Source organism: Nonomuraea sp. NPDC005501 (genome assembly GCF_040605905.1).
Classification (GTDB): Bacteria; Actinomycetota; Actinomycetes; order Streptosporangiales; family Streptosporangiaceae; genus Nonomuraea.
On sequence record NZ_JBEXDT010000061.1, the window covers coordinates 1 to 57,671 of the forward strand.

The 57,671-nt window shown below is 71.1% G+C and carries 46 protein-coding genes and 1 pseudogene (1 of these 47 running past the window's edge); 27 read left to right on the forward strand and 20 right to left on the reverse strand.

All coding sequences use genetic code 11. The features are described 5' to 3' along the window. Nucleotides 1-149: 149 nt before the first annotated feature. The 7 genes from ABZS51_RS26570 to ABZS51_RS26600 form a co-directional block, all read right to left on the reverse strand. On the reverse strand, nt 150-1,073 hold the full coding sequence (locus ABZS51_RS26570; RefSeq protein WP_355446181.1) for a sugar phosphate isomerase/epimerase family protein: 924 nt from the start codon (nt 1,071-1,073) through the stop codon (nt 150-152). After that, a complete protein-coding gene (locus ABZS51_RS26575; RefSeq protein WP_355446184.1) occupies nt 1,070-1,963 on the reverse strand; it encodes an SCO3242 family prenyltransferase in 894 nt (297 codons plus the stop codon). The genes ABZS51_RS26570 and ABZS51_RS26575 overlap by 4 nt, the downstream gene beginning before the upstream one ends. A gap of 5 nt (nt 1,964-1,968) precedes the next feature. Continuing rightward, nucleotides 1,969-3,174, reverse strand: coding sequence for an inositol-3-phosphate synthase (locus ABZS51_RS26580; RefSeq protein WP_355446187.1), 1,206 nt, complete (start codon nt 3,172-3,174; stop codon nt 1,969-1,971). Between the two features lie 274 nt (nt 3,175-3,448). After that, nucleotides 3,449-5,212: a ricin-type beta-trefoil lectin domain protein gene (locus ABZS51_RS26585; protein ID WP_355446190.1), complete on the reverse strand. Its 1,764-nt coding sequence runs from the start codon at nt 5,210-5,212 to the stop codon at nt 3,449-3,451. 111 nt (nt 5,213-5,323) lie between these two features. Next, entirely contained in the window at nt 5,324-7,270 is a 1,947-nt protein-coding gene (locus ABZS51_RS26590) for an alpha-L-fucosidase (protein WP_355446193.1), read from the reverse strand. A 93-nt stretch (nt 7,271-7,363) separates the two neighbouring features. Continuing rightward, a complete protein-coding gene (locus ABZS51_RS26595; protein WP_355446196.1) occupies nt 7,364-8,713 on the reverse strand; it encodes a lectin in 1,350 nt (449 codons plus the stop codon). A 382-nt stretch (nt 8,714-9,095) separates the two neighbouring features. After that, nucleotides 9,096-9,785, reverse strand: coding sequence for an FCD domain-containing protein (locus ABZS51_RS26600; protein ID WP_355446199.1), 690 nt, complete (start codon nt 9,783-9,785; stop codon nt 9,096-9,098). A 215-nt stretch (nt 9,786-10,000) separates the two neighbouring features. On the opposite strand from ABZS51_RS26600, the gene ABZS51_RS26605 reads away from it, so the two are divergent. The 4 genes from ABZS51_RS26605 to ABZS51_RS26620 are packed head-to-tail and all read left to right on the forward strand — an operon-like array spanning nt 10,001 to nt 14,291. Continuing rightward, on the forward strand, nt 10,001-11,278 hold the full coding sequence (locus ABZS51_RS26605) for an extracellular solute-binding protein (protein ID WP_355446202.1): 1,278 nt from the start codon (nt 10,001-10,003) through the stop codon (nt 11,276-11,278). Nucleotides 11,279-11,282: 4 nt separating this feature from the next. After that, nucleotides 11,283-12,269 (forward strand): sugar ABC transporter permease, encoded by a 987-nt coding sequence (locus ABZS51_RS26610; RefSeq protein ID WP_355446205.1) that lies wholly within the window; start codon nt 11,283-11,285, stop codon nt 12,267-12,269. After that, the gene (locus ABZS51_RS26615) at nt 12,269-13,096 is read left to right on the forward strand and encodes a carbohydrate ABC transporter permease (RefSeq protein WP_355446208.1); all 828 of its coding nucleotides are present in this window, start codon (nt 12,269-12,271) and stop codon (nt 13,094-13,096) included. The genes ABZS51_RS26610 and ABZS51_RS26615 overlap by 1 nt, the downstream gene beginning before the upstream one ends. 1 nt (nt 13,097) lies before the next feature. Continuing rightward, the gene (locus ABZS51_RS26620; protein WP_355446211.1) at nt 13,098-14,291 is read left to right on the forward strand and encodes a mandelate racemase/muconate lactonizing enzyme family protein; all 1,194 of its coding nucleotides are present in this window, start codon (nt 13,098-13,100) and stop codon (nt 14,289-14,291) included. On the opposite strand, the gene ABZS51_RS26625 is transcribed toward ABZS51_RS26620, so the two are convergent. Further along, nucleotides 14,282-15,805: an arabinofuranosidase catalytic domain-containing protein gene (locus ABZS51_RS26625; RefSeq protein WP_355446214.1), complete on the reverse strand. Its 1,524-nt coding sequence runs from the start codon at nt 15,803-15,805 to the stop codon at nt 14,282-14,284. The two genes, ABZS51_RS26620 and ABZS51_RS26625, sit on opposite strands and share 10 nt — an antisense overlap. Before the next feature lie 275 nt (nt 15,806-16,080). Then, nucleotides 16,081-16,821 carry an FCD domain-containing protein gene (locus ABZS51_RS26630; RefSeq protein WP_355446217.1) on the reverse strand — a complete coding sequence of 247 codons (741 nt, stop codon included), beginning with the start codon at nt 16,819-16,821 and terminating at the stop codon, nt 16,081-16,083. Nucleotides 16,822-17,123: 302 nt separating this feature from the next. On the opposite strand from ABZS51_RS26630, the gene ABZS51_RS26635 reads away from it, so the two are divergent. The 10 genes from ABZS51_RS26635 (at nt 17,124) to ABZS51_RS26680 (ending at nt 34,868) form a co-directional block, all read left to right on the forward strand. After that, a complete protein-coding gene (locus ABZS51_RS26635) occupies nt 17,124-19,526 on the forward strand; it encodes a lectin (protein ID WP_355446220.1) in 2,403 nt (800 codons plus the stop codon). Between the two features lie 97 nt (nt 19,527-19,623). Further along, on the forward strand, nt 19,624-22,446 hold the full coding sequence (locus ABZS51_RS26640) for a PQQ-dependent sugar dehydrogenase (protein ID WP_355446223.1): 2,823 nt from the start codon (nt 19,624-19,626) through the stop codon (nt 22,444-22,446). 54 nt (nt 22,447-22,500) lie between these two features. After that, entirely contained in the window at nt 22,501-24,258 is a 1,758-nt protein-coding gene (locus ABZS51_RS26645; protein WP_355446226.1) for a ThuA domain-containing protein, read from the forward strand. Nucleotides 24,259-24,737: 479 nt separating this feature from the next. After that, complete coding sequence (locus tag ABZS51_RS26650; RefSeq protein ID WP_355446295.1) at nt 24,738-26,162, forward strand: sugar ABC transporter ATP-binding protein; 1,425 nt, start codon at nt 24,738-24,740, stop codon at nt 26,160-26,162. Then, nucleotides 26,159-27,160, forward strand: a complete 1,002-nt coding sequence (locus ABZS51_RS26655) for an ABC transporter permease (RefSeq protein WP_355446229.1) — start codon at nt 26,159-26,161, stop codon at nt 27,158-27,160. The genes ABZS51_RS26650 and ABZS51_RS26655 overlap by 4 nt, the downstream gene beginning before the upstream one ends. Further along, nucleotides 27,157-28,089 (forward strand): ABC transporter permease, encoded by a 933-nt coding sequence (locus ABZS51_RS26660; RefSeq protein WP_310711919.1) that lies wholly within the window; start codon nt 27,157-27,159, stop codon nt 28,087-28,089. The genes ABZS51_RS26655 and ABZS51_RS26660 overlap by 4 nt, the downstream gene beginning before the upstream one ends. A gap of 13 nt (nt 28,090-28,102) precedes the next feature. Beyond that, complete coding sequence (locus tag ABZS51_RS26665) at nt 28,103-29,314, forward strand: substrate-binding domain-containing protein (protein ID WP_355446232.1); 1,212 nt, start codon at nt 28,103-28,105, stop codon at nt 29,312-29,314. Further along, the gene (locus ABZS51_RS26670; RefSeq protein WP_355446235.1) at nt 29,311-30,144 is read left to right on the forward strand and encodes a sugar phosphate isomerase/epimerase family protein; all 834 of its coding nucleotides are present in this window, start codon (nt 29,311-29,313) and stop codon (nt 30,142-30,144) included. Before ABZS51_RS26665 ends, ABZS51_RS26670 begins: the two co-directional genes overlap by 4 nt. 87 nt (nt 30,145-30,231) lie before the next feature. Continuing rightward, nucleotides 30,232-33,708, forward strand: a complete 3,477-nt coding sequence (locus ABZS51_RS26675; RefSeq protein ID WP_355446238.1) for a lectin — start codon at nt 30,232-30,234, stop codon at nt 33,706-33,708. Nucleotides 33,709-33,926: 218 nt separating this feature from the next. Next, nucleotides 33,927-34,868 carry a DUF5996 family protein gene (locus ABZS51_RS26680; RefSeq protein WP_355446241.1) on the forward strand — a complete coding sequence of 314 codons (942 nt, stop codon included), beginning with the start codon at nt 33,927-33,929 and terminating at the stop codon, nt 34,866-34,868. A 52-nt stretch (nt 34,869-34,920) separates the two neighbouring features. Here ABZS51_RS26680 and ABZS51_RS26685 read toward each other — a convergent pair. Further along, nucleotides 34,921-36,314: pseudogene (locus ABZS51_RS26685) on the reverse strand (aminopeptidase P family protein). Between the two features lie 179 nt (nt 36,315-36,493). Between ABZS51_RS26685 and ABZS51_RS26690 the strand changes: the two are divergent. From ABZS51_RS26690 to ABZS51_RS26710, 5 genes are all read left to right on the forward strand, one after another. Continuing rightward, the gene (locus ABZS51_RS26690; protein WP_310711912.1) at nt 36,494-36,922 is read left to right on the forward strand and encodes a CBS domain-containing protein; all 429 of its coding nucleotides are present in this window, start codon (nt 36,494-36,496) and stop codon (nt 36,920-36,922) included. 40 nt (nt 36,923-36,962) lie between these two features. After that, nucleotides 36,963-37,481: a hypothetical protein gene (locus ABZS51_RS26695; protein WP_355446244.1), complete on the forward strand. Its 519-nt coding sequence runs from the start codon at nt 36,963-36,965 to the stop codon at nt 37,479-37,481. Between the two features lie 59 nt (nt 37,482-37,540). Beyond that, the gene (locus tag ABZS51_RS26700; RefSeq protein ID WP_355446247.1) at nt 37,541-38,569 is read left to right on the forward strand and encodes an endo alpha-1,4 polygalactosaminidase; all 1,029 of its coding nucleotides are present in this window, start codon (nt 37,541-37,543) and stop codon (nt 38,567-38,569) included. An 86-nt stretch (nt 38,570-38,655) separates the two neighbouring features. Further along, nucleotides 38,656-39,483, forward strand: coding sequence for a cyclase family protein (locus ABZS51_RS26705; RefSeq protein ID WP_355446250.1), 828 nt, complete (start codon nt 38,656-38,658; stop codon nt 39,481-39,483). Further along, a complete protein-coding gene (locus ABZS51_RS26710) occupies nt 39,480-41,222 on the forward strand; it encodes a thiamine pyrophosphate-binding protein (protein ID WP_355446253.1) in 1,743 nt (580 codons plus the stop codon). Before ABZS51_RS26705 ends, ABZS51_RS26710 begins: the two co-directional genes overlap by 4 nt. Nucleotides 41,223-41,237: 15 nt before the next feature. Here the strand turns inward: ABZS51_RS26710 and ABZS51_RS26715 are convergent, their stop codons facing one another. Genes ABZS51_RS26715 through dhaK form a run of 3 tightly spaced genes read right to left on the reverse strand, consistent with a single transcriptional unit; the run spans nt 41,238 to nt 43,252 of the window. Beyond that, nucleotides 41,238-41,615, reverse strand: a complete 378-nt coding sequence (locus ABZS51_RS26715) for a phosphoenolpyruvate--protein phosphotransferase (protein ID WP_355446298.1) — start codon at nt 41,613-41,615, stop codon at nt 41,238-41,240. Further along, nucleotides 41,615-42,271: a dihydroxyacetone kinase subunit DhaL gene (gene dhaL / locus ABZS51_RS26720; protein WP_355446256.1), complete on the reverse strand. Its 657-nt coding sequence runs from the start codon at nt 42,269-42,271 to the stop codon at nt 41,615-41,617. The genes ABZS51_RS26715 and dhaL overlap by 1 nt, the downstream gene beginning before the upstream one ends. Beyond that, nucleotides 42,272-43,252 carry a dihydroxyacetone kinase subunit DhaK gene (gene dhaK / locus ABZS51_RS26725; RefSeq protein ID WP_355446259.1) on the reverse strand — a complete coding sequence of 327 codons (981 nt, stop codon included), beginning with the start codon at nt 43,250-43,252 and terminating at the stop codon, nt 42,272-42,274. Between the two features lie 105 nt (nt 43,253-43,357). On the opposite strand from dhaK, the gene ABZS51_RS26730 reads away from it, so the two are divergent. Further along, nucleotides 43,358-44,110 carry a lysophospholipid acyltransferase family protein gene (locus tag ABZS51_RS26730; protein WP_310711905.1) on the forward strand — a complete coding sequence of 251 codons (753 nt, stop codon included), beginning with the start codon at nt 43,358-43,360 and terminating at the stop codon, nt 44,108-44,110. A 19-nt stretch (nt 44,111-44,129) separates the two neighbouring features. Here the strand turns inward: ABZS51_RS26730 and ABZS51_RS26735 are convergent, their stop codons facing one another. Then, nucleotides 44,130-44,936, reverse strand: coding sequence for a serine/threonine-protein kinase (locus ABZS51_RS26735; protein WP_175599181.1), 807 nt, complete (start codon nt 44,934-44,936; stop codon nt 44,130-44,132). 62 nt (nt 44,937-44,998) lie between these two features. Beyond that, nucleotides 44,999-46,264, reverse strand: a complete 1,266-nt coding sequence (locus tag ABZS51_RS26740) for an MFS transporter (RefSeq protein WP_355446263.1) — start codon at nt 46,262-46,264, stop codon at nt 44,999-45,001. A gap of 68 nt (nt 46,265-46,332) precedes the next feature. Between ABZS51_RS26740 and ABZS51_RS26745 the strand changes: the two genes are divergently transcribed. The 4 genes from ABZS51_RS26745 to ABZS51_RS26760 all read left to right on the forward strand — a co-directional run bounded on the left by ABZS51_RS26745 (nt 46,333) and on the right by ABZS51_RS26760 (nt 49,481). Further along, nucleotides 46,333-46,977, forward strand: coding sequence for a helix-turn-helix domain-containing protein (locus ABZS51_RS26745; RefSeq protein ID WP_355446266.1), 645 nt, complete (start codon nt 46,333-46,335; stop codon nt 46,975-46,977). Nucleotides 46,978-47,071: 94 nt separating this feature from the next. Further along, nucleotides 47,072-47,881 (forward strand): hypothetical protein, encoded by an 810-nt coding sequence (locus ABZS51_RS26750; RefSeq protein WP_355446269.1) that lies wholly within the window; start codon nt 47,072-47,074, stop codon nt 47,879-47,881. Between the two features lie 117 nt (nt 47,882-47,998). Then, nucleotides 47,999-48,871, forward strand: a complete 873-nt coding sequence (locus ABZS51_RS26755; RefSeq protein ID WP_355446272.1) for an SAM-dependent methyltransferase — start codon at nt 47,999-48,001, stop codon at nt 48,869-48,871. Between the two features lie 115 nt (nt 48,872-48,986). After that, nucleotides 48,987-49,481, forward strand: a complete 495-nt coding sequence (locus tag ABZS51_RS26760; protein ID WP_355446275.1) for a DUF6790 family protein — start codon at nt 48,987-48,989, stop codon at nt 49,479-49,481. Here ABZS51_RS26760 and ABZS51_RS26765 read toward each other — a convergent pair. The 5 genes from ABZS51_RS26765 to ABZS51_RS26785 form a co-directional block, all read right to left on the reverse strand. After that, entirely contained in the window at nt 49,455-51,602 is a 2,148-nt protein-coding gene (locus tag ABZS51_RS26765; RefSeq protein WP_355446278.1) for an excinuclease ABC subunit UvrA, read from the reverse strand. The two genes, ABZS51_RS26760 and ABZS51_RS26765, sit on opposite strands and share 27 nt — an antisense overlap. A 201-nt stretch (nt 51,603-51,803) precedes the next feature. Next, nucleotides 51,804-53,003: a cytochrome P450 gene (locus tag ABZS51_RS26770; protein ID WP_310711897.1), complete on the reverse strand. Its 1,200-nt coding sequence runs from the start codon at nt 53,001-53,003 to the stop codon at nt 51,804-51,806. Continuing rightward, nucleotides 53,000-53,773, reverse strand: a complete 774-nt coding sequence (locus ABZS51_RS26775) for a VOC family protein (protein ID WP_355446281.1) — start codon at nt 53,771-53,773, stop codon at nt 53,000-53,002. The genes ABZS51_RS26770 and ABZS51_RS26775 overlap by 4 nt, the downstream gene beginning before the upstream one ends. Continuing rightward, nucleotides 53,770-54,609: an SDR family NAD(P)-dependent oxidoreductase gene (locus ABZS51_RS26780; protein ID WP_355446284.1), complete on the reverse strand. Its 840-nt coding sequence runs from the start codon at nt 54,607-54,609 to the stop codon at nt 53,770-53,772. The genes ABZS51_RS26775 and ABZS51_RS26780 overlap by 4 nt, the downstream gene beginning before the upstream one ends. Then, nucleotides 54,606-54,857: an acyl carrier protein gene (locus ABZS51_RS26785; protein WP_310711892.1), complete on the reverse strand. Its 252-nt coding sequence runs from the start codon at nt 54,855-54,857 to the stop codon at nt 54,606-54,608. The genes ABZS51_RS26780 and ABZS51_RS26785 overlap by 4 nt, the downstream gene beginning before the upstream one ends. 185 nt (nt 54,858-55,042) lie before the next feature. Here ABZS51_RS26785 and ABZS51_RS26790 point away from each other — a divergent pair, with 185 nt between their 5' ends. The 3 genes in view from ABZS51_RS26790 to ABZS51_RS26800 are tightly spaced (at most 7 nt apart) and all read left to right on the forward strand, a layout consistent with a single transcriptional unit that may run on beyond the window. Beyond that, entirely contained in the window at nt 55,043-55,474 is a 432-nt protein-coding gene (locus ABZS51_RS26790; protein WP_355446287.1) for a nuclear transport factor 2 family protein, read from the forward strand. Next, nucleotides 55,471-56,931: an NDP-hexose 2,3-dehydratase family protein gene (locus tag ABZS51_RS26795; RefSeq protein WP_355446289.1), complete on the forward strand. Its 1,461-nt coding sequence runs from the start codon at nt 55,471-55,473 to the stop codon at nt 56,929-56,931. The genes ABZS51_RS26790 and ABZS51_RS26795 overlap by 4 nt, the downstream gene beginning before the upstream one ends. 7 nt (nt 56,932-56,938) lie before the next feature. Then, nucleotides 56,939-57,671, forward strand: partial view of an activator-dependent family glycosyltransferase gene (locus ABZS51_RS26800; RefSeq protein WP_355446292.1) — the 5' portion only. 563 nt of this gene lie beyond the right edge of the window; 733 of the gene's 1,296 nt are visible here — the first part of the coding sequence; it begins with the start codon at nt 56,939-56,941; its stop codon lies off the right edge, out of view.

Here is a 57,671-nt window from a genome sequence, read left to right on the forward strand (position 1 = left end):
TGGTCGTGGACGACGACTTCATGGTGGCGCGCATCCACAGCGGCTACGTGGCGCGGATCCCCGGCTTCCGGGCGGCCGCCGCCCCACCTCCGCGCACGCCTCCATGACCCAGTCCTGATCGAGGACGGTCAGCAGCTCCTGAGCGTCCATCACCGGCTCCCTTCCCCGGCGGAGCGTTCCGCCGCACGGAGGAACGCGATCGAGCGGGCGGCGACCTCAGGCGCCGCGTGCGAGTGCCGGGGGAGTTCGACCGCCACCAGCCCGGTGTAGCCGCAGGCGGCAAGGGTGGCCAGGACGGGCGGGAAGTCGATCTCCCCGGTGCCGAGCTCCAGATGCTCGTGCACACCCCGGCGCATGTCGTCGATCTGCACGTTCACCAGGTGCTCGGCGACGGACTCCACGCAGCCGGGCACGGGGTCCGGTTCCAGGCAGCGGCAGTGCCCGATGTCGAGGGTGAGCCCGAAACCCTCGGGGCGGCCGAGCGCGTCACGCAGCCGTCGCCAGTCCGCGATGGTCGCCACCAGCATCCCCGGCTCCGGCTCGAAGCCGAGCGGTACCGTCGCGGCGTCCAGCAGGTGCGCGCAGCCGTCCACGAGCCGTTCCCAGGCCAGGTGGTCCGGGACGGAGGCGGGCCGTACCCCGGCCCACAGTGAGAGGGCTTCGGCGCCGAGGTCGGCGGCGACGGCGGCGCCCCGCCGCAGGAAGTCCAGCCGCAGGTGGCCGTCGTCGTGCAGCAGGGTGGGGGCGTGCTTGTGCCAGGGGTCGAGCAGGTAGCGGGCGCCGGTCTCGACGACCACGCCGAGCTGGAGATCGCGCAGCCGGTCCGCGACGGCCGCGACCCGCCGGGCCGCTCCGGGCGCATAGGGATCCAGGTGATCGTGGTCGAGGGTCAGGGCCACCCCGTCGTACCCGAGCGCGGCCATGACGTCCAGCGCGTCCTCCAGCCGGTGGTCGGCGAATCCGTTGGTGCCGTACCCGAACCGCAGCGCCCGCGGCGCGGTCGCTCCAGCCGTCCCGACGGCGGTGCTCGCTGCGGCTCCTGCGGTCGTGCCCCTCGTGCTCGCGCCGGTCATGTCGGTGACACCTTCGTGACGAGGAGCCTGCTCAGAGGCGCTGCCGCGGCCACGGCCAGTCCGGCGCCCTCCGCGCCGGCGTGCGCGGTGAGCGCGCCCTGCAGCGCGGGCAGCGCGGTGATCCCGCTGCCGACGGCTGCCCGGATGGCGGCCGCGGAGGGGTCGGCGGTGGCGCGGGCCTGGGCGAGGCCGAAGCGTGCGGCGTACCAGGCGGCGAGCGCGTTCTGCGTCCACCCCTGGCGGCGGCAGACGGTCGCGGCCAGGGCGACGGTGGCGGCCAGCGTCCCGGCGGGCAGGTGCGGCCCGGCGCCCGACACCTCGCGCCGGGACAGCAGAGTGAGCAGGTAGGTGTGGGCGCCCACCGTCAGCGCGGCGGGCAGGGCCGCGGGGAGCGCTCTGTCCGCCCGCCCGCGGGGGGAGGCGCCGAGCAGCACGTCGAGCACCCGGCACAGGGCCATCGCAGCAGGACCCGCCGGAGTGTCCTTGACCGTGACGTCATAGGCCCACACCGCCGCCGCCAGCGCCGCCGCGACCGCACCCGCTCGCGACCCCGCGATCAGCGCCGCCACCGACACGCCCCCGGCGGTGAGCCCGGCGGCGACGCCCAGCGCCGCGCCGGGGGAGACCCGGCCGGACGGGATGGGGCGCTCCGGGCGTTCGAGGGCGTCCACGTGGCGGTCGGCCCAGTCGTTGGCGGCCATGCCCGCCCAGTACAGGCAGACCGACGCACAGGCCAGCCCGGCCGTACGGCGGTCGAGCACGCCGGCTGCCGCGGCACCGGCCACCACGTCGCCGGGCACCGACAGCGCCGCCGGCATCCGCACCAGCTCGACCAGATCGCGTACCGCGGGCCGCCCTGATCGCGGGGCCCGCCCGGCCTGGCGGATCACGGCGCTCACCGTGGCCCGCCGGCGACCGGCCCGGGTCCGGTGCGCAGGCCGTCGGCGAAGTCGCACAGCAGGCGCCACTGGTCGGCCAGGGCGTGGGGGACCGGTCCCAGCGGATCCTTGAAGAAGAACGCCAGCTCGGTCAGGGCGCCGGAGCGGCCGTGCTCGTGTGCGGCGGCGGTCAACCGGGCCAGGTCGAGGACCAGCGGGGCGGCCAGCGCCGAGTCGCATCCGTGCCAGGTGAAGTCCATGCGCATGCGCCGTCCCAGGAAGCCCTCGAACGTCACCAGATCCCAGGCCGTCTTGAAATCGCCGACATCCTCCAGGTAGTCGATGCGAATCTCGCCCTGGGGGACATAACCGAGCGTCTCCCGCAGGACCTTGCTCTTGCTCGCGGCCTTGGCGGCGTTCGGGCCCGGCTGCGCCAAACTGGCGCCGTCACCGCCGCCGAGCAGGTTGGTTCCCGACCAGGTCCGCACCCGCAGGTTGCGCGTCGCGAACATGGGCGCCAGCACCGACTTCACCAGCGTCTCGCCGGTCTTGCCGTCGTGCCCGCCGTACGGCACGCCCTGCCGGACCGCCAGCTGGTGGAGCGCGGGCAGCCGGGCGCCGGTGGAGGGGGTGAAGTCGACGAACGGGCAGCCCGCGCGGAACGCGGCGTAGGCGGCGAGTGAGCTGGGCGGCAGCACCCCCCGGCCGCCGCCCGGCCGTGTCCCCCGCCCGGCCGTGGGGAGCGGCTCGCGCAGCGCCTCCTCCAGCTCGTCAAGGTCGGCGTGCGCGGGGTGCGGAGCGGGCGCCGGCTCGGTCGTCGCGACGTTGACGACGATGACCCGCCGGAGACGGTGACGCTCCCGGAAGGCCGTCAGGTCGGCTGCCAGCAGCTCCGCCGCCTCGGCCTGGTCGCGCGCCGGGGGCAGCGGCCGCACCTCCCGCTCGACCGCCGCCAGTTCCTCCTCCAGCGCCCGCACCGGTCCGGCCGGGAGCACACCCGCATCGGCCAGCGCCTGCGCCTTCTTCACCAGCGACAGCGAGGAGACGTCGTGCCCGCCGAAGGCCAGCTCGGCCAGAGCGGGCAGGGGCGCTCCGCCGAGCTGCGGAAGTTCGGTGACGCAGCCGGTCGGCTCGGCCAGCCCGGCCCGGATGGCGAGCGCCCCCACGACGCCGGTCACCGCGACCGAGCCGCGGCCTCCGACCAGCCATACTCCTGTGGTCATCTGAAGGCCCCCGGGGTCAGTTCTCGAACGGGAGGTCTCGCGTCATCGCCCGATCCGCGGGTCGGTGTCCGGGTGCGGGAACGTGTCGGCGCCCCGCGGATCGCCTCGGCGACGGGCGATCGCCCCGAGCCGGCCGGCCCGGCGATCTCCTCCGCCCGCGCCGCACACGTGACGCCGGAGAAACGGCCTGATCTCAACGATTCGACTGAACTACGATCAAGATCGACGCTGGTCACTACATCCGCTCTCTGCCGGGGACGATGGTGCCGGGCCTTCAGCCGTGGGTCCATTTCTGGTTGGTGCCGCCGTGGCAGGTCCAGATCTGGGCCTTGGTGCCGTTGGCGGTGCCGGCACCGGCCACGTCCAGGCACTTGTTCGCCCCGACCGCCGTGATGCTGCCGTCGGCGTTGAGGCGCCATTTCTGGTTGTTCTGGCCGTTGCAGTCCCAGATGATCACGGCTGTGCCGTCCGCCGTACCTCCGCCGTTGACGTCCAGGCACTTTCCGCCGTACACCCGCAGCTCACCCGCGCTCGTGGACGTCCACTGCTGGTTGGGCTGCCCGTTGCAGTCCCAGATCTGCGCCTGCGCGCCGTTGGCCTGGGAGGCGCCGCTGACGTCCAGGCACCGGCCCGAGCCCACGCCCTGGAGCGCCTGCGTCGCCGCTGGAGGGCCCGGGGGCAGGAGGGTGATGGTGAAGGCGTCGTCGGCGTTGAGGTGCGAGAAGTTGACCGTCGTGCCGTTGCCGGACAAGGTGACGTTGGAGTCCTGGACGGTGACCGGGCCGGAGACCGCGCCGCCGCCGTTGTAGGGGATGCGTTCGACGACCACCCGCACCTGGTTGTTCTGCACGACGCCGCTGGTGGTGTCCAGGCGCTGCAGGTCGACGGCGATGTTGCCCGTCGTGCTGCCGCCGCCGACCAGGATCTTGGCGTTCCCGTCGGCCTTGGTGGCGAACGCGTCGTAGGACCTGCTGGGGGTGCTGGAGGCGATCTGGCCGGTCTGCGACCCGTAGAAGCGGTAGACCCACCATTCGCCCCTGGGCTGGTACTGACCCGACGAGTCGCGGACGAGCAGATTGGCGAGATCGTTGTGCAGGTTAGCGCCGCCGGCCCAGTTGGCGCGCAGGCCGTCCGCACCGGCCCGCTCCAGACGCGCGATGTACCAGGATCCGTCACCCGGGTTCTGCTCGTTGGACGCGCCGTACTCGTTGATCTGGTACGGCCGCGGATGGGGGATCGCGCGCGAGCCGAGCGTGGTGTCGGCCGTGGCCGCGTTCGCCACCGGGTCGCCGGGCAGGGAGTGCCAGCTGACGATGTCGGGGACCACGTCGCCGGCCTTGACGTAGTCGAGGTACTGGGTCCACCAGCCGCTCGTCGCCGGCACGCAGGCGCAGCTCGGCCCGACGATCAGGTGCGTCGGGAAGGCGGCCCGGATGCGCTGGTAGGCCCGCTTCCACATGGCGAAGTACTGCGACTGCGGACGGTTCCAGAACAGGGTGATGTTGGGCTCGTTCCAGAGGTCCCACTCCACCGGGGCGCCGGCCGCCCGCACGTCGTCGATGAGGCGGGTGAGGAAGGCGTCGTAGTCGGTCCAGTCCCCGTTGTCGCCCGGGAAGCGGGAGATCGGGTAGCCGTCGGCGCCCCACAGGTCGTGGACCAGCAGGACGAACTCGCCGCCCAGCGCCCTGGTGCGCAGCAGCTGGGCGCGGGTGGCGTTCCACCGGCGGTCGTACCTGCCCGACACCCAGCCGCCGGGGCTGTCGAGCTGCGCCCCGCCGGCCCGCATGTACCGGAACTTCACATCCGTGAAGAAGCGGTCCGGGGGACCGGACCCGTTCTCGGTCATCCCGTAGATCCATCCGGAGGCCCGGTGGGTGGGAGAGCCGCCCGCGACGGAGAAGTTCACGCTGATCGACTCGTCCGCCGCCTGAGCCGGCCCGGCGGACGAGAGGACCGATGCGGCGACGAGCGCACCGATGGACAGCAGCGCTGCCAGACGGCGGCGGCGTCCGCGCCGCCTGCTACCCAGGACGTCCATGCGCATTCCTTCGGCAGGGGGGCGGGCGGCCCGGCTCCGTGGGTCTGAGCCGGGCGGCCGTGCGCCCCGGGGAGGGTGTCGTGGGTGACGGGGTCAGGTGCGGGTCCACGGTCAGGTGCGGGTCCACTGCTGGTTGGCGCCGCCGTGGCAGGTCCACAGGACCGCCTTCGTGCCGTTGGCGGTCCCCGCCCCGGAGGCGTCCAGGCACAGCCCGGACTGCACGCCGGTGACGCTGCCGTCGGCGTTGACGCTCCACTGCTGGTTGGCCCCGCCGGTGCAGTCCCAGATGACGACCTGGGTGCCGTTGGCGGTGCCCTGGCCGTAGGCGTCCAGGCACTTGGTGCCGTAGACCCGGAGCTCCTTGGCGGGGGTCGGTGTCCACTGCTGGTTGGCGCCGCCGTTGCAGTCCCACAGCGCCACCTGGGTGCCGTTCGTCTGGGAGAGGGAAGGGACGTCCAGGCACCTGCCGGCGTTGACGTTGCGCAGGACGCCGCTCGCCCCGGGGGTCGCCCTGATCGGCCCGTTGAAGGTCAGCTTCACCACGTAGGCCAGAGCGGAGTACGGCTGGCTGGGCAGAGTGACGCGCAGGCCGTTGGAGTCCTGGGTGCGCGTCGGCAGGTCGATGTACGTGCCGGCGGTGTTGCCGATCATCTCGGCCCTGCCCAGGTTGGACAGGTCGACCCGGCCGCTCGCCAGGGACGCGAGGTTGAGGGTGGCGCCGTTGCCGGGCCAGCCGAGCACGGTCGCGTACAGGACGGTGTTGTCCTTGCTGCGGGTGTACCGGATGTCCTGGGCCGTGCCGGCACGGGGAGTGGTGAACGAGCCGCCGCCCATCTTGGTGGGGCCTTCGCCGTAGGTGGTCCAGGCGCGGGTGGAGTAGATCGACTCGCCGTTGCGCCTGAGGTGAGTCCCGATGGCGTTCAGGATGCCCTTCTGGTCCTGCGGGACGGTGCCGTCGATCATGGGGGAGACGTTGAGCAGCATGTTGCCGTTCTTGCTCACCCGGTCGATCAGCGAGTGGAGCATCGCGGGCGCGCTGTAGTAGCCGATCCCGTCGGTGTAGGACCAGCTGGAGCTGCTGATGGCGTCGTCGGTCAGCCAGTAGGGGTACTGGATGCCGGCGGGGCCGCCGCGCTCGTAGTCGAAGACCTCGCCCTTGTTGTTGAAGCCGTCCTTGTAGGTGGCCACGACCTCCTTGCCCCACGCGTTGGCCTGGTTGTAGTAGTACGACAGGAAGGCGAGCCGCTTGGCCTCGTCGACGCGGGTGAGGTTGAAGTCCTGCCAGAGGATGTCGGGCTGGGCCTTGTCGACGACCTCCTTCAGCTTGTCGTACCAGAGTTGGTTCTGCGCGGCCGGGCCGAGCTGTCCGTAGAGCTTCTTCAGCGACGTGGTGGGCTGCGCCGGCACGTGGTCGTAGTAGCCGGTGAAGTTGTACGCGTGGTGCATCGCGACCAGCAGCTTCATGTTCCTGCCGCGGATCGCGTCGGCGAACAGCCGCAGCAGGTCCAGCTTGGGTCCTCGGCCGGCCGAGTTCCACTCGTTGACCTGGCTGTCCCACATGGAGAAGCCGTCGTGGTGCTCGGCGACCGGGCCGGCGAACTTGGCTCCGGAGTCGGCGAACAGCTGCGCCCACTCGTTCGGGTCGAAGTTGCCGCCCGCGGACTTGAGCTTGGGCGCGAACTGGACCCAGTTGCCGGCCTTGTCGCGCGAGCCGTCGATGAAGTTGTGGTACGGCCATGCCGAGGGATCGCCGTAGACGCTCTTGTGGTGGTTGTTCTCCGCGGAGCCGCCGACGTACATGTTGCGCGGGTACCACTCGCTGCCGAAGGCGGGCGCGGCGAAGGCTCCCCAGTGGAAGTAGATGCCGAACTTCGCGTCCTGGAACCATTCCGGCGCGGCCGGATGCTGGTCCACGGACGCCCACGTGGGCTCGTAGACGGAGGGGGCGGCCGTGGCGGAGCCGGCGAGGGCGGGCGCCGTGAGAAGGGCTCCGGCGAGCAGGGTGGCGCCGGCGAGGGCGGTGCGCCTGCGGAGTGCCGACAGCTTGGTGGGGGGCACGCTGTCTCCTGGTGTTGGCCAACTGATGGAGCGGGGAAGGTCTCGGGCACGCCGAGCTTGAGGGCGTCCGGCGGACGCCCTCGGCCGGCTCGGTCAGGCGCGGGTCCACTTCTGGTTGGTGCCGCCGTGGCAGGTCCAGATCTGTGCCTTGGTGCCGTTGGCGGTGCCGGCGCCGGCCACGTCCAGGCACTTGTTCGCCCCGACGGCCGTGATGGTGCCGTCGGCGTTGGTGCGCCATTTCTGGTTGTTCTGGCCGTTGCAGTCCCAGATGATCACGGCTGTGCCGTCGGCGGTGCCGGCGCCGTTGACGTCCAGGCACTTGCCGCCGTACACGCGCAGCTCACCGGAGCCGGTGGAGGTCCACTGCTGGTTGGCCTGCCCGTTGCAGTCCCAGATCTGCGCCTGCGCGCCGTTCGCCTGGGAAGCCCCGCTGACGTCCAGGCACCGGCCCGACGCCGCACCCCGGATCGCGCTCGTGGGCGGAGGCGTGGGCGAGGTGGTGGGGGTCGGCGAGGGGGAGGGGTCGCTTCCGAACTGGGTGAAGAACGTCCACACCTCCGCGGAGGTCCAGGTCCTCCAGCCGCCACAGGTGCACCCGTCGATCGGGCCGGGATCGTGACCTCCGTCGAACGCGGCCCAGACCACCGGATATCCGGCCCGGCAACCCGCGTAGGCGGTGACGACGTGCGTCATGCTGCCGGCCGCCGGCTCGGGAGGGTTCTGCGGGGTGCAGCCGTTGTTCCTGACGAACGTGTCACGCAGTGAGCGCCCGGATGAGATGGGCAGCACGTTGTCCCTGAGGCCGTGGAGCCCCATGTAGGCGACGGGCTGCGTGCCGCCGCCGCACCCGCTGAGGTTCGCGCCGGAATAGACCGCGACCGCGCGGAAGACCGCGGGCCGGGCACAGGCGAGTGCGTACGTCATCGCCCCGCCGTAGCTGAATCCCGAAGAGAAGATCTGCGTCGTGTCGACGCACAGGCCCGCTTCGATCTGCCGGGTCATGTCGTCGACGAAGGTGACGTCCTGGCCGCCGGAGTTGGCCCAGCCGTTGTTGGTGCCCTGGGGCGCGACGAAGATCGTGCTGTTGTTCGCGTTGTCCGCCAGTCGCCGCAGTCCGTAGTACGACCAGTTGTACCCATCGGTTCCGCCCGAGTCGACATCATTGGCGGTGCCGCCCACCCAGTGGAACCCGAAGATCAACCGGTAGGGGTGGTTGCTGTCGTAGTTGGCCGGGACGCGCAGGATGTAGCTGCGGTTCTGGCCGCCGCTCACCAGTGAGTGTGTGCCGCTCACCAGTGCCGGGGCCTTGCCGCAGCCGGCGGTCGCCGCAGCCGCGACGGTCCCGCGCGCGGCCGGCGTGGCTCCGCCTGATGCCGTACCCGCGGCTCCCAGGACGATGAGCGCCGCCACGGCGATGGCGGTGACCATGGATGTGTGCCTCACGTCACGCAGCTTCCTTCCGGGTTCGGCGAGCGTGCTTCTCCATGACATGCGCGGTATTCGCGGGCGGCGCCACGAGGGGCCGATGAGAAGGCCTCCAGAGGCGTGTCGCGGAGACTTTGAACACTCATTACGATCCCGTCATCCAGGACTGTCAAGTGTTAAGCGTGCTTATTCCTGGCCCATCACATGACGCTTCGCATGCCGGCCTGCCTTGTCGCCCCTTTTCCGAGGCCGTCACCTCGGTATTCGCCGGAGATCGCCCGGCTGGGTCTCCTCATGAAGGGCCCGCTTGTGAGTTTCTCGAAGCGGGACGAGGGATGAAAATAAGTCCTACTCTTTCAGGCGATCATGGACTCCGGAGCGCACCGGAGAGCTCTCGCTGCTAACGCCGCAGCCGTACCGGATCGGCCGGTCCGGTACGGCGGACCAGCCAGGCCTCGGTGATGTGATCGAACATCGCCCTGGCGGCGCCGTCGGGATCGTGGACGGCGATGCGTTCGTAGATGCGGCGGTGGCCCAGGTTCGACGCCACGCACAGAGCTCGCTCGGTCCGGCCCATGTACCGCGCGGTGTTGATGACCTGGCTTTCCAGCGCCCGTACGACGCCACGAGCGATGCGGTTCCCCGACGCCTGCATGATCGTGTCGTGGAAGGCGCGGTCGCTCTCGGCGTAGGTGGCGGGGTCGTCCACGAGCTCGTCCATCCGGTCCACCAGCGCGCGCAGCCGCTCCACGGTGTCCGGGCCGGCCAGGCGGGCGGCGACGTTGGCCATGTCGGACTCCAGCACGCGCCGCGTGACGACGAGGTCGTCGAGGATCGCCAGGCTCTCGTCCTCGGCGATCGTCGCGGCGAGGACGAGCTCGTCCAGCATGTCCCACATCGCCGGCGGGTTGACCATGGTGCCGGCGCCTTGGCGGACCTGTACGAGCCCCTTCTCCTGCAGGACCTTCACGGCTTCGCGGACGACGGTGCGGCTCACGGAGAACGCTTCGCACAGCGCGGGCTCGGGGGGCAACGGCGTCCCCGGCGGGTGCACACCGTGGACGATGCGCTCCACCAGCTCGGCCGTCACTGCTCGGGCGAGGGTCGCCGGGCGTCGTACCCATGCCGGTGGCGCCGGGACACCGCCGGCCGTTTCCTGCGATGCCGTCATATCCCCCTCCGGTGGCCTGCGAGGACAGCGCCACCGCGCCAGTATACGTGCCGACTGTTGACGTAAGACGTCATACGAGTTACGTTTCGCCGGTGATGGCGGGTCCCTCGGTAGCTCTCGGAGGGTGAGCAGCTATGAAGCAGCGGATGTGGTGGTCGGTCGTGATGGCCGCCGGACTGGTCCTGGCCGGCTGCGGGAGCGCGGCACGGACGGGATCCCCGTCCGGAGACTCCCAGCAGAAGCGGCAGAAGCTCGTGGTCTGGGACTGGAAGTCCGGTGAAGCGGCGGCCACCACGTACGTCGAGAAGGCGAAGGCCGACTTCGCCAAGCGGCATCCCGGCGTCACCGTCGAGTTCGTCGCCCAGCCGTTCGACCAGTACTACACCTTGCTCGGCACGGCCGCCCAGTCCAGCAAGGGACCCGACGTCATGCTCTTCAACGGGGGCGGGCAGATCCGCGACCGGGCCGTCGCGCTCCTTCCGCTGGACCAGTACGTGGCCCAGGACAAGAGCCGGTTGGCGGGCTGGGACGCGTTCACCAAGGACGGCAAGATCTACGCCGTGCCGGTGACCCTGCAGGGGCACCCGATCTACTACAACAAGACGCTCTACGAGAAGGCCGGTCTCGACCCGGCGAACCCGCCCAAGACCTGGGACGAGCTCGTCCGCACCTGCGCCGCCATCAAGAGGGCGACGGGGGCCGCGTGCTTCGCGCTCGGCAACAAGGAAGGCTTCGGCATCCAGTTCTTCATGTCGGGCCTCGGGTCCGGCATCCTGACCCCTCAGGAGTACGACGACTGGATCGCCGGCCGGCGCGACTGGACCTCCCCCCACGTGAAGCGGATCTTCGAGCTGTGGAAGGACGCCAACGACGCAGGGCTGAACAACGACGGTGCCAACTCCACCGCGATGTTCACGGACATCTTCAGAGTCTTCGAGAGCGGTAAGGCCGCTCACATCATCGGCCTGATGTCGGACATCGGGCACTGGAAGGACTTCGGCGAGTTCCTGCCGCCCGACAAGATCGGCGTCATGCGGGCCCCGGTCGTCGCCGGCGGAGCCACCCCGAGCCTTCCGTACGACGGTGGCATCGGCTACGCGGTCGCCAGGTGGACCAAGGACCCGCTGCTGGCCGCGGATCTGGTGCGCTCCCTGACCTCCACCGACGCCTTGACCGCGTTCTCCTCCGACGCCGGCGCGATCGCCTCCGACATGACGATCGACGTCTCGCGGGCCGGCCCGGCCGTCGCCGCGATCGTGCCCGAGATCAAGACCGGCAGGCCCGCCCTGCACGTCGCGCTGTCCTCCAAGACCCTGGACCTCATGGGAAGGCTGTCCCAGCAGCTCCTGAGCGGGTCGACCAGCGTGGACAAGGCCGTGAAGCAGCTCGCCGCCTCCGACAGGGCGGGCTGATCGCGTGCCGCTCAGAGGTTCGTCGCCGTCGGTCCGCCCGGTCGGTTCCGGGCGGACCGGTGCCGCGACGGCGGAGCAGGGGGGACCTCGCAGGGACGCCCGTACGGCCACCCGGCCGGCCTCCCGCGGGGCGCGCGCCGAACGCCTCGCCCCCTACGTCCTGGTGGCCCCGGCCGTACTGATCCTCGTGACGCTGCGGCTGTGGCCGCTGGTCCTGGGGGTCAACTACTCCTTCACGGGTGACGGCGCCTACAACGGGACCCCGGTCGGTCTGAGCAACTACCTGGAGCTGGCCGGCGACCCCCTGTTCCGCACCTCGCTGCGCAACGTCGGGCTGCTGGTGCTGCTGCTCCCCGTGGCTGTGGCGATCCCGGGCCTGCTCGCGACCTTCATCTACCTGCGCGTGCCGGGTCACCGGGTCTACCGCAGCGTCTACTTCTTCCCCGCCGTGCTCTCACCGGTGATCGTCGGCGCGATCGTCAACCTCATGCTCGGATACGACGGCCCGTTGAACGCCGTCCTCGCGATGGCCGGCGCCGGCCCGGTCGACTGGCTCGGCGATCCGGGCATCGCCATGTTCACGGTTGTCGGCGTGCATGTATGGGCGACGTTCGGGATGGCCCTGGTGGTGTTCCTCGCCGGATTCAGCACCCTGGACGCCTCGCTGCTGGACGCCGCCCGCGTGGACGGCGCGTCGCTGCGCCAGGTCATCCGGCACGTGATCATCCCCGGCCTGACGCGCACCATCCAGTTCGTCTTCGTGACCACGATGATAGGGATGCTGACCTCCATGTTCGGCCTGCTCTTCGTCATGACCAGCGGGGGTCCGGAGGGATCGACCTACCTTCCGGAGTACTACATCTGGCACCAACAGGGACAGATGAACCGGCCGGCGCTCGCCTCGGCCGCGTCGACGGTTCTCTTCGTCGTCATGCTCGTGGTGGGGCTCCTGCAGATCACCCTGCTCCGCCGCTCGGGGAGGCAGGACTGATGCCGGGCAGGCGCGTGGCGGGGTGGGTGGCCGCCGTCCCCATGGCCGTTCTCGCGCTGGTGACGATCTATCCTCTCGTGTTCACCGCCAACGTCGCGATGAAGACCCGGCGCGACTACGTCCTCGACCGGTTCTCCCCGGCGGATTCCCTGCGCTGGGACAACCTGGGGCAGGCATGGGCCGGCGCCGGAATGGCGCGATACTTCGCCAACTCGCTGGTCGTCGTGGCATTCGCCGTGGCCCTGCTGCTGCTGATGGGCTCGATGGCGGGTTTCGCGCTGAGCCGGCTGCGGTTCCGCGGTTCTTCGGTCATCTTCCTGGGCTGTCTTGCGGGACTGTTCGTCCCGTTTCAGGTGATCATGGTGCCGCTCACCCGGATCATGGCGGACAGCGGCCTCATCGACACCTACCCGGGACTGATCCTCGCCTACGTCGCGCAGTTCCTCCCGTTCACCGTCTTCCTGATGACGAGTCACTACCGCACCATTCCGTCGGAGATCGTCGACGCGGCCAGGATCGACGGGAACACGGTGTACGGGGTGTACCGGCGGATCATGCTGCCGCTGGGCGTGCCGGCGCTGCTGTCGGTGGGCATCCTCGACACCCTGTTCTGCTGGAACGACGTGCTCATCTCCCTGCTGATGATGCCGTCGCCCGAGCATCGCACCCTCATGATCGGGGTCAACTCGCTGCGCGGACAGTACTCCGACGACATCCCCACCTTCGCCTCCGGAGTCCTGATCGCCGCGATACCCGTGTTGGCGATCTATCTTTTCCTCCAGCGCCAGATCGCCGCCGGCGTAACCGCCGGTTCCACAAAGGGCTGACATGCAGATCACGGGGTATCGGACCGCGACGACGGTTCAGCAATGGGGCCGCCCGGTCGGCGACGCCAACGGTGTCTTCCCCGACGGGGCCGTCCCGGTGCCGATCGTCATGGTGGACACCGACGAGGGGATCACCGGCGTCGGCCTCGGGCCGCACGTGGAGATCGACGCCGTGTTCGCCGCGATCGAGGGCGAGGACCCGCGCGGCGTGACGGCGCTCTACGACCGCATGCTGCGGCGGACCTTCAAGGCGGGGCACGCGGGCGCCGTGTTCGGTACGATCGGCGCACTCGACACCGCGCTGTGGGACATCAAGGCACAGGCGGCCGGCGAGCCGCTCTGGCGCCTGCTGGGCGGACGCGACAGGAGGGTCCCCGCCTACGCCTCGGGCCTGGACATCGGCCTGACCGACGACGAGCTCGTCGCGGTCTACCAGGTCTACGCCCAGCACGGTCTGCGCGCGGCCAAGATCAAGGGCGGCCTGGACATCGAACGCGACCGGCGCCGCCTGACGCTGGTACGCGACGTCCTGACCGAGGCCGGGCACGGATCACGGCCGGGACTCATGCTCGACGTGAACGAGGCGTGGACGCGCAAGCAGGCGGTCCGGCACGTCTGCGAGCTGGAACGCACCCTGGATCTCACCTGGATCGAGGAGCCGGTCCGGCGGTGGGACGCCGAGGGCCTGGCCACCGTCGGCCGTGGCGTCCGCGCCTCGGTCGCCACCGGGGAGAACCTCACCGGGCTGGAGCAGTTCCGCCCGCTGCTGGCCGCGGGCGCCGTCGACATCGTGCAGACGGCCGTGGTCTGGGGGGTGTCCCACTTCCTCCGGGTCTCCGCACTGGCGCACGCCCATGACCTGCCGGTGAGCCCGATCGGCACCACGCCGGTCGCGCTGCTGCACGCCGCGCCGTCGGTGCCGAACCACTTGGCCAGTGAGCTGCAGGATCTGCACCCGCCACTCGGAATATCGCTCGACCTGCACGTGGAGGACGGCGCCTTCATCCTCGGTGACGCGCCGGGTCTCGGCATCACCCTCGACGAGCACGCGATCAACGAGTACGCCCGGCAGCCGGACGCCAGGGCCGCCGAGGGCCCCCACATCCGGCCGGAACACGCCGGACGACGGCTACTGGCCGTTGCCGACGGCTTCCGGCCCGAGGCGGGGCGGAGGCTGGGACCGAGTCAGCGGTAGCCGGCGGCCGTGACGTTGGCCTGGACGGCGTTCTCCACGGCGTCGGTGGGGTAGCCGGCGACCATGGCGCCTTCGTAGAAGGTGCCGGCGCTGAGGTTGGCGCCGCCGTCGGGCTTGCAGCAGTCGCCGCCGCTGCCCAGGATGATGGCCCCCTGCTTCTTCATCGGGCTGTAGCCGTTGGGGAGCGAGCCGTCGTACAGGACGGACAGGCTGCCGGACTGGGCGTCGCCGCCCTTGATGGCGAACCGGGTCGTGCCGTTGTTCTTCAGCGTCGCGGTGACGAACTTGTGGGCGAGGCTCCGCTGGTTGGGGTTCCATGACTGGCTGCCGCCGGGGTAGAGCCCCCATTCGAGGTCGGCCTGGACCCAGGGGCCGCTTCCCTGGCAGCCGCCGAACCAGCATTGGGTGCTGAAGTTGATGGCGTCCATGGCGCCGGCGGCGTCGGCCTTCCTGGTGGTCTCGCTGTTGCCGTAGTCGAAGCAGCAGCCGCCATTGACGTGGGTGCCGCTGGTCACCATGTACATGCCCTCCGGCGCGCTGCCCGTGGGGACGCCGCTCAGGTGGCCGTCCCGCCAGTAGCTGTTGCCGGGGTTGATGTAGAGGGAGTAGGCCTTGCCGCCGCCGACGGTGAGCGACTCGGTGGTCGCGATCGCGGGCCTGCTCTGGGGGGAGCCGGGGACCACGCTGGAGCCCTGGTACCACAGGTCGTTGCCCCGCCCGGACTGGTCGTAGACGACCGTGATGACACATGCGGTGCCGGCGCAGAAGGAGTCCTGCGCCGCGGTGTCCGCGATGCCGCCCGCGGTCAGGACGCCGACGTTGCGGGTCGCGTTGTCGGAGGAGCGCCTGACCTGGTACAGGTTGCCGCTGTACGAGCCGTAGAGCGCCCGAGTCGTGCTGTGCGCGGCCACGCACGGCGTGCCGCCCGAGCCGTAGATGTCGCACGGGCGCGCGCCGGGCGGCGGTGGGGTCGGCGTCGGGCCGGGCCCGGTTCCGGTGTCCCACTTCTGGTTGTTCCGCCCGTTGCAGGTCCAAATCTGGGCCTTGGTGCCGTTGGCGGTGCCGGCGCCGGCAATGTCCAGGCACTTGTTCGCCCCGACGGCCGTGATGGTGCCGTCGGCGTTGAGGCGCCATTTCTGGTTGTTCTGGCCGTTGCAGTCCCAGATGATCACGGCTGTGCCGTCGGCGGCGCCGGCGCCGTTGACGTCCAGGCACTTTCCGCCGTACACCCGCAGCTCACCCGCGCTCGTGGACGTCCACTGCTGGTTGGCCTGCCCGTTGCAGTCCCAGATCTGCGTCTGCGCGCCGTTGGCCTGGGAGGCGCCGCTGACGTCCAGGCAGCGGCCCGACCCCACGCCCACCAGTGGCGTGGTCGCCGCCGAGGCCGGCACCGACCAGGTCAGGGCGGTGGCCAGGAGCGCCGCGAGCACCGCCAGGACCGACGCGACGACGGCCGCCCGATGGCCCCGCCCACGCGGCGCACGGCCTGACAAGGGAACGGAGGGAGGTTGCATGGGCGTACTCCTCGGGAGAAACAGCCGCTGGGAAACCGGGTCGACACGATCGATGCGAATCGATTCGACAACGTACGCGCGAAGCACATACGACGGACGGACCGCCTGTCAAGACTCCACCGTGCCCGCCGTCCGCCGGAGGTCCTCCCGGCGGTTCTCAGCGGCCCGGCTCGCACTCCGCGGAGCCGGGCCCGATGAAACATTCATCCGTCCCACCCGCGGACGCACGCTCCGACCCGTTCGGATGACAGCCGGCGCCCGAGGGGCCGCCGGGGTCAGTGGGACGGGGAGAACAGACGCTGCTTGATCTCCCGGCGGTAGTCGTCGAGGGTGTTGTCGATGTGCGTGGCGGCGGCCTGGGCGGCCGCTTCGGGGTCGCCGGCGCGGATGGCCTGGTAGATCGCCTCGTGCTCCTCGACGGCCTCGGCGGCGTGCCCGCCCACCGAGCCGCGCAGCCCGATGAGGCTGGACTGGGCCTGCAGCCGCCGGGCCTCCCGCACGGCGATCTGGAGGAACATGTTGTGCGCGGCCGTGGCGATGGCGGTGTGGAAAGTGTCGTCGCCCTCGTTGAACAGGTCCTCGCGTCCGGTCTCGAAGCCATGGCGGCACATGGCGGCCGCGTCCTCGATGGCCCTCAGCTCCGTGGGGGTGGCGCGGCGGGCGGCCAGCCGGCTGGTCTCCATCTCCTGCGCCCGGCGGAACTCGAACAGCATGTAGACGTGGTCCAGGTCGGTGGGGAGGAAGAAGGACGCCCAGCGCCCGGTGCCGAGCATCCCCTCGTCGTCGGCCACGTACAGGCCGCGGCCCTTCTGGGCGCGTACCCGGCCCAGCGCGGAGAGTATCTTGACAGCCTCGCGGACGACGGTGCGGCTGGTGCCCAGTTGCAGGGCCAGCTCGTTCTCGGTCGGCAGGCGGTCTCCCGGGCGCAGGCGCAGCCGGACGATCAACTCCAGCAGCTGCTCCGCGGCCACCTCGTAGCCCGGCCGGTATGCGCTTTCACGCGGGGTGTCGGTCACCGTGCCCCTCCTCGCCATTTCCCCTGCAAGAGTACGACTGATCGGGGTCGCCGGGTCGGGACATGCACGACACCCGATCAGTAGGACACATCTGAATGATTCATGCGGAAAAGATCGAGGCGGGCCATCAGCGCCGTCAGTATTGTCGCTGTTCAGCGCGGACGGCAGGTTCACCATGGCCAGATTTCGGTGTGCGAATGACGAAATAAGTAGGCTTAACGACTTGACGGACATCCGCGCCCAGATCGTAATAAGGAGCGAGTCATGACCTGAGCACCCCTCCACCCCCCAGAGGAACCACCGTGCAGTCATCTTCGCCTGTCCCGGCGCTGAGACCGGTCCTGACCGGCGTCATCGCCGCAGTGCTGGCCGCGGCGTTCGCCCTCGTCGCCCCGGTCACCTCGGCCCTCGCGGCCACCACGACCCTGTACGTGTCACCCTCCGGCACCGGCACCGCCTGCACCTCCGCCCAGCCGTGCTCTCTGTCCGCGGCGCAGACGACCGTGCGGTCGCTGAACGGCGCCATGTCCGACGACATCGTCGTCGAGCTGGCCGACGGGGTGTACCGGCTCTCCGCGCCGCTCCGGCTGACCGCGGCCGACTCCGGCAACAACGGCCACACCGTCACCTGGAAGGCCGCGGGGGGCGCACGTCCCGTCATCAGCGGGGCCCGGGCGGTCACCGGATGGTCGCTGGCCGACTCCGGGAAGAACATCTGGCGCGCCAATGTCGGCACCGGGATCGACACCCGGCAGCTGTACGTCAACGGCGCCGTCGCCACGCGTGCCCGCACCCAGGTGAACCGGGCCGACTTCACCGCGACCACCGCCGGTCTGAGATTCGGCAACAGCGCGCTGGGCTACCTGAACAACCTGGCCGACCAGAACCGGGTCGAGATGGAGAGCGTCGGCTCCTTCACCGACCGGTACGTGAGGGTGCAGAGCATCAGTGGCAACGTCATGACGATGCAGCAGCCCGGCTGGAACAACAACACCTTCGGGTACGACACCTTCACGCAGCCGCACCGGGCGGGTCCGCTGTACCTGGAGAACGCCTACGAGTTCCTGGACGCGCCGGGTGAGTGGCACATCAACCCCGGGACCGGCGTTCTGTCCTACATCCCGGCGGCCGGTCAGAACATGAGCGACATCAGCGTGGAGCTGCCCGTGCTGCAGTCCCTGGTGATCGTCGGGGGCACCTACGACGCGCCCGCGCACCACATCACCTTCAGCGGGATCACCTTCACCGGCACGAGCTGGCTCGGGCCCAGCAGCGCCCAGGGCTACGCGGACCAGCAGACCGGCGCCTACATCGCGGGCGACTGGAACTGGCCCGCCGACAGGCTGACCTCCTGCCAGGAGGGCTGCCAGCAGTTCGAGGCCGTGCGGCCGAACTGGTTCCAGATGCCCGCCGCCGTGCAGGTCTCCGCCGCCCACCACGTCACCTTCACCGACTCCCGGTTCGTCAACCTGGGGCAGACGGCCGTCGGCATCGGCAACGACGCCAACGCGCACGCCGGCGGGGTCGGGCTGGGCGCGAGCGACATCACGATCACCCGGTCCGAGGTCGCCCGCAGCTCGGCCGGCGGCATCCTGGTCGGCGGCGTGCGCGCCGACGCGCACCACCCCGGCGACCAGCGGATGGTCAACCGGAACATCACCGTCAGCGACAACCGGATCCATGATCTCGGTCTGGACTACCGGGGCGTCGTCTCGGTCCTCGCCACCTACGTCACCAACGCCGACGTGTCGCACAACGAGGTCTACAACATGCCGTACACCGGCATGGCGATCGGCTACGGCTGGGGCGCCAACGAGCCCGGCGGCAACAACCAGTACGCCAACCGCGGTCTGTACAACTACCAGCCGCGGTACACCACGGCCACCACCGCGTCCGGCAACCGGCTCGTCGGCAACTACGTCCACGACGTCATGCAGCAGATGACCGACGGCGGGTGTATCTACACGCTGTCCTGGAACCCGGGCGCCGTGATCAGCGACAACCACTGCCTGCGGACCAACGGCTGGTTCGGCGTCTACTTCGACGAGGGCTCCAAGTACTACACCGTCACCGGCAACGTGCTCTCGAACACCGGCACCTGGGCAACCGCCAACTACTGGGGTGGCGAGAACATGGGCAACTGGACCGTCACCGACAACTGGTCGACGAACGGCAGCACCAACGTGACCAACGGCGACCGGGGCAACGTCGTCCACGGCAACGTCACCGTCAGCAACGGCAACTGGCCGGCGGCCGCGCAGGCCGTGATGGCGTCCGCGGGGCCCCGGACCGGCACGTCACCCTCGCCCACCCCGGGAGGCGCGAGTGCCCTCAAGGGGGCGGGGTCGGGCCGGTGCCTGGACGTCAGCGGCGCCTCCCAGGCCAACGGCGCGCAGGCGCAGATCTGGGACTGCAACGGGCAGGCCAACCAGCAGTGGACGTCCACGAGCGCGGGTGAGCTGCGGGTGTACGGCGGAAAGTGCCTGGACGTCAACGGCGGAGGTACGGCGGACGGCACAGCCGTGATCATCTGGGACTGCAACGGCCAGGCCAACCAGCAGTGGCGCCTCAACGCCGACGGCACCATCACGGCCGTCGGGGCGAACAAGTGCCTGGACGTGGCCGGTGCCGGCACCGCCAACGGCACCAAGGCCCAGATCTGGACCTGCCACGGCGGCGCCAACCAGAAGTGGACCCGCGTCTGACACCGCGGCACTCCTCCGTGCCCGCAGCAGAACGCCGGCAACAGCGCGATGGCGCGCCTTGCCCTGACTGATCGTCATATGTCAGGAAGGAACACCCATGTCCCGACGTCCGTGGCTCGCCTTGCTGACCACGATGACGCTGATCACTTCCGGAGCCGTCGCGCTCTCCGCCTCCTCGGCGACCGCCCTGACCATCCCGGCGTCCGACTACCAGCAGGTGTCGCTCGCCGCCGGCGGTGCGGAGCTGGGTGAGGCGATGTCGCTGGCCGTGATGCCGAACCGGTCGGTGGTGCACACGGCGCGCGACGGCACGGTGCGCGTCACCGATGTCAACGGCAGCACGAAGGTGGCCGGCAGGCTCGCGGTCTACACGCACGACGAAGAGGGCCTGCAGGGTGTGGCGGTCGACCCGGACTTCGCGTCGAACCGGTACCTCTGGCTCTACTACTCGCCCCGGCTGAGCACGCCGAACGGTGACGCGCCGAGCAACGGCACGCAGGCGCAGTTCGACCAGTGGAAGGGGCACCTGAACGTGTCCCGGTTCACCTTGAAGCCCGACGACACGCTCGACCTGGCCAGTGAGAAGGTCGTGCTGGAGGTGCCGAACGACCGAGGGATGTGCTGCCATGTGGGCGGCGACATCGACTTCGACGCGGCCGGCAACCTGTACCTGACCACCGGCGACGACAGCAACCCGTTCGAGTCGAGTGGCTACTCCCCCCTGGACGAGCGGGCCGACCGCAATCCGCAGTACGACGCCCAGCGCTCCGCCGCCAACACCAACGACCTGCGCGGCAAGGTGCTGCGGATCAAGCCGCAGCCGGACGGCACCTACACGATCCCCAGCGGCAACCTGTTCCCGCCCGGCACGGCGAGGACGAGGCCGGAGATCTACGCGATGGGGTTCCGCAACCCGTTCCGGATGAGCGTGGACAAGGCGACCGGGATCGTCTACCTGGGCGACTACGGGCCGGACGCGGGAGTGACCGACCCCAACCGGGGCCCCAGCGGGCAGGTGGAGTTCGACCGCATCACCGGTCCGGGCAACTACGGCTGGCCGTACTGCACCGGCACGAACACCACCAGCGAGACCTACAACGAGTGGAACTTCGCCTCCAACGGCACGGGCCCGAAGTACACCTGCGCGGGCGGTCCCACCAACAACTCGTTCCGCAACACCGGACAGACCACGCTCCCACCAGCCAAACCGGCGTGGATCCGATACGCCGGGGACGCCGGATCCCCCCCGGAGTTCGGCAGCGGGTCGGAGTCGCCGATGGGCGGCCCGGTCTACCGTTACGACCCGGACCTGAACTCCGCCGTCAAGTTCCCGCAGGTCCTGGACGGGCGTTACTTCGCCGGTGAGTACGGCCGCCGCTGGATCAAGGCCGTCGAGGTCAAGGCCGACGGGAGCTACGGGGAGATCTCCGCGTTCCCCTGGACCGGCACCCAGGTGATGGACATGGCCTTCGGCCCTGACGGGGCCCTCTACGTCCTCGACTACGGCGACGGGAACAACAACCAGGCGCTGTACAGGATCGAATACATCGGCAAGGCCAACCGCAACCCGGTCGCCAAGGCCTCCGCCGACAAGACCTCGGGACCGGCTCCGCTGACGGTGAACTTCTCGTCCGCGGGCAGCTCCGACCCCGAGGGCGGCGCACTGGCGTACTCGTGGAACTTCGGCGACGGCACCACGTCCACGGCGGCGAGCCCGAGCAAGACCTACACCGCGAACGGCACCTACACCGTGACCCTCACCGTCCGCGACCCGCAGGGGCTGACCGGAAGCGCCGGTGTGATCGTGACCGTCGGCAACACCGCCCCGGCGGTGACGCTGACCACCCCGGCCGACGGGCAGTTGTTCTCCTTCGGGGACACGGTGCCCTTCCAGGTCACCGTCAGCGACCCGGAGGACGGCACGATCGACTGCACCAAGGTCACCGTCGCCTACTTCCTCGGCCACGACAGCCACCGTCACCAGATCACCTCCAAGACCGGCTGCTCGGGCTCCATCCCGGTGCCGGTCGACGGTGAGCACGACGCCGCGGCCAACATCTACGGCGTCTTCGAGGCCTCCTACACCGACACGGGCGGCCTGACCTCCACCAGCGCACGTACGCTCCAGCCGCGGCACCGGCAGGCTGAGCACTTCGGCGCCCAGCAGGGCGTCCAGACGGCCGACCACGGCACCGCCGAAGGCGGCAGGACGGTCGGCTTCACCGACGACGGTGACTGGATCTCCTTCCAGCCGTACAGCCTGGGTGACGCGACGAGGATCACCGTTCGGGTGTCCTCGGCGGGCGCGGGCGGCCGGATCGAGGTGCGAGCGGGCTCGGCCACGGGCATGCTGCTGGGAACGGTGAACGTCGCGAGCACCGGCGGCTGGGACACCTTCACCGACGTCTCGGCGAACCTCGGCGGCGCGCCGGCCGGCACCACGACGCTGTACCTGGTCTTCCGCGGCCCGACAGGACAGGGATACCTGTTCGACGTCGACGCCTTCACCCTTGACACCGGCACGTCGCCGGGGAGCACGAGCGCGGTGAAGGGGGTGGGCTCGGGACGGTGTCTGGACGTCAGCGGGGGTTCCCCGGTGAACGGCGCGCAGGTGCGGATCTGGGACTGCAACGGCCAGGCCGGCCAGCAGTGGACGTCCACGAGCGCGGGTGAGTTGCGGGTGTACGGCGGCAAGTGCCTGGACGTGAACGGGGCGGGTACGGCGGACGGCTCCGCGGTGATCATCTGGGACTGCAACGGCCAGAACAACCAGAAATGGCGCCTCAACGCCGACGGCACGATCACGGCGGTCGGGGCGAACAAGTGTCTGGACGTCAGCGGGGCGGGCACCGCCAACGGCACCAAGGTCCAGATCTGGACGTGCAACGGCGGCGCCAACCAGAAGTGGAGCCGCGTCTGAGGCCACGTCCTTGACCGCACCACGATCACCCACTGATGTGACGGAAGGACACGTATGCTGCGACATCTGACCCCCGGCGCGCTCGGGCGCGGCGCGGAGGGCGACCGGAAGACATCCGTGCTGCGGAGGCTGTCGGCGACCGCGGTGGCGCTCACCGCCGCCGCCGCGACGCTGATCCCCGCCGTCCCCGCCCAGGCCGCCGCCTTCAAGGTGCTGGTGTTCTCCAAGACGGCCGGATTCCGGCACGACTCGATCCCCGGCGGGATCCAGGCCATCCGCGACCTGGGGGCGGCCAACGACTTCGCCGTCGACGCGACCGAGGACGCGAACGCCTTCACCGCGGCCAACCTCGCCCAGTACAAAGCGGTGGTGTTCCTCAGCACCACCGGTGACGTGCTCAACGACACCCAGCAAAGCGCCTTCCAGACGTACGTGGACGGCGGGGGCGGATACGTGGGGGTGCACTCGGCCGCCGACACCGAGTACGGCTGGCCCTACTACGGGCAGCTGATGGGGGCCTGGTTCAACAACCACCCGGCCATCCAGCAGGCCACCGTACGGAACGAGGACAGGGCGCACGCCGCGACCGCTCATCTGGGGGCGACCTGGTCGCGCACCGACGAGTGGTACAACTACCGCACCAACCCCCGCTCCGGCGTGCGGGTGCTGCAGAGCCTGGACGAGAGCAGCTACAGCGGCGGGGGCATGGGCGACCATCCGATCACCTGGTGCCACCCCCAGTCCTCCGGGCGCTCGTTCTACACCGGCTTGGGGCACACCCAGGAGTCGTACGCCGACCCGAACTTCCGCGCGCTGCTGCTGGGCGGGATCCGGTACGTGGCCAAGGCCACCAACGCCGACTGCCGCCCGGAGACCGGGTACACGACGTTGTACAACGGATCGACGACGGGCTGGTCGCAGGCGGGGCCGGGATCGTTCGCCGACAGCGACGCCACGCTGACCTCCCAGGGCGGCATGGGCATGCTGTGGTACAGCGCCAAGGAGTTGCATGCCTACTCGCTGAAGATCGACTGGAAGCTGACCGGTGACTCCAATTCGGGGGTGATCGTGGGGTTCCCGGCCACCAGCGACCCGGACGCGGCGCTCGCCACCGGGTACGAGGTGCAGATCGACGCGACCGACACTCCGGACAAGACAACGGGGGCCATCTACGGATTCAAGGCGGCCGACGTCGCGGCACGGGATGCGGCGCTGAATCCGCCGGGCCGGTGGAACACCTATGAACTGCTGGTGGAGGGGGAGCGGTTGCAGGTCTTCCTGAACGGCACCAGGATCAACGATTTCACCAACACCGATCCGGTCCGCTCGATCCAGCAGGGCTACATCGGCATCCAGAACCACGGGTCCGGCGACGTGGCGTCGTTCCGCAACATCCGCATCAAGGAACTGACCAGCACGCCGGGGAGCACGAGCGCGGTGAAGGGGGTGGGCTCGGGACGGTGTCTGGACGTCAGCGGGGGTTCCCCGGTGAACGGCGCGCAGGTGCGGATCTGGGACTGCAACGGCCAGGCCGGCCAGCAGTGGACGTCCACGAGCTCCGGTGAGCTGCGCGTGTACGGCGGCAAGTGCCTGGACGTCAACGGCGCCGGCACCGCCGACGGCTCCGCGATGATCATCTGGGACTGCAACGGCCAGAACAACCAGAAATGGCGCCTCAACGCCGACGGCAGCATCACGGCGGTCGGGGCGAACAAGTGCCTGGACGTGTCGGGTGCCGGCACCGCCAACGGCACCAAGGTCCAGATCTGGACGTGCAACGGCGGCGCCAACCAGAAGTGGAGCCGCGTCTGAGGCCATCCGTCCACGCCCTCTGTGACATGACATGCGGCGCGGCCCTGATCGGTGCCACGCCGCGTGGCCATGCGCGCCCGCCGTCCCACACGAGGACGTGAAAATTTCATACTCATATTGGCACTCTCCATGCATGACGGATCCGACTTATTTCGGCCTGAGTGGAGAGCGGCGGCGGCTCACAATCGGACCAGCATCGCTCTGACAGGGGAATTCTGGAGAAAGCTCGGTCCGACAGCCGCCGAGTATGCCGGAAAAGCAGTCGGGATTTTCCAGCATAAGCACGCTTGACAGGCAGATGAGTCAGATTTACTTTTGGTGCGAATCGATTCGATTGAATGTTCGCTGGTCAGTGGCCGGCGTCCACGAGCGGCCGGTGAAGCGCCTCCCAGGGCCGGCACGACTCCAACCCCCCCCGTTAGGAGCCCCCCGTGCACGACTCCTCACCTCCCTCTCGCCGGGCGGGCCGCGTGCTGGAGATGACCGGCATCGCCAAGAGCTTCCTGGGTGTCCGGGTCCTCGACGGAGTCGACCTGGAGGCGTCCGCGGGCGAGGTGCACGCGGTGGTGGGGGAGAACGGCGCGGGCAAGTCGACGCTCATGAAGATCCTGGCCGGCGTGCACGCGCCGGACGAGGGGAGAATGAAGATCGACGGCCGCGGCGTGGCTTTCGGGCACCCGATCGAGGCGCAGCGGGCCGGGGTGGCGATCATCCACCAGGAGCTCACCCTGCTGCCGGAGCGAACGGTGGCCGAGAACGTCCACCTCGGGCGGGAACCCGTCCGACGGGGGCTCGTCGACCGCGCCGCGATGGAATCGGCGACCGGAGAGCTGCTGAGCTCTCTCGGGGAGGAGTCGTTCGGCCCCCGCGATCTCGTCCGGCGGCTCTCGGTCGCGCGGCAGCAGGTCGTCGAGATCGCCAAGGCCCTGTCGCTGAACGCCCGGATCGTGGTGATGGACGAGCCGACGGCCGCCCTGGCGGACCACGAGGTGGAGTCGCTCCACACGCTGGTGCGGCGGCTCACGGCACGCGGCATCGCGGTCCTGTACGTCTCGCACCGGCTCCGCGAGATCTTCGATCTCGCCGACCGGATCACCGTGCTCAAGGACGGTGCCCGGGTCACCACCGCGGATGCCTCCGGCCTGGACACCCCGGCTCTGGTCCGCCTGATGGTCGGCCGGGACCTGGACTCCTACTACCCGCCACGTGCGGCGGAACCGCCCGGAGAGGTGATGCTGAGCGTGCGCGGCGGCGGCAACGCCAGGCTGCACGGCATCGACCTCGACCTGCGCGCGGGGGAGATCGTCGGGGTGGCCGGGTTGCAAGGCTCGGGCCGCACCGAGCTGGCCAGGGCGCTGTTCGGCGCGGAGCCCTTCACCAGCGGCGAGATGACGCCCTGCCGTCCCCGCTCGGCCCGCGAGGGGATCGCCGCGGGGATCGGCCTGGTCACCGAGGACCGCAAAGCCGAAGGGCTCCTGCTGAACCAGCGGGTGCGCGACAACGCCCTGCTCGTCGCCCGGACCATCCGGATGCGCCGGCCCGCGGTCGAGCGGCTGCTGGAGCGGGTACGGCTCACCCCGTCCCGGCCCGCGCAGGAGGTCCGGCTGCTGTCCGGGGGCAACCAGCAGAAGGTCGTGCTGGCCAAATGGATGGCGGTCGCGCCGCGTGTCCTGCTGTTCGACGAGCCCACCCGTGGCGTCGACGTCGGTGCCAAGGCCGCCATCCACGAGCTGGTGCGCGAACTCGCCCGCGACGGGACGGCCGTCCTGATGATCTCCTCCGAGCTGCCCGAGGTCATCGGCATGAGCGACCGCATCGTGGTGCTGCGGGACGGCCGCATCGCCGGAGAGCTGCCCGCCGGCTCGACCGAGGAGGCCGTGATGCGCCTGGCGGCCGCCTCATGACCCAGCAGCTCAAGCTGCGGCGCGTCCCGGCCGAGGGTTCGCTCCTGCGGCGGCTGTCGGCCGACCGCCCCGCGCGTGCCGTCTACGTGGCGCTGGCCCTGCTCGTCGTGCTGGGTTGGCTGCTGTTCGCCCTGGACGGTGGCCGGTTCCTCAGCCAGGAGAACATCGTCGGCATCCAGCAGCGATCGGCGGCGCTGGGCATCGTCGCGATCGGTCAGACCCTGGTGATCCTGGCGGGGAGCCTGGATCTCTCGGTGGCCTACCTGATCAGCATGACCTCGCTGGTCGCGGCCGAGGTCATGGGAGGCGCCGACGCGAACGTGCCGGCCGCCGTCGCCACGGTGCTGGCGGTGAGCGCGACGGCCGGACTGGTGAACGGCCTGATCGTCACGAGGCTCCGGGTGCACGCCTTCATCGCCACGCTCGGGGTCGCGCTGATCATCAGAGGGGTGCTGGACGATCGGTACGACGGTCCGGCGGGCAGTGTGCCCGAGTCCTTCCAGCATCTCGGGTACGACCGCATCGGGCCGGTGCCGGTGTCGGCGCTGCTGTGGGCCGCGGTGGCGGCGGCCGCGTGGCTCCTGCTCGGCCGGACGCGCCTCGGATACCGGATCTACGCGGTGGGCGGGGACGCCGAGGTCGCGCGGCTGTCGGGAGTTCGCACCGAGCGGGTCGTGGTCGCCGCCCACGTCCTCTGCTCGGTCTGCGCCGGGATCGCCGGGCTTCTGCTCGCCTCCCGGCTCGGAGCGGGCGCGCCGACGGTCGGGACCGACGGCGGATACGACCTGGAGTCGATCGCCGCGGTGGTGATCGGCGGGACAGCTCTGGCCGGAGGCCGCGGCGGGGTCGCGGGGACCGTCGGCGGGGTCCTGCTCCTGGCCGTCCTCGACAGCATCTTCAACCAGATGGAGGTCAACTCCTTCGCCAAGGACGTCGTGCGGGGCGTGGTCCTGGTGGCCGCGTTGGCTGTCTACGCCCGCAGGAGGCGGACCGCATGAGACGCGCGCTGCCGATCTTCGTGGTGCTGGCCGGACTGCTGGCGGCCATCGCGGTCGCCCACCCGTATTTCCTGGAGCCGCCCGCCCTCCTCGCCTTCGTCAAGAGGGCCGCACCGCTGGTGATCCTCGCGGCCGGGCAGTACTTCGTCGTCGTGTCCGGCGAGTTCGACCTGTCGGTCGGCTCGCTCGTCACCGCCGAGGTGGTGATCGCCGCGCGGCTCCTCGACGGCTCCGCGGAGGCGACCTGGCCCGTGCTGGCCCTGCTGATCGCTTTCGGGCTGCTCATCGGGCTGGTCAACGGGATCGTCACCACCCTGCTCCGGGTGCCGTCGTTCATCACGACACTCGGCATGCTGCTGATCCTGTCCGGAGCGATCTTCCTGTGGACGGGTGGCGCGCCCCGGGGCGCCCTGTCCCCGCAGTTCCGGGAGCTGGGCCGGGGGAGTCTCGGCCCGGTGCCCTGGTCGGTCCTGGTCCTCGTCGCGGTGGCGGCCTGCGCGATCTGCGCGATGCGTGCCGGCTTCGGCCACACGCTGATCGCGGCCGGTGACAACGATCGTGCCGCGGCTCTGTCCGGCGTCCGCGTCGCCCGGGTGCGGACGGTGGCGTTCATGGTCTCCGGGCTGTCGGCGGCGGTCGCCGCGATCCTGCTGGGCGGCTTCGCCGGGGTGTCCGCGCAGGTCGGCCAGGGCCTGGAGTTCCAGGCCATCACCGCTGTCGTGGTGGGCGGTGTGGTCCTCGGGGGCGGCCGCGGCTCCGTCGTCGCCGCGATGGCGGGCGCCTTCACCTTGGAGGCGTTGTTCACCCTGCTCAACCTGTACGGCATCTCCGGGGCGCTGGAGCCGGCCATACAGGGCGTGATCATCATCGCCGCGGTGGCGCTGGGAGGCGTGAGCATCCCGCGCAGAAGAGCCGTGGCGGCCTCGTGATGGAAGGAAGACCATGCGTTCATCTTCGCGGCGGCTCCTCGCCTCCGCCGCGCTGGCCGTGCTGACACTGCCGGCGGCCGCGTGCACCAGCGACAGACCCACGCCCTCCGCCTCCGTCGCGCCGGCCGGGTCCAGCGGTCCGCGGGACAAGGGCACCGGAGCGCAGTCGAAGTTCTTCGTGCAGACCGACTACGACGCCCAGATGGCGATGCGCCGGGCGCAGCCGACCGGCTCGCCGGCCCGACCATGGGAGCAGAGCATCGACCCGCAGCTCGTCGACACCGCCACGTACAAGAAGGCCGCGCCGTACCACCTGTGCTTCTCCAACGCCGCGGTCGACAACCCCTGGCGGCAGGTCGGCTGGAAGACCATGCAGGCGGAGGCCGCCCTGCACAAGGAGATCACGCGCTTCACCGCGCTGGACGCCGAAGGCAAGGACGACAAGCAGATCTCCGACATCGCCGAGCTCCAGGGCAAGGGCTGCGACGTGCTGATCGTCTCGCCCAACACGACCGCGACGCTGACTCCCGCGGTGTCCGGGGCGTGCGCGAAGGTGCCCGTCATCGTGTTCGACCGTGGGGTCCGGACCGATTGCCCGGTCACCTTCATCAAGCCGATCGGCGGCTACGCCTTCGGCTCCGAGGCGGCCGAGTTCCTCATCGACAAGGTCCGGCCCGGCGGGAAGATCCTCGCGCTGCGCATCCTGCCCGGCGTGGACGTCCTGGAGACCCGGTGGTCGGCGGCGAAGGTCGCGTTCGACAAGAGCGATCTCGAGGTCGTCGGCGTGGAGTTCACCGACGGCGACGCCGCCAAGACCAAGAGCATCGTCAGCGACTACATCCAGCGGCACGGCGAGATCGACGGGGTCTGGATGGACTCGGGCGCCACCGCTGTCGCGGCCGTCGAGGCGTTCGAGGACGCGGGCCGGCCGGTACCGCCGATCAACGGCGAGGACCAGCAGGACTTCCTGAAGAAGTGGAGCGACGCGAAGCTGACCGCGATCGCCCCGACCTATCCGACGTACCAGTGGCGCACCCCCGTCATCGCGGCGCTCAAGATCCTCAAGGGCGAGCAGGTGCCCAAGGTCTGGAACCTTCCGCAACCCACGATCACCCAGGACAACCTCGCCACCTACCTCAAGCCCGGCATGCCGCCGCTGCACTACGCCCTGTGCGGCTGTGAGGATCTGCCCGGCTACCCCGGGACGTGGGGTGGCACGCCGTGATCGGCGTCAACACCTGGGTCTGGGTCTCGCCGCTCACCGACGAGTCCCTGGCCGCCCTCGCGCCGCGGATCGCGGCATGGGGATTCGACGTCGTGGAGCTGCCGGTCGAGCACCCCGGCGACTGGGACCCGGGCAGGGCGGCGGCCCTCCTGGACGGGCTCGGACTCGGCGCGTCGGTCGTGCTCACGATGCCACCGGGACGCGAGCTCGTCGGTGCCTCGCCCCGGTGCGTCCAGGAGACCCAGGACTACCTGCGGCACTGCGTGGACGTGGCGGTGACCGTCGGCGCGCCGGCGGTCAGCGGACCCGCCTACGCCTCCGTCGGCCGGGCCTGGCGGATGAGTCCGGACGAGCGGCGCGCGCTCTACGCAGAGCTGAGGGTGAGCCTCGAACCGGTCGTCGCCTACGCCGCCGAACGCGGGGTCCGGATCGCTGTCGAACCGCTCAACCGGTATGAGACCAGCCTCATCAACACCGTCGAGCAGGCACTCGAAGCCCTTCCGGAGGAATGCGGACTCGCCCTCGACACCTATCACATGAACATCGAGGAGAAGGACCCCCTCGGGGCCGTCCGGCTGGCGGGCGCCAGGATCGAGCACCTCCAGGTGTGCGGAACCGACCGCGGCGCCCCCGGCGGCGACCACTTCGACTGGCCGGGCCTCGCCGCGGCCCTCCGTGACGTGGGCTACAGCGGTCCGCTCGTGATCGAGTCCTTCACCGCCGACAACACGACCATCGCCACCGCCGCATCCGTCTGGCGTCCCCTCGCGCCGAGCCAGGACGCCCTCGCCACCGAAGGCCTCGCCTTCCTTCGCACCCTCACCACCTGACCGACCGATGCTCCCGGAGCCGAGACGGCTCACGCCTTCGCACCTCGACTCCCGACCGTTCACCGGTAACCCCCCAGGAGACCCTCCATGCGAAGATCACGCCTGCTCCCCGCCCTGGCCGCGACCCTGTTAGGGCTGTTGTGGCTCGCGGTGCCGCCGGCGGCGCACGCGGCCGCTCCGCAGTTCAAGGTGCTGCTGTTCACCAAGACCGCGAGTGGCGCCTACCGGCACGACTCCATCGCCGCCGGTGTCGCGATGTTCCAGCAGATGGCGGCCGACAACAACTTCCAGCTCGACCACAGCGAGGACTCCGCCGTCTTCACCACGGCGACGCTGAACACCTACGACGCGGTGATCATGTTCCAGACCAGCGGCATGGTGTGGGACAACGACGCCCAGCGCCAGGCCGTCCAGGCCTATGTGCGCGGCGGTCACGGCGTCGTCGCCGTCCACAACGCCACCGACATGAACATCGAGGCGCAGTTCCCCTGGTGGGACCAGGTCGTGCTGGCCGGCGCGCACATGACCGCGCATTCGGCGACCCTGCCGGGCACCGCCAAGGTGGCCGACAAGGTGCACCCCTCCACGAAGGGGCTGCCGGACCGGTGGGCGCGTACGGAGGAGTGGTACAACTTCGACAAGAACTCGCGCGGCTCGGTGCACGTGCTGGTGACCGCGGACGAGACCACTTATGACGCGGGGCCGAACAAGATGGGCGCCGACCACCCGATCTCCTGGTGTCACAACCCGGAGGGCGGCCGCGTGTGGGCCACCGCGATGGGCCACCAGGCATCCTCCTACTCGGAGCCGCTGTTCAAACAGCACCTGCTGGGCGCGGTGACGTGGGCAGCGGGCGCGGCGCCGGGCGACTGCGGCGGCACGGTCGCGGCCCGGTTCCAGAAGGTGACGCTCGACGGCGCGCCGGACCAGCCGATGGAGCTGGACGTGGCCGCCGACGGCAGGGTCTTCTTCGTCTCGCGGTCGGGCAAGGTGAACATGATCCCCGCCAACGGCGGGGGCACACGCGTCATCGGCACGCTGCCGGTCTACGACGGCGGCGAGGACGGCGCCGTCGGGCTGGCCCTGGATCCCGGCTTCGCCACCAACGGCTGGATCTACGTCAACCACTCGCCGTCCAACGGCGGTGAGGTGAACCGGGTGTCGCGGTTCACCTTCAACGGAACCAGCCTCGACCTGGCGAGCGAGAAGAAGATCATCGAGGTTCCGGCGTACCGCAACGTCGACGAGCCCGGCCACACCGGCGGCTACCTGGCGTTCGGCCCGGGCGGCAACCTGTACATCGGGCCCGGCGACGACACCAACCCCAACGGCTCCAGCGGGTACGCGCCGATCGACGAACGGCCCGGCCGCGAGCACTACGACGCCCAGCGCTCCGCGGCCAACACCAACGACCTGCGCGGCAAGATCCTGCGCATCCACCCCGAAGCCGACGGCACCTACACGGTCCCGTCCGGCAACCTCTTCTCTCCCGGCACCGCCAAAACGCGTCCCGAGATCTACGCGATGGGCTTTCGCAACCCGTTCCGCTTCGCGGTCGACAAGGACACCGGCTGGATCTCGGTGGGTGACTACGGTCCCGACGCGGGCGGCGCGAACCCCAACCGCGGTCCTGAAGGCACCGTGGAGTGGAACCTGATCAAGCAGCCGGGCTTCTACGGCTGGCCGTACTGCGTCGGCAACAACATCCCGTTCAACGACTTCAACTTCGCCACCAACACCTCCGGCGCGAAGTTCACCTGCTCGGCGCCGGTCAACGACTCGCCCAACAACACCGGCCTGACCAGCCTGCCCGCCGCCAAGCCCGCCACGGTCTCGTACAACTACCACGCCTCCGCCGAGTTCCCGGAGATCGACTGCTGCGGCGGAGCAGCCCCGATGGGCGGCCCGTTCTACCACTACGACCGGGCGAGCGCCTCGGACCGCAAGTTCCCGGAGTACTTCGACAAGACCCCGCTCTTCTACGAGTGGAGCCGCAACTTCGTCAAGGAGTTCCGCCTCGACTCCTCCGGCAACCTCCTGAAGATCAATCCGTTCGTCGCCCAGCTCGCACCGCACGCGCCCATCGACATGAAGTTCGGCCCCGACGGTGCCCTGTACTACGCCGACTGGGGCAACGGCTTCGGCCACGACAACACCGACGACGGCGTCTACCGGGTCGACTACGTGGCCGGGAACCGCGCCCCCGTCGCCAGGGCGAGCGCCGACCCCGACTCGGGCAACGCGCCGCTGGCGGTGGCGTTGTCCTCGGCGGGCTCGTCCGACCCGGACGGCGACGCGATCACCTACGCGTGGGACTTCGGCGACGGCGCCACCTCCACCAGCGCAAACCCGTCCCACACCTACACCGCCAACGGCACCTACACCGTCAAACTGACCGTACGGGACCCCGGCGGGAAGACGGGCAGCACCACTCTGACCGTCAGCGTCGGCAACACCCGTCCCAAGGTCGTCTTCTCGGCTCCGCCCGACGGCGGGTTCATCGACTTCGGCGACCAGGTGGCCTACACGGTGAACGTCACCGACCCCGAGGACGGCGCCGTCGACTGCACCAAGGTCAACGTGATCACCGCGCTGGGCCATGACCAGCACGCCCATGACACCGGTCAGTACACCGGTTGCTCAGGGACGGTCGCCACCACCGCCTCCGGCCATGACGAGGCCTCCAACGTCTACTATGTCCTGTCCGCGGACTACACCGACAAGGGCGGCCTCAAGGGCAGCACCGGCATCACCCTGCAGCCCAAGCACAAGCAGGCGGAGCACTTCACCGGCTCGTCCGGGATCCGGATCGTCGATGAGCCCGGAGCCGAGGGCGGCAGGCGGATCGGCGACATCTCCAACAACGACTGGATCTCCTTCACCCCGGTCAACCTGTCCGGAATCGACACGGTGTCCTTCCGTGTCTCGGCGCCGTCCGGCACCGGGGCGTCCATCGAGCTGCACGCCGACTCGCCGACCGGGACACTCATCGCCTCCAGCCCCGTGCCGGCGACGGGGGGATGGAACACCTACGTGTCCCTGCCCGCGGTGCGGGTCAGCCGCCCCGGTGGCACCCACAACGTCTTCGTCGTCTTCAAGGCGCCGTCGGCGAACGCGTTCGACGTCGACTCCTTCACCTTCGCCGGTGAGGGCGTCGGGCAGGGCGGCGCCTCCGGCAGCACGAGTGCGCTGCGAGGCGCCGGGTCGAACCGGTGCCTGGACGTCAACGGCGCCTCGCAGCCCAACGGCGCGCAGGCGCAGATCTGGGACTGCAACGGGCAGGCCAACCAGCAGTGGACGTCCACGAGCGCGGGTGAGCTGCGGGCGTCCGGCGGCAAGTGCCTGGACGTCAACGGCGGAGGTACGGCGGACGGCTCAGCCGTGATCATCTGGGACTGCAACGGCCAGGCCAACCAGAAGTGGCGCGTCAACGCCGACGGCACCATCACGGCGGTCGGGGCGAACAAGTGCCTGGACGTGGCCGGTGCCGGCACCGCCAACGGCACCAAGGTCCAGATCTGGACCTGCAACGGCCAGAACAACCAGAAGTGGAACCGCGTCTGACGCCGACGTGACACCCGGACCTGGAGCCGGCCCGCCCTCCGCGGACCGGCTCCAGCCCCCGGCTGCGCCGCCGCCTCCGCCATGGGGCTGGGGTCCGCGTCCTCCGGCTCGGTGCGTGACCTCGTGCGTGACCTCGTACGTGACGAGGCGTCGTAGGCAGGCGCGGGCTTTCCTCGTCAGGGGGTATTCGACGTGGGGCCGCGGGGAACGGTGGCGTCATGGAGCTGTTTCCGGCGATGCCGCTGGCCGAGTGGCAGGACACCAAAGCGACGGTGCATCGGTTCTGCCAGGTGGTGGGCAAGGTCAGGCTCGCGTGCGGAGTCCGGCGCAACCACTGGTGGAACGCGCCGTTCCACCTCACCGGGCGGGGGCTCACCACCCGGCCGATGGGGCAGTCCGACGGCAACCCGATCTTCACGATCGACTTCGACTTCGTCGCCCACCGGCTGATCGTCACCACCCTGGACGGCCGGACGGTGTCGTTCCCCCTGTACGGCCAGTCGGTGGCGTCGTTCTACCACGAGACCATGGGCGCGCTCGCGGCCCTGGACGTGCGGGTGGACCTGCCCGTGCCGCACCCGTTCGACCTGCCCGACGCCGACCGGCCGTTCGCCGACGACACCGAGCACGCCGCCTACGACCCCGCCATGGTCACCCGCTACTGGCAGGTCCTCAGCCAGGTGAACCTCCTGCTGGAGGAGTTCGCCGCGGGCTACTCGGGCAAGATCAGCCCGGTGCACCACTTCTGGCACACCTTCGACATCGCCTGCACCCGCTTCTCCGACCGGCTGATCGAGCAGCCGCCGGAGGCCGACCCCGTGACCCGGGAGGCGTACTCCCGTGAGGTGATCAGCTCCGGCTTCTGGTTCGGTGACGACGCCTTTCCCGAGGCCGCCTTCTACTCCTACACCGCTCCGGAACCCGCCGGCCTCGTCGAGGAGCCCCTGCGTCCCGGCGCCGCGCGGTGGATCGAGCAGCGGGGCGGCCACCTGGCCGTGCTCCCGTACGCCGCCGCCCGCTCCGAGGCCGATCCACGCGCCGCCGTCCTCGACTTCTACGAGAGCGCGTACCAGGCCGGAGCACGACGGGCCGGCTGGGACATCGGCCGCCTGGCCTGCCCGGGCGGCGTCACCGACCCGCTGCTCGACGCCGGGACGTGACTCCGGTCCGGTGGGCCGCGGCGCCGCCCGCCCGAGGGCCGGAGAACCGGCGTCACCGCAGCAGCGCGGCCATCCAGGTCTCGACCTCGTCCGACCGGCGGGGCAGGGCGCCGGACATGAGACGGGCGCCGTCCGCCGTGATCACCAGGTCGTCCTCGATGCGGACTCCGAGCCCCCGGAACTCCTCCGGCAGCGTGAGGTCGTCCGGCTGCAGGTACAGGCCCGGCTCGACGGTCAGGACCTGTCCCTCCTCCAGCACCCCGTCCAGGTACGTCGCGGCCCGCGCCCGCGCGCAGTCGTGGACGTCCAGGCCCAGCATGTGACCGCTGCTGCACAGCGTGTACCGCCGGTACAGGCCCGACTCCATGAGCGCGTCCACGGGTCCTTCAGCAGTCCCCACTCCCGCAGCCCCTCGCAGACGACCCGCATCGCGGCCAGGTGGAAGTCGCGGAAGCGGGCCCCGGGCCGCAGCGCCGCGATCCCGGCCTCCTGCGCCTCGTACACCAGGTCGTACACCTGCCGCTGCACCGCGCCGAAGCGGCCCGACAGCGGCAGCGTCCGCGTGACGTCGGCCGTGTACAGCGAGTCCGTCTCGACGCCCGCGTCGAGCAGCAGCAGGTCGCCGTCGCGCAGCCGCCCGTCGTTGCGGATCCAGTGGAGCACGCAGGCGTGCGCGCCGGAGGCGACGATGCTCTCGTAGCCGACGGCGTTGCCCTCCAGCCGCGACCGCAGCCCGAACACGCCCTCCAGGTAGCGCTCCCCGCGCGGGTGCCCGAGCGCCGCCGGCAGGGCGCGCACCACGTCCTCGAAGCCGCGCGCCGTGGCGTCGACGGCCGACTGCAGCTCGCCGACCTCCCACTCGTCCTTGACCAGCCGCATCTCCGCCAGGAACGACTCCAGCTCCGCGTCGCCCTCGCCGGGCGGCACCAGCCCGTCCACCCGGGGGTCCACACCGCGCAGCACCCTGGCCGGCCCGCTGAGGACGAGGTCTCTCATGTGCGCGCACTCCACCTGGTACAGCAGCGCCGCCTCCGCCAGGTCCGGCCGCCGTCCCACCCAGAACTCGCCGTAGCGCCGGTCGCGGTAGAACTCCTCGCCCTCCTCGCGCGGCGAACGCGGCCGCACGTACAGGGTGGCCTCGCCGGACGGCTCGACGACGAGCACGTCGTCCGGCTCGCCCGCGCCCGTCAGATACGCGTACGCGCTGTGCGGGCGGAACCGGTGGTCGCTGTCGTTGCTGCGCGTCTTCAACGTCCCGGACGGCACGACCAGCCGCTCGCCGGGGAACCGGGCCGCCAGCGCGGCGCGGCGCTTGGCGGCCCAGGGCGCCACCGGCAGCGGCTCGACATCGGCGCGCCGGGTGTCGGCCCACCCCGTCCGCATGAACGCCGCCAGCTCCTCTGTGACGGGCAGGTCGTGGCTTCCGGTGTTGAGCTGTTCGGTCATCGGCGCGGGTCCTGACGGCTGGTGCGGGCGGCCCCCCGGCGGGGAGGGCCTCTGGTACGGCACGCAGCCTACGACAACCCTTGACGGTCTCCCCACCGGGTTGCTTGCCTGGTAAGACATCCCGTCCGGGCGATTGGCCGCCGCGAGCGACGGGTAACTTGAGAGCCGAGGTGGTGCAGATGCTCATCAGGACGATCCTGCGCAACAAGGGCAACAAGGTGACCACCGTGCCGCCTGATGCGACGGTGCGCGAGCTGCTGGCGGCGCTGGCCGAGTACAACATCGGAGCCGTGGTGGTCTCCTCCGACGGCGTGACGATCACCGGGATCGTGTCCGAACGGGACGTGGTGCGTCACCTGCACGACCTGGGCGCCGACATCCTGGAACGCCCCGTGTCCGCGATCATGACGTCGGAGGTGCGGACCGTCGGCCTGGGCGACAACGTCGACGAGCTGCGCAGGACGATGACGACCCACCGGTTCCGGCACGCGCCCGTCCTCGACGAGGGGCGGCTCGCGGGCATCGTGAGCATCGGCGACGTGGTCAAGAGCTCCATCGAGGAGCTGGAGACCGAGAAGGCGTCGCTGGTCGACTACCTTCACCGGTGACGGAGCTCCCGCCCGTTGACACGGGTGGGACGCTTGTCCGGTGATGTACGGACCTGATCACCCGGGCGACCATCCACGGGCGTCGAGCAGTCCGGTGGTCATCCTGCTGGTGTCGGGCCTGACCGGGTTGGTGGGGTTCGTCATCGGGTTCCTGGCGGGGTTCGGCGCGACGGGGACGGCGGCCGAGCCGGCGCCGCGCATGACGGTGCGGTTCGAGGAGCCGTCGGAGACGCCGCCCACGACCGTCCTGGAGTCTCCCGGGCAGGCCCGGGAGACGCCCCGGGCGGATGGCACTCCGGAGGCGGGCGCCATGAGCCCGGGGGCGGTCGGCGCGGGGCGCACGCTCGTCGTGGGCGTGGACATCCAGCCCGGCACGTACAGGACGGCGGGCCCCGCCGAGGGGCAGCCCATGTGTTACTGGGCGCGGCTGCGCAGCACCGTGGCGCAGCCCTCCGAGGTCATCGCGGCCGACATGCCGCGCGGCCCGGCCACCGTCGTCATCGCCCCGACCGACAAAGCCTTCCAGACCGGTGGCTGCGCCGACTGGACCCCCGCCTGATGTCGGTCTTTGATCAAAATGGTTGCAGCCCCCGTGGGAACCCACGAGCCTTACTCGCCATGCGCAAGAATTCGATCTTCGTAACGGCCGCTCTGGCCGGTGCTCTCGCCACCACCGGCCTCACCGGTGGCATAGCTCAGGCCGCGACCGGCCAGACCCCCGGGCCGGCGGCCGTCAAGGCCGCCCGCACCCCGCAGCCCACCCGGACGGCGGCTCCCAGGCCGAGCCGGACGGCGACGCCGAAGCCGACCGTGACCCGGACGGCGACGCCGAAGCCGACCGCCACCTCCAAGGCGACGTCCCCGGCCGCCTCGCTGCCCGCGCCCGTGGCGTGCGCCGGCTGCTGGAAGCCCGCCGTCGAGACGAGCTGGCAGTGGCAGCTCTCCTCCCTGCCGACCAAGCCCTTCCTCGACGTGCAGATGTACGACATCGACGGTTTCGAGGCCAAGAGCGGCGCCATCGTCAAGGAGCTCAAGGCCGACAAGCCCGGCCGGGGCGTGGTCTGCTACATCAGCGCCGGCTCGCGGGAGGACTGGCGTCCCGACGCCGCGAAGTTCCCCGCGTCCATTCTGGGCAAGGAGGTCGACGGCTGGAAGGGCGAGCGCTGGCTCGACATCCGCCAGTACGACGGCCCGCTCGGCGACATCATGAAGGCCCGCCTGGACATGTGCAAGGCGGCCGGGTTCGACGCGGTCGAGCCCGACCTCGTCGACGGCTTCGAGAGCGACACCGGCTTCCCGCTCAAGGCCTCCGACCAGCTCGCCTACAACACCTGGTTCGCCAACGAGACGCACAAGCGCGGCATGTCGGTCGCGCTCAAGAACGACATCGAGCAGATCCCGCAGCTCCTGCCGTACTTCGACTTCGCGGTGAACGAGGAGTGCTGGTCCAACAGCGAGTGCACCACCGCCCAGAACGGCGGTGACCACGGCTACGACCAGTTCGTCAAGGCCGGCAAGGCCGTCTTCCAGGTCGAGTACGACCTGGCCACGAGCAAGTTCTGCGCCCGGTCGAACGCCCAGAACTTCAACTCCCTGCTCAAGGACCTGGACCTCACCGCCAAGCGCACCGCCTGCCGCGGCAGGTAGCGCTCCGGACCCGACCGGCCCTGGCTGCTCGACCCGGGCGTGGCCCGCGTAGGAGGATGCAGCCAGGCCACCTCGAGGAGGACGACATGCCGGTGCTGCGGAGTCTCATGGAGAGCGTGCGCGACGGGAGGATCGAGGTCGTCGACCTGACCGCGCCCCTGTCCGAGGACACGCCGATCCTCCGGTTGCCGGAGCCGTTCGGCAACACGATCCCGTTCCGGCTGGAGGAGATCAGCCGCTACGACGACCGCGGCCCGGCCTGGTACTGGAACGACATCCACACCGGCGAGCACTCCGGCACGCACTTCGACGCGCCGATCCACTGGGTGACCGCCCGCGACGGCCAGGACGTCTCCCAGGTGCCGCCGCGCAGCCTGCTCGCCCCGGCGGTCGTGCTGGACCTCTCCGCCGAGGCGGGCAAGGACGCCGACTTCCTGCTCCAGATCGGCCACGTCAAGGAGTGGGAGCGGGCCAACGGGCCGCTGCCCGACGGCGGCTGGCTGCTCTACCGCACCGGCTGGGACGCGCGGTCGGGCGAGCAGGGCGCGTTCCTCAACGCCGACGAGACCGGGCCGCACACGCCGGGCATCTCGGTGGAGTGCGCGCGCTGGCTCGCCGAGGAGACGCCCATCCTCGGGCTGGGCGTCGAGACCGTCGGCACGGACGCGGGCGCGGCGCACTCCTTCGACCCGGCGTTCCCGTGCCACGCGTTCCTGCTGGGCGCCGGCAAGTACGGCCTGACCCAGCTCCGCAACCTCGACCGGCTGCCGGTCACCGGCGCCGTGGTGATCGCCCCGCCGCTGCCCATCGTCGGCGGCTCGGGCAGCCCGGTCCGCGTCCTCGCCCTCGTCGAGCACGAGGCGGGACAGGACGAGCGGGCGGGACAGGACGAGCGGGCGGGGCAGGCGGGGTGATCGTCGCCGAGGCGGTGGGGCGGACGCTCGCCTCGCTGGGCGCCGAGGCCGTCTTCGGCGTCGTCGGGAGCGGCAACTTCCACGTCACCAACGCCCTCGTGGAGCACGGCGCCCGCTTCGTCGCCGCGCGGCACGAGGGCGGCGCGGCGACGGCCGCCGACGCCTACGCCCGCACCAGCGGCAAGGTCGGGATCCTGTCGGTCCATCAGGGGCCGGGCCTGACCAACGCCATGACGGGCGTCGCCGAGGCCGCCAAGAGCCGCACCCCGCTGGTCGTGCTGGCGGGCGAGGCCACGGACGCCCGTTCCAACTTCCACATCGACCAGGACGCCCTGGTCCGGGCCGTCGGCGCCGTGCCGATGCGGGTCTCCTCCGGCACCGACGCCGTCGAGCAGACCGTCAACGCCTTCCGCGCCGCCCGGGAGGACCGGCGCACCGTCCTGCTCAACCTGCCGCTCGGCGCGCAGACGGACGTCGTGCCGTGGCGGGGGCCGCTGGGGGAGTTCCTCGACCAGATCGTCTCCGCCGGGCGGGCCGCCGCGTCCGTCCCGCTCCTGCCGCACGCCGTGCCGGGCGCCGGTGACGTCGAGGAGCTGGCCGGGCTGCTCGCGGCGGCGCGGCGGCCGGTGTTCGTCGCCGGCCGCGGCGCCCGGCACGCCCGGCGCGAGCTGGAGGAGCTGGCCGGCCTCACCGGCGCGCTGCTGGCCACCTCCGCGGTCGCGCGCGGCCTGTTCCGCGGCAACCCCTGGGAGCTGGACGTGAGCGGCGGGTTCGCCACGCCGCTGGCCGCCGAGCTGATCCGCGGCGCCGACCTCGTCGTCGGCTGGGGCTGCGCGCTGAACATGTGGACCACCCGCCACGGCACTCTCATCGGCCCGGACACGGTGCTCGTGCAGGTGGACCTCGACGACGCCGCCATCGGCCTGCACCGGCCCGTACGGCTCGGCCTGACCGGCGACACGGCCGCCACGGCCCGCGCCGTGATCGCCGCCGCCACCGTCTCCGGGGAAGTCGCCGTCTCCGGACAAGTCGCCTTCTCCGGGGGAGTCGCCTTGTCCGGGGAAGGCGACGACGAGGGGTACGGGTACCGTTCGCCGGAGCTGGCCCGGCGCATCGCCGCCCAGGGCCGCTGGCGCGACGTGCCGTACACCGACGAGGGCGGCGGCGGCCGGATCGACCCGCGCACGCTGACCATCGCCCTGGACGACCTGCTGCCCGCCGAGCGGACCGTGGCCGTCGACTCGGGCAACTTCATGGGCTACCCGTCGATGTTCCTGGATGTGCCCGACGAGCGGGCCTTCTGCTTCACGCAGGCGTTCCAGTCGGTCGGGCTCGGGCTCGCCACCGCCATCGGGGCTGCCGTCGCCCGGCCCGACCGGCTGACCGTCGCCGCCCTCGGCGACGGCGGCGCGCTGATGAGCGCGGCCGAGCTGGAGACCGTCGTGCGGCTCGGGCTGCCCATGGTGGTCGTGGTGTACGACGACGAGGCGTACGGGGCGGAGGTGCACCACTTCGGGCCGCACGGCTACCCGCTCGACCTGGTGACCTTCCCGCCGGCCGACCTGGCGGCGATCGGCAGGGGGTACGGGTTCGAGGCCGTCACGGTGACCGGGCGGGCGGACCTGTCAGGCGTCGCACGATGGCTGGAGGGGGCCCGGGAGCGCCCTCTGCTGGTCCACGCCCGGGTGACCCGGGATCGGGCTTCGTGGTGGCTGGAGGAGGCGTTCAAGGGCCATTAGCGCGCCCGGCCGCCCTCAGCGCAGCTTCCTGAAGCCGCGGGCCTCCTCGGCCGCCTCCAGCACCGCGTCCAGCGGCAGGCCGGCGCTCGCGGCCACCGCCGCCGCGATCGCGCCCTCCACGAACGGCACGTCGGCCAGCACCGCCCGGCCCGGCTCCTCCACCAGGCGCGCTGTGAGCACCGAGCTGCCCAGGTCGGCGATCAGCACCAGACCGTCGCCCTGGTCGGCGGCGCGCATCGCCCGCTCCACCAGGTCCACGCTGGTGCCCAGGCCGCCGTCCTCGGTGCCGCCCGCCGCCGCCACGGGCGTCGAGGCCCCGGCGATGCCGCGTGCCAGCGCGGCCGTCTCCTCCGCCAGCCCGGCGCTGTGCGCGACCAGAACCAGCCCGACCATCACGCGCCCTCCCGTCTCGCCGCCACGGCGGCCAGCGCGCCCATGATCAGTGCCGACGACGCCGCGCCCGGGTCCTCGTGCCCGACGCTGCGCTCGCCGAGGTAGCTCGCCCGTCCCTTGCGTGCCGTCATCGGCACCGTCGCCCGCGCCCCCTCCGCCGCGGCGGCCGCCGCCCGCGCCAGCGCCTCCGGCGTCTCCACCGCGTCCCGTACGGCCTCCGACAGCGCGCGGGCCGCGGGACCCAGCGCGTCGATCATCGTCTTGTCGCCCTCGGCCGCCTTGCCCAGCCGCTCCACCGCCATGACGCCCGTCCCGAACGCCTCGGCGAACCCGGCCGGCGTCACCGGGTCCGCCAGGGCCTTGCCGATCTGCCGGAGCGCCGAGCCGTACAGGGGGCCGGAGGCGCCGCCGACGCGGCGGATCAGCGTCGAGCCGGCCGTCATGAGCGCCTGCGCGGGCGAGTCGGGCGGCGACTCCCGCAGCGCCCGGAGGACCTCGGTGAAGCCGCGGTCGAGGTTGGTGCCGTGGTCGGCGTCGCCGATGGCGGCGTCCAGCTCGGTCAGCCGCTCCCGGTTCCGGGCGATCTCGCCGGCCGTCTCCTCCAGCCAGGCCACGAAGAACGCGGTGTCCAGCCCCGTGCCCGCCCCGGCGCTCATTCAGCGGCCCCAGCGCAGGGCCGGCGTCTCGACCGGGGCGTCCCACAGCCGCGTCAGCTCGTCGTCCAGCCGGCACACGGTGACCGAGAAGCCCTGCATGTCCAGACTCGTCACGTAGTTGCCGACCAGCGATCGCGCCACCCGGGCCCCCTTGCCCCGCGCGTACGCCTCCACCTCCGCGAACACCACGTACAGCTCCAGCAGCGGCGTCCCGCCCATGCCGTTCACCATGACGAGCAGGTCGCCCTCCAGCGGCAGGTCACCGTGGACGGCGTCCATCGCCACGGCCGCCAGCTCCCTGGCCGGCGCGAGCGGCACCCGGCTGCGGCCCGGCTCGCCGTGGATGCCGATGCCGAGCTCGACCTCGTCCGCCGGCAGGTCGAACGTCGGCCTGCCGGCCGCGGGCGTCGTGCATGAGGTGAGCGCGATGCCGAACGAGCGGCTGCGCCGCCCGACCTCCTCCGCCACGCGCGCCACGTCGGCCAGCGGCGCGCCCTCCTCGGCCAGCGCCCCGGCGATCTTCTCCACGAACAGCGTCGCGCCCGTGCCGCGCCGCCCGGCGGTGTAGAGCGAGTCCTGGACGGCCACGTCGTCCTCGACGAGCACGCCGGTGACCTCGATGTCCTCGCACAGCTCGGCGGCCATCTCGAAGTTCAGCACGTCGCCGGTGTAGTTCTTGACGATGTGGAGCACGCCCGCGCCGCCGTCGGCCGCCCGGGTCGCCTCGATGATCTGGTCGGGCACGGGGGAGGTGAACACCTCGCCCGGGCATGCCGCGTCGAGCATGCCGTACCCGACGAAACCGGCGTGCAGCGGCTCGTGCCCCGAACCGCCGCCGGAGACCAGCCCGACCTTGCCCGCGCGCGGGCCCTCGGCGCGGCAGACCACGTGGTCGCGCACGCGCAGTCCCGGGTGCGCCGCGGCCATCCCGGCCAGGGCGTCGTCGACCAGCGACCCGGCGGAGTTGATGAGCTTCTTCATGGTGTCGAGATGTGCCCGTTTTCACCCCCCGGCAAGCGTCGTGGGGTGGTGCGGAGCACACGGTCCGGCTGCCCATCACGGGGGAACCTAGGCTACCTTCGGCACATGGCTGAGATCGTGTACCCGCCGGTGATCGCCGCCGCGCGGACCCTCTTTCGCGTGCTCGACTACCGCTTCCATCTCGAAGGGACCGAGCACGTGCCGCGCACCGGGGGAGCGGTGCTGGTGAGCAACCACATCAGCTACCTCGACTTCATCTTCGCGGGGTTCGCCGCGGTGCCGTCCAGGCGGCTGGTGCGCTTCATGGCCAAGCAGGACGTGTTCGAGCACCGGATCTCGGGGCCGCTGATGCGCGGCATGCACCACATCCCCGTCGACCGGGGCGCCGGGGCCGGCTCGTACGCGACCGCGCTGCGCAAGCTCAAGGCGGGCGAGGTGGTCGGCGTCTTCGCCGAGGCCACGATCAGCCGGTCGTTCACGGTCAAGGAGATCAAGAACGGGGCCATCCGCATGGCCCAGGCCACGAACGTGCCGCTCATCCCGGTGGCGCTGTGGGGCAGCCAGCGGCTGTGGACCAAGGGCCGGCCCAAGGCGCTGACGCAGCGGCACGTGCCCATCACGATCATCGTGGGGGAGCCGATGCACCCCAAGCGCGGGGAGGACGTCAACGCGCACACGACCGACCTGCACGGCCGGCTGACGGCTCTGGTGGACCGGGCGCAGCGCACCTACCCGGAGATCCCGCAGGGCGTGTGGTGGCAGCCCGCCCATCTGGGCGGCACGGCGCCGACGCCGGAGGAGGCCGCCGCCATGGACGCCGCCGAGGCGGAGGCCCGCGCCAAGCAGGACCAGGACTAGCCGGCCGTACCGGGGGGCGCTAGATCGCGGCCTGGTAGCTGCTGGCGCGCATGCCCGCCAGCAGCCCCGCGGTCTGCTCCGGCGTGAAGCGGCGCACCGGGTCCGGGTGCAGCAGCCCCTCGATGAGCGGCCGCAGCACCCCGGCGCGGCGCGGCGGCGGGTAGCCGCCGCTGCGGGCCATGCCGAGCACCGTCGCCGCGTCCTGGCCCGGGTAGGGCGGCTGCCCCTCCACGGCGCTGTAGAGCGTGGCGCCGAACGACCACATGTCGGCCTCCTTGCTGGCCGGCCCGCCGTGCAGCCTCTCGGGCGCCATGAACGCCGGAGTGCCCCGCAGCCTGCGGGAGGTCGTCATCCGGATGTCGCCCTCGGCCGTGGCGATGCCGAAGTCGGTCAGCACCACGCGGTCGCCCGTCAGCATGACGTTGGCCGGCTTCACGTCGCGGTGCAGCACCCCGGCCTGGTGGGCGGTGCGTAACGCGGCGAGCAGGTGCTGCCCGATCGCGGCCACGGACTGGGCGGGCAGCGTGCCCACCTGTGAGAGCAGCTGGTGGAGGGAGAGCCCGTCGAGGTACTCCATGACGATCCAGAGCTTGCCGCCCTCTTCGATGAGGTCGTGGACCGTGATGATGTTCGGGTGCGTGAGGCGGGCGGCCATCCTGGCCTCCCGGAGGACACGACGGCGCACCATCTCGGCCTCGCCGGTCAGCGTCAGCTCCTTGAGCGCGACCTCACGATGGAGTAGCTGGTCGAACGCCCGCCAGACGACTCCCATACCGCCACGACCGGCCTCCTCGGTCAGGAGGTACCGTCCGCCGATCTCCCGCATGCCATCCCCTCGTTGCCCGAGGTAATCATGTCATCTCACCACAGGTCATAGTGTGCCGAAAGCTAGGCGGATGTGCGGTGAACTGAATGATCGCTGGTCAGCGGCATGGAAAATGGTTCACGCGCGACACGCCACACGAGCCCGACGCCGACCAGGCAGACGCCCGCGGACCCCAGGAACACCGCAGGCAGCCCCGCGATCTCCCCCAGGAGCCCGCCGAGCGCGGCCCCCACGGGCATCCCGCCCATCCCGACCAACCGGTACGCCGAGTTGACGCGGCCGAGCAGGGCGGCCGGGATGAGCCGCTGCCGGGTGGACACCACGAGCACGTTCGCGGCGCCGCCGGTGACGCCCCACACGACGGCGACCGGGTACAGCAGCCACCCGACGGGCACCAGCACGGGCACCAGGTACAGCAGGGCGGAGACCAGCCACATGGTCAGCAGGGTCCGGCCCTCGCCCAGCAGGCGGGTCAGCCGCTCGGCCACCAGCGACCCGGCCACGGACCCGGCGGCCAGCGCGGTCATCATGAGGCCGTAGCCCTGCGGGGTCAGCCCCACCCGCGACCCTTCGCCGACGAGCCACAGCACGAGGACGCCGAAGTAGGCGGCGCTGGCGGTGTTCATCAGGCCGGCGGAGACGGCCAGGGTTCGCAGGAAGCGGTGCCCCCAGAGGTAGCGCAGGGCCTCCGCGATGTCCCGCCCCACACCGCCCTGGCGCCGCGCCTCCCCGGTGGTGCCGGAGGCGGCCGCGACCGGGGAGTAGCGGCCGCGCATGCCCAGCAGCAGCAGCCCCGCCGCGCCGTACAGCGCCGCCGGGGCGCCGAAGACGGCCGCCGGTACGAGCGTCACCAGGACGCCGGCCAGCGGCGCGCCCAGGAAGTCGTTGCCGATCATCTGCGCGCTCACCACGCGGCCGTTGGCGGCCGTGAGCCGGTCCTGGGGCACCGTCATCGGCAGGATCGTCTGGGCGGAGGTGTCCGCGAAGACCTCCGACACCCCGGCGACCAGCAGAAGCCCCAGCATGAGCCACAGGTTCAGCAGGCCGGACACGGCCAGCGCCCCGCCCGCCGCCAGCACCGCGGCGCGGGCGACGTTGGCGAGCACCATGACGCGCCGCCGGTCCGTACGGTCGGCGATCGCCCCGGCGTGCAGCGCGAACAGCAACCAGGGCAGCGTGACGGCGGCCCCCACGAGCGAGACCTGCGTCGGCGACCGGGTCAGCGAGACCGCCAGCAGCGGCGCCCCCACCTTCAGCACGCCGTCCGCCAGGTTGGACGACGCCGTCGAGGACCACAGGAACGTGAACGCGCGCCCGAGACGCGGCATGGGGGCCTCCGGTAGTGTGTAAGGGAAAGTGTGCATAGGTTTCTTTGCAAAGATAGGTGTGCACAGCTGTGCAAAGCAAGAGCTTCTCCGCGCGGACCCTCGACGCCAAGGCGCTGAAGTCGTTCGCCCATCCCCTGCGCCTGCGCCTGTACGAGCTGCTCGACGAGCACGGCCCCTCCACCGCCACCCGTCTGGCCGCGCTCCTCGGGCTGAACACCGGCGCCACCAGCTACCACCTCAGGGAGCTGGCCCGGCACGGCATGATCGAGACGGTCCCGGAGCTGGGGAAGGGCAAGGAGAAGTACTGGCGGATCGTGCCGGGCGGCTTCTCGTACGGCACTTCGCCCGAGGACGACCCGGAGACGGCGAGCGCGCTCGAGTTCCTGCTGGACGACCTCATCCGGCAGCGTGGCGAGGAGCTGACGCGCTGGCGCGACGAAGAGGCGACCACCCCCGAGGAATGGGTGCAGGCCAGCGGCCTGGCCCGCCGATCGCTCCGGCTGACGCGGGAGGAGACGGTGGAGATGCGCGACGAGGTCATGGAGGTCCTGGATCGGTACCGCGTCATGGCGGACCGGCGGCTGGAGGGCTCCCCGGGTGAGCCGGACCCGTCGCTGGGGCATGTGGTGGTGCACTTCGACGTGCTCCCGGTGGGAGTGGGTCACGCTTCCGGCGACGCGGACCCGCCGGACAATGGCGTGAAGGGACCGTGACGGGCCCGGTGGCCGCCGGAATGCTTGATCGACTTTGTGGAGGCGGTCCTCTAGGGTGGTGCGTTCGGTCCCCCCACCCCCCAGGACGTGCCGCATGCCCCGTCGTCACCTGTTGAGCACTCCCGCCCTGCTGGTCGCGGGCGGGTACCTCGTCGTGCTGGCGGTCGCCACCGTGATCGCGTTGACCGCCGGTGACCTCGGCGTGTTGTCGCGGGTCACCCTGTCCGTGGAGGCGGGCGAGGGCGTCGCGGCGACGTGGCCGAACGTGCTCGCCCTGGTGCCGGCCGGCATGGCGGTGGCCTGGGCGCTGTGGCAGGGCCTGCGCGGGCCGCTGGCCGGTCCACCGCCCGAGCTGGACCGGGACACGCGCCGGCTGCGGGTGACGCTGTACGCAGCGGCGGCCTCCTGGCTGCTCTTCCCGCTCATGTCGTCCTGGCCCTGGTGGGCGGCGGTGCTCGACACCGTGGTGATGTCGGTGCTCGTGCTGCGGTTCCACCCGGTGCTGGCACGCAACCTGGCGCATGCCGATCGCGTGCGGGCCGTGGGCGTGGTGGGGTACGGAGGTACCGCCGCCGCCGCGCTCCTTGATGTCCTGGACGTTCCCGTGCCGGGCCTGCTGCCCGTGATCTGCGGCCTGGCCGCTCTGATCTGGACCGTGCTGGTCCTGCGGGCACAGCGGCGGGACGGCCGCTGGCAGCCCGCCACGGTCCGGTACGGCATCGTCTCTGTGGTCCTGGCGCTGGCTGCCCCACTGATCGGCCTGCTGCCCTTCGGCCCGGCCACCCTCTTGGACGCCGCCGCGGTGATCGGCGGCGCCCTGGGGATGGTCTGGCTGGCCCGCTCCGCCCACGACCTCGCCGATCCGCGCCACCAGCCGGCCCCGCACCCGTCCACCGCGATGTGAAGGCGACGGCCGTGGGCCGGAACGCTTAGCGTGCCCGTCTCATCACACTGGGTATGGGCAACGTAAAGTGTTTGCTACAGTACGGTGAGTGTCCGAGCCCTCTCCGTAGGAGCCCGCGTGCCCGACGCCCCCGCCGTTCTCGACCCGGACCTGGACCTCGCGCTCCGGCTCGACCTCGACGTCGTCCAGTCCGGTGACGTCGCGGCCGCCGTCAGGGCTCAGGAGTGCGCGCTGCCCGAGCCGATGGTCGCCGATCCGTACGCGCACCTCTTCGTCGACGACACCGTCCAGAGGAGGACACGGGCCCTCGACCTGATCGGCATGACCCGGGGCGCCGTGGCCATCCGGGGGCGGCTCGGCGACGAGGTGATGGCCGGGGCCGTGGCGCGCGGGGTGCGCCAGGTGGTCGTGCTCGGTGCCGGGTGCGACACCCGTGCGTGGCGCTGTTACCTGCCCGCCGACCTCGTGCTGTTCGAGGTGGACGGCGATCCCCGGCGGCAGCGCGCCAAGGTGCGCATGCTGGCCGCCGCCGGCGCCCGCGCGCACCGCCATCACCGGCTGGTCACCGCCGACCTGTCCCGGCCGTGGTGCGGCCACCTGCTGGAGGCCGGGTTCGACCCCGGGGTGGCCACCCTCTGGCTGGCCGAGGGGCTGACCTACTTCTTCGGCGACACGGCTCTCGAGCGGCTGGCCTGCGACGTCTCGGCCCTGTCGGCGCCGGGCTCCGTGCTGGTGGCCGACGTGACGGGGCCCGGCTACTACACCGCCGGCTACGGCGACCGGTTCGTCGCCTACATGCGGACCCTCGGCGCGTTCAACGGGCCCGTCGATCCGTACCGCTGGCTGAGCCCGCACGGGTGGCACGTCGACACCTACGACAGCGGGATGCTCGCCAGCGGTCTGTGCCCGTGGCTGCCCGGCCCCGTGCCGGACCGGCTGCTGCGCTCCCAGTACGGCTTCCTGTACGTCCACGCGCGGCTGGATTCCTAGCCCGGGGTCCGGACCGGCGGGGGCACCGGCGTCACGCCTTCCCCGGCGACCGCGCTCCCCGACACGCCTGGCCCGGTGCGACGTCCCTGGCCAGCGGTGTTCGTAGGGTGCTGGTATGGGGTTCTTCGTCGTCACGTTCCTGGGCCTGGTGGTCGGCGCGCTGGTTCACACGCTGCTCGACCGGGCCCCCGGGCGGCGCACCCGGCCCCGCGTGATCGAGCTGTGGCTGCTGTGGTTCGTGGCCGGCGGCGGCGTGCTGTCCATGATCGGCGGGCTCGGGCACATCGGCCCCTACGCGCCGCAGGTCGCCGCCAGCATCGGGTGGGCGCACAGCCCCTTCCAGTGGGAGGTGGGGTGGGCCGACATCGCCGTCGGGCTCATCGGGTTCCTGAGCATCTGGAACCGGGGGTCGTTCATGACCGCCGCCGTGATCGCCATGGCCGTCCTCTACTGGGGTGACGCCATCGGCCACGTCATGCAGTGGGCCGCCCACGGCAACACGGCGCCGAACAATGTCTGGACCATCCCGACGGACACGCTGCAGCCGCTGATCAGCGTCGTCCTGCTGATCCTGTACCGGCGCTCAGGCCGGGCGGCCGCCGTTCAGTGACGCGCGCAGGCACTCGGCGGTCAGCGAGTTCCGGGCCTCCAGCAGCCCGAGCGGCGTCCCCTCGAACATGACCTCCCCGCCGGCGCTGCCCCCGCGCGGGCCCAGGTCGATGATCCAGTCGGCCTTCTTCACGACGTCGAGGTTGTGCTCGATGACGATGACGGTGTTGCCGGTGTCCACGAGGTGGTCGATGACGGCCATGAGGCTGTCGATGTCTGACATGTGCAGGCCGGTGGTCGGCTCGTCCATGACGTAGACGGTGCCCTTCTTGCCCAGCTCCGTGGCCAGCTTGATGCGCTGGCACTCGCCGCCCGACAGCGTGTTGAGCGGCTGGCCGAGCTGGAGGTAGCCGAGCCCGACGTCCACGATCGACCGGAGCGTCTCGGCGATCCGCGGCTCCCGGAAGAAGTCGGCCGCCTCGGCCGCGCTGAGCGCCAGCACCTCGCTGATGTCGCGCCCGCGCAGCTTGTGGCGCAGGACCTCCTCGGTGAACCGCTTGCCGGAGCACACCTCGCACAGGGTGATCATGGGGTCCATGAACGCCAGGTCGGTGTAGATGACGCCCTCGCCCTGGCAGGCCGGGCAGGCGCCGGAGGAGTTGAAGCTGAACAGGGAGGCGCTGACCCGGTTGGCCTTGGCGAACAGCCGCCGGATCTCGTCCATGATGCCGGTGTAGGTCGCCGGGTTGGAGCGCCGGTTGGTGGTCACGGCCGACTGGTCGATCATGACCGCCGAGGGGTGCTGATCGCGGAAGACCTTGTGGATCAGCGTGCTCTTGCCGGAGCCGGCGACGCCGGTGACGACGGTGAGCACGCCGGTGGGGATCTCGACGGTGATGTCCTTGAGGTTGTGCAGCGAGGCGTTCTTCACGGCCAGGTGCCCGGTGGGCCGGCGGAACTCCTCCTTGATCGGGAGCTGCTTGCGCATGCAGGCGCCGGTGAGCGTGTCCGCCCGGTGGAGTCCCTCGATGTCCCCCTGGTAGACGATCTCGCCGCCGTGGCGGCCCGCCTTGGGGCCGAGGTCGATGACGTGGTCGGCGATCTCGATGACGTCGCGGTCGTGCTCGACCACCAGCACGGTGTTGCCCTTGTCGCGGAGCTGCCGCATGAGGGTGGTGAGCTTGTTGACGTCGTGCGGGTGCAGGCCGATCGTCGGCTCGTCGAAGATGTAGGCGACCTCGACCAGGGAGCTGTTGAGGTGGCGGATCATCTTGATCCGCTGGGACTCGCCGCCGGACAGGGTCGAGGTCTCGCGGCTGAGGGTGAGGTAGTCGAGCCCGAGGTCCACCATGTGGCCGAGCCGTTCGAGCAGGTTGTCGCGCAGCGTCGTCACCCGGGTGGAGCTGATCTCCCTGACGGCCTCCATCAGGTCGCCGATCTCCAGCGCGGAGAACTCGGCGATGTTGCGGCCGTTGATCCGGCAGCTCAGCACCTCCTTGTTGAGCCGCCGGCCGTCGCAGGTGCGGCAGGGCGACACCGACACCACGCGTTCGAGCGCGGCGCGGTTCTTGGCGCTCATCTCCTCGGGGCTCTTGCGGATGTAGAGCCGGTCGAACTTGGGGACGAGGCCCTCGTACTTGGAATTGATCTGCCCGCCCTGCCATTCGAGCGGGACGGACCCCTCGGCGCCGTGGAGCAGGGCGTCCCATTCTTTGTCGGTGTAGTCGCGGAGTTTCTTGTCGACGTCGAAGAGGCCGGAATTGGCGTACAGCTTCCAGAACCAGCCGCCGACCGCGAACGCCGGATGGTCGATGGCGCCCTCGCCGAGCGAGCGGGACCTGTCGAGGAGCTTGTCGAGGTCGAGCTGGACGCGCCTGCCCAGCCCCTCGCAGTCCATGCACATGCCGGCGGGGTCGTTGAAGGAGAAGGAGTTGGAGTAGCCCACGTAGGGCTCGCCCGCGCGGGAGAACAGCAGCCGGAGCAGCGCGTACAGGTCGGTGATGGTGCCGACCGTGGAGCGGGAGTTCCCGCCGATCCGCTTCTGGTTGATGATGATCGCGGTGGACAGGCCCTCGATGGTGTCCGCGTCCGGCTGCCCGTACTTGGGCAGCCGGTTGCGGACGAACGCGGTGAACGTCTCGTTGAGCTGACGCTGGGATTCGGCCGCGATGGTGTCGAACACCAGCGACGATTTTCCTGAACCAGACACGCCGGTGAAAACGGTTATCTCATGTTTGGGCACCTCGACCGAGATGTCCTTGAGGTTGTTCTCCCGCGCCCCGTGAATGGTGATGTACTTCGGCTGCATACAGGTCCCCGCCTCTGGTGAAATGGCCTCCTGTTCACGCTAGAGGAGAACCCGGTCACATCCTGACCGCATATTTCAGCGCGGCCGTAACCAGGCGGGCAGCTCGGTGAGCCGGGCGGTCTGCGATCCCTTCCGCCCCCAGCGCAGGTCCTCGAACGGCACCGCGAGCCGCGCGCCGGGGAAGTCCTCCCGCAGGACGCTGATCATGACCCGAGACTCCAGCTGCGCCAGCTGCTCGCCGATGCAGTAGTGGGCGCCGTCGCCGAACGTCAGCCGCCGGCTCGCCGGGTCCGCCCGGTCGGCGTTGATGCCCTCGATGTCGATCAGGACCGGCGCGCCCGGAGGCAGCAGCGTCCCGCCGAGCACCACCTCCTGCGCGGCGAAGCGCCACAGCGTGTACGGCACGGGCGGGTGCTCGCGCAGCATCTCCTCCACGAAGGTCCCCGGGTCGGCGTCGGGGGCGAGGTGCCCGGCCAGGGTCTCGGCGAGCAGGAACCCGAGGAAGGACCCGGTCGTGTCGTGCCCCGCGAAGATCAGCCCCATGATCATGTAGATGAGCTTGTCGGGCGGCACCTCGCCGAACTCCGCCACGGCCCGCTCGTACAGGACCCTGGTCATCGTGTCGGCCGTGCCCTCGATCGCCGAGCCGACCGCCTGGGACAGCAGGTCCTCCAGGGCCGAGGTGTCGTACTCGGCGTCGCTCGCGGTGCCCAGCGCGAGCGCCTTCATCGCGCCGACGGCCTTCCTGGCCATGGCCGGGTCGGTCACCGGCACGCCCAGCAGGTCTGAGATGACCAGCAGGGGGAAGTTGTAGGCGAACCCGTCGATCAGCTCGGCCGGCGTACCCGAGGCATCGGAGGCGTCGGCCAGGTCGGTGAACAGGTTGCGGGCGATCGTCGTGACGCGGTCCGCCGAGGCGGCCAGCCGGCGCGGGTTGAAGGCGGGGGCGTGCACGCGGCGCAGCCGCCGGTGGTCCTCGCCGTCCACCGCGATCAGGGTGAACGGCCGGTACTCGGGGGCGGGGCTGTCGAGCCCGTCCTCGATCCCGTGCCACGCCTCCGGCGCCAGCCCCGGATCCTTGACGAACCGGGGGTCGGCCAGCACCGACTTGGCCAGCGTGTAGTCCGTGACCACCCACACCGGGCCGCCCGCGGGCGCCTGCGCCCGCACCAGCGGGCCGCCGGCCCGCAGCTGGTCGTGCACCTGCGGCTTCTCGCGCATCGACTGCATCGGGCACTCGAACGGATTGACCTCGACCACGGGCTCGGCGCTCATGACAGCACCGAGAACCCGGCGCCGTGCGGGTCGAGCAGGTCGGCCCGGCGTCCCAGCGGCGTGTCGGAGGGCGGGTTCTCCACGGAGCCGCCCAGCTCGACGGCCCGCCGCGCCGTCTCGTCGCAGTCGGCGACGCCGAACGTGACCGCCCAGTACGGCCGGACCGCCCCGGTCTCGCCCAGCTTCCGCACGCCGCCCACGGTCCTGCCCTCCACCTGCCAGACCGTGCCGCCCGCGCCGGGGGCGGTGGTCAGGCCGAGCGTGTCGCGGTAGAACGACGCGGCGCCCTCCGCGTCCGTGGTGACCAGCTCCACCCAGCGCACCGAGCCGGGCCGCCCCATCACGTCGGCCCCCTGCATCGCCATCGGCTCCCACACGGCGAACGCGGCGCCCGCCGGGTCGGCGTAGACGGCCATCCGGCCCAGTCCCATGACCTCCATCGGCGTCATGATGGTCTCCCCGGCGGCCTTCGGCACCCGCTCGTCCAGCGCCTCGGCGTCGTCGGTGGTGAAGTAGACGGTCCAGATGGCCGGCATGCCCTGCTGCTGGTCGGGGCCGTAGGGGCGGTGGTACGGGGTGTCGATCTGGTGGTAGGCCACGGCCGCGACCAGCTTGCCGTCGTGGTGGAAGGTCGTGTAGCCGCCCGCCTCGGGCTCGCTGATCTCGGTCGCCGTCCAGCCCAGCAGCCCGGTGTAGAACGCCACCGAGGCCGCCACGTCCGGCGAGCCCAGGTCGAACCAGGACGGCGAGCCGGGAGCGTATGTGGTCACAATGATTCCCTTTCACTGATGGCGGCGGCGCTGGCGTCCCAGAGCCGCGCGGCGAGGTCGGCGCCGGCCGTCGGGCCCTTCACCGGGTGCGGCCGCCGGTCCATGTAGTAGCCGCCGGGCGCGATCCCGTCGGCGGGGGCCGTGGCCAGCCACAGAAGCGTGTCCGCGGCCCGGTCGGGCGTGCGCAGCAGCGGGTTGAAGCGGAAGTACCAGGACGCGATCGTGCCCCGGCCGATGAGCGTGCGGACCTCGCCGGGATGGAAGCTGACCGCGAGCACGTCGGGCCAGCGCCTGGCGGCCTCCGCGGCGAACAGGATGCCGGCCTGCTTGGACGCGCCGTACGCCCGGCCCGCGCCGTAGCGGCCGCGCTCGGCGTTGAGGTCGTCCGGGTCCAGCCGGCCGGTGGTGTACGCGTCGGAGGAGGTGACGATCAGCCGCCCGCCGGCCAGCCGGTCGCGCAGCAGGTGCGCCAGCAGGAAGCCGGACAGGTGGTTGACCTGGATCGTGCTCTCGAAGCCGTCGGCGGTGAGCGTGCGCGTCCGGAACATGCCGCCCGCGTTGCTCGCCAGCACGTCGATGTGCTCGTAGCGGCCGCGCAGGTCCTCGCCGGCCGCGCGGACGTCGTCGAGCCGGGCGAAGTCGGCCCCCAGCCCGTACGGCCGGACCCGGCCGACCTCGGTCAGCTCGCTGACGACGGACCTGAGCCTGGCCGGGTCCCGCCCGACGGCGACCACGTGGGCCCCGCGCCGGGCGAAGCCGACGGCGGCGGCGCGCCCGATCCCCGAGGTGGCGCCGGTGACCACCACCGTGCGGCCGGCCAGCTCCCGGGCCGTCACGCCCGTCCCAGCTCGCCGACGAACTCCACGAGCTCCTTGGGGGTGGTGATGTCCCCGAGCTCGCTGTCCGGCAGCTTGCGCCCGCACGCGCGCTCCACGTGGTGGACGATCTCCAGGAGCGCCAGCGAGTCGTAGCCGAGATCCTCGAAGGTCCTGGTCTCGAACCCGTCGACCAGCTCGATCGTGTCGTCGTCGCCCGCGACCTGCCGCATGATCTGCTTCAGCTCGCCGAGACTGAACTGGGTCATCTTCCCGCCTCTTCGTCGTCGGCTGTTTCCGGGGGGCGGCGGTCCGCCCGCGATCAGCTTGGCGACGCTCCGTGCAGTCGCGCTGGAACGGCGATGGACTATCGCTTGTCAGGCGCCCCTCCAGCCGCGGACGGGATCGTGAGGCCGCACGACCGACTCGCGGAGGGCAGGCCGAGATGAACGCGGTGAACGCTGTGAACGCACAGCAGAACGAGGCTCAGTACGTCGAGGCGCAGCACTTCTACGCGCGCCAGATGCAGCTCCTGGACGCGGGATCGACCGACGAGTGGGCCGCCACGTTCACCGAGGACGGCGTCTTCGAGGTCGGCGGCACCGCGGTCCACGGCTCCGGGGAGATCGCCAAGGCGGCCCGCAAGGTCGCGGACGAGTTCGCCGCGGCGAAGATCGTCCGCAGGCACTGGATCGGGATGCTGACCGTGACCCCCGAGGGGGAGGGACTGACGGCCCGCAGTTACGCCCTGGTGCTGGAGATCCCCGACGGCGGCGACGTCGTGGTGAGGCGCAGCACCGTGTGCACCGACCGGCTGGTCCGGTCGGACGGCGGCTGGCGGGTCAGGCACCGCCGGGTGAGCCGGGACGGGCTGGACCCCGCATGAGCGGCGCCCCGCCCACCTACGCGATCCGGTCCCGGCCCAACGGGCGGCTGACGGCCCGCATCGCCCGGTCCATGCTGGCCGGCGACGGGCTGGAGACGTTCTGGTCCTGGTACACCGAGCGGGCCGCGCGCAGCACCCACCGCGTCACGCGCGTCCCCCTGGACGAGCTGGCCGGATGGACCCGCGACCCGGAGACGGGCGACCTCGGCCACGACAGCGGCAAGTTCTACAGCGTCACCGGCATCGACGTGCACATCCCGGGCGCCCCGGTGCCGCGCTGGAGCCAGCCCATCATCGTCCAGCCCGAGGTCGGCATCCTCGGCATCCTGGTCAAGGAGTTCGACGGGGTGCTGCACTGCCTGATGCAGGCCAAGTTCGAGCCGGGCAACGCCAACGGGCTGCAACTGTCGCCCACGGTCCAGGCCACGAAGAGCAACTTCCAGCGGGTGCACCGCGGCAAGGCGGTGCCGTACCTGGAGTTCTTCCGCGACAGCGCGCGGCACGGGGTGCTCGCCGACGTGCTCCAGTCGGAGCAGGGCGCGTGGTTCTACCAGAAGCGCAACCGCAACATGATCGTCGAGGTGGACGGCGACGTCCCGGTGGGCGAGAACTTCATCTGGCTCACCCTGGGGCAGCTGCACCGGCTCCTGAGCGTGGAGAACCTGGTCAACATGGACACCCGCACGGTGCTGTCCTGCCTGCCGTTCACCAGCCAGGACAGCCATCCCCTGATCGTCGTCCCGGAGGACGACTTCCACCAGGCGCTGGTGCGCTCGTGCAGCGCCGTGGAGGGCAGCCTGCACTCGATGCCGGAGATCCTCAGCTGGATCACCGGCATCAGGGCGCAGTCGGAGGTGGTCACCCGGGTCACGCACCTGACGCGCGTGCCCCGATGGCACCGGGCGGACGGGGTCATCGCGCACGAGAGCGGCCTGTTCTTCCGGGTGATCGGCGTGGACGTGGCCGGCGGCTCGCGGGAGGTCGCCTCGTGGAGCCAGCCGATGATCGAGCCGTCGGGCAACGGCATCGTGGCGTTCGTCGCCCGCCGGATCGACGGGGTGCTGCACGTCCTCGTGCACGCCCGCGTCGAGCCCGGCTACGTCAACGTGATGGAGCTGGCGCCCACCGTGCAGTGCACCCCGGGCAACCTGGGGGCGCTGCCGCCCGAGGCCCGCCCCCGGTTCCTGGACGTCGTGCTGAACGCCCCGCCCGAGCTGGTGAGGTACTCGGTGGCGCTGTCGGAGGAGGGCGGCCGCTTCTACAACGCCGTCAACACGTACGTCGTGGTCGAGGCGGACGTGGACGTGGTGGACGGCGCCGACTACCGGTGGATGACCCTGCACCAGCTCGCCGAGCTGCTCCGGCACAGCAACTACCTCAACGTGCAGGCCCGCAGCCTGGTGGCCTGCCTGCACAGCCTCTCCTCGCCGTCCGTCGCCGCCCAGGTCCGAAGGTGAGATGCCGATGCGTGTCCTGTTCACCACGTTCGCCGCGCCGTCCCACTTCTACGCCCAGGTCACCGTGGCCTCGGCGCTGCGCACCGCCGGCCACGAGGTCGTCGTCGCCAGCCAGCCGGACCTGGCCGACACCATCGCGGCCGCGGGCCTGCCCGCGGTCTCCGTCGGCCCGTGGCTGGAGCTGGAGCCGGAGACGCAGAAGGCCACCTCCAGCTTCTCCGACGACCGCAACCTCGGCGGGCTGGCCATGAGCAACTCCCGCCACGACCCGTTCCCCTGGGAGCACGCCATCGGCATGTTCAGCGCGATGACGGCGTTCGTGTTCCAGAACGTGTGCGCCGAGCCGATGGTGGACGACCTCGTGGCGCTGGCCCGTGACTGGAGGCCGGACCTGGTGATCTGGGACCCGCTGACGCTGGCCGGGCCGGTGGCGGCCCGGGTCGTCGGCGCCGCCCACGCCCGGCTGCTGTTCGGGCCCGACCAGATGGGGCGCAACCGTATCCGCTTCCGCGAGATGCTCGACCGGCGGCCGCCCGAGCTGAGGGACGACCCGCTGGCCGAGTGGCTCGACTGGACGCTCGGCCGGCACGGCGAGCGGGTCCGCGAGCACGACGAGGAGCTGGTGCTCGGCCAGTGGACCATCGACCCGACCCCGGCCTCCCTGCGCATCCCGCTCGACCTGCACTACGTGGGCGTCCGCTACGTGCCCTACAACGGGCGCTCCGTCCTGCCCGGCTGGC

Coding starts and splice junctions, on each gene's coding strand:
- ABZS51_RS26570 (WP_355446181.1), bottom strand. CDS start 1,073: ATGACCGGCGCGAGCACGAGGGGCACGACCGCAGGAGCCGCAGCGAGC.
- ABZS51_RS26580 (WP_355446187.1), bottom strand. CDS start 3,174: ATGACCACAGGAGTATGGCTGGTCGGAGGCCGCGGCTCGGTCGCGGTG.
- ABZS51_RS26585 (WP_355446190.1), bottom strand. CDS start 5,212: ATGGACGTCCTGGGTAGCAGGCGGCGCGGACGCCGCCGCCGTCTGGCA.
- ABZS51_RS26605 (WP_355446202.1), top strand. CDS start 10,001: ATGAAGCAGCGGATGTGGTGGTCGGTCGTGATGGCCGCCGGACTGGTC.
- ABZS51_RS26615 (WP_355446208.1), top strand. CDS start 12,269: ATGCCGGGCAGGCGCGTGGCGGGGTGGGTGGCCGCCGTCCCCATGGCC.
- ABZS51_RS26620 (WP_355446211.1), top strand. CDS start 13,098: ATGCAGATCACGGGGTATCGGACCGCGACGACGGTTCAGCAATGGGGC.
- ABZS51_RS26625 (WP_355446214.1), bottom strand. CDS start 15,805: ATGCAACCTCCCTCCGTTCCCTTGTCAGGCCGTGCGCCGCGTGGGCGG.
- ABZS51_RS26640 (WP_355446223.1), top strand. CDS start 19,624: ATGTCCCGACGTCCGTGGCTCGCCTTGCTGACCACGATGACGCTGATC.
- ABZS51_RS26645 (WP_355446226.1), top strand. CDS start 22,501: ATGCTGCGACATCTGACCCCCGGCGCGCTCGGGCGCGGCGCGGAGGGC.
- ABZS51_RS26650 (WP_355446295.1), top strand. CDS start 24,738: ATGACCGGCATCGCCAAGAGCTTCCTGGGTGTCCGGGTCCTCGACGGA.
- ABZS51_RS26655 (WP_355446229.1), top strand. CDS start 26,159: ATGACCCAGCAGCTCAAGCTGCGGCGCGTCCCGGCCGAGGGTTCGCTC.
- ABZS51_RS26660 (WP_310711919.1), top strand. CDS start 27,157: ATGAGACGCGCGCTGCCGATCTTCGTGGTGCTGGCCGGACTGCTGGCG.
- ABZS51_RS26665 (WP_355446232.1), top strand. CDS start 28,103: ATGCGTTCATCTTCGCGGCGGCTCCTCGCCTCCGCCGCGCTGGCCGTG.
- ABZS51_RS26675 (WP_355446238.1), top strand. CDS start 30,232: ATGCGAAGATCACGCCTGCTCCCCGCCCTGGCCGCGACCCTGTTAGGG.
- ABZS51_RS26680 (WP_355446241.1), top strand. CDS start 33,927: ATGGAGCTGTTTCCGGCGATGCCGCTGGCCGAGTGGCAGGACACCAAA.
- ABZS51_RS26690 (WP_310711912.1), top strand. CDS start 36,494: ATGCTCATCAGGACGATCCTGCGCAACAAGGGCAACAAGGTGACCACC.
- ABZS51_RS26700 (WP_355446247.1), top strand. CDS start 37,541: ATGCGCAAGAATTCGATCTTCGTAACGGCCGCTCTGGCCGGTGCTCTC.
- ABZS51_RS26705 (WP_355446250.1), top strand. CDS start 38,656: ATGCCGGTGCTGCGGAGTCTCATGGAGAGCGTGCGCGACGGGAGGATC.
- ABZS51_RS26715 (WP_355446298.1), bottom strand. CDS start 41,615: ATGGTCGGGCTGGTTCTGGTCGCGCACAGCGCCGGGCTGGCGGAGGAG.
- dhaL (WP_355446256.1), bottom strand. CDS start 42,271: ATGAGCGCCGGGGCGGGCACGGGGCTGGACACCGCGTTCTTCGTGGCC.
- dhaK (WP_355446259.1), bottom strand. CDS start 43,252: ATGAAGAAGCTCATCAACTCCGCCGGGTCGCTGGTCGACGACGCCCTG.
- ABZS51_RS26730 (WP_310711905.1), top strand. CDS start 43,358: ATGGCTGAGATCGTGTACCCGCCGGTGATCGCCGCCGCGCGGACCCTC.
- ABZS51_RS26735 (WP_175599181.1), bottom strand. CDS start 44,936: ATGCGGGAGATCGGCGGACGGTACCTCCTGACCGAGGAGGCCGGTCGT.
- ABZS51_RS26740 (WP_355446263.1), bottom strand. CDS start 46,264: ATGCCGCGTCTCGGGCGCGCGTTCACGTTCCTGTGGTCCTCGACGGCG.
- ABZS51_RS26750 (WP_355446269.1), top strand. CDS start 47,072: ATGCCCCGTCGTCACCTGTTGAGCACTCCCGCCCTGCTGGTCGCGGGC.
- ABZS51_RS26760 (WP_355446275.1), top strand. CDS start 48,987: ATGGGGTTCTTCGTCGTCACGTTCCTGGGCCTGGTGGTCGGCGCGCTG.
- ABZS51_RS26770 (WP_310711897.1), bottom strand. CDS start 53,003: ATGAGCGCCGAGCCCGTGGTCGAGGTCAATCCGTTCGAGTGCCCGATG.
- ABZS51_RS26785 (WP_310711892.1), bottom strand. CDS start 54,857: ATGACCCAGTTCAGTCTCGGCGAGCTGAAGCAGATCATGCGGCAGGTC.
- ABZS51_RS26795 (WP_355446289.1), top strand. CDS start 55,471: ATGAGCGGCGCCCCGCCCACCTACGCGATCCGGTCCCGGCCCAACGGG.